Origin of the sequence: Microcoleus sp. ARI1-B5 (assembly GCF_036705795.1) — a bacterium.
Taxonomy (GTDB): Bacteria; Cyanobacteriota; Cyanobacteriia; order Cyanobacteriales; family Microcoleaceae; genus Microcoleus.
Window position 1 is genome coordinate 1 of the sequence record NZ_JAUBVK010000007.1, and the last position, 57,671, is coordinate 57,671.

Sequence of the window (57,671 nt, forward strand, 5' to 3'; positions counted from 1 at the left end):
AACAGCGGTATCGATACTATCCTCAATTTTGAAGTAGGAACCGACAAGTTTGCTTTAGCTGGCGGCTTGAGTTTCGACTCCTTGCAAATTAACTCCACGGCGAACGGCACTGTCCTGCAAAGAGCCTCCACTGGCCTGGTTTTGGCTAATGTTTTGGGAGCTAATAATGCTATTACTGCTCGGGATTTTGTGACTTTTTCCCAGTAACACAAAACTCCGAAAGGTTCGCAGCATCGGACTCCCTTCCGCATCCAAGAGAGGACTTTAGTCCTCACTACAAACCCAACTTTAAGAGAAAACTCAAAAAGGTTCGATCGTTCGGAATGCGAGTCCGCATCCAAGAGAGGACTTTAGTCCTCACTACAAACCCAACTTTAAGAGAAAACTCAAAAAGGTTCGCAGCATCGGAATGCGAGTCCGCATCCCAGAGAGGACTCGCATTCCGAACGATCAAACCCAACTACTGTTTCTTCAAAAAATCTAATCCTAAAAAAATAGCTGCGATGCTTCCTGCTACGCAAATTTCTCGACTTGCTAGTTTCAACAAAACTTCGGCAATGGGAACTAAAACTACTTCAATATCTTCTGTAATATCCAATTGTATTTTGCTGGCAAGCTTGACATTTTTAGCAAAGTATAGGTAAATAGAATTGGTGTCTTTTACCGGGTTATCATATAAGGTTGCTAGTTCCCAGATTTCTTCAGCAACATATCCGGTTTCTTCGGCGAGTTCTCTGGCAGCAGCAGATTTGCCGCTTTCTTGGGCAGGATTGAAACTTCCGCCCGGGAGTTCCAGCAAAATCTCGCCGGCTCCATGCCTGTATTGGCGCACAAATACAAGTTCTTGCTGTTCTGTCACCGCAAATACTAGGGCGATATTGGGTCGGACATTAACAAAAAAGTCGTTGATAATTTGTCCGCTTGGCAATTCTATTTCATCTTGTCTGACTTGACACCACTTGTGGTTAAGCACGAAGCGCGATCGCAGTATTTTCCATTTAGTTAAAATTTTCATATTAATTAATTCTTCCTAGGACGCGCACTACTAATCCTTCGTAGGGTGCGCATTGCACACCTTACCCTTACCCTAGTTGAAGGCGAAGGAAAATAAAAGAAAAATCAAGGCGTATCTGTTGCCATCAGGCAGAATGTTTTAACTTGCAATTCCCAATTCCCCATTCCCCAATTACCAATTAATGCTAAACTTTTAGCGTCAAGCGGCGCTTGCCGTAACGAGCAGGCGCGGCGCAGCTATCCCGAGCGTGAATCGCCCGCAACACATCTACCAAAAAAATTATCCTCAAAGCTAGTTAAAATCTCAACTTTCACTCTTGGGCCATGCAATACAAAAAATTACCGCCGAAATTTGGCGCCCACTTACAAAAATTGACTGTTAAGTGTATTTTACGCTCATTGTTCGGCTCTGTGTCGATCGCTCTGAGCATAGCAGCAACCGCCACTGTTGCGACAATCGAAATCGCACAGCAACCAGCAAATGCTTCTACAGTCACAAGTTGGCAGTTCTATCCGGCCACAAATCAGTTAGAAATTACTCTCCCAGATGGCGCAACTCCTACATATTCTCTAATCAACCCGTCTCAAATTGCTGTGGATTTGCCCAATACCGAGATCGGAGTCGATGCAACTCAACTATACCCGCAAGGCACTGTGCGTTCTGTGGCGGTGACTCAACTGCAATCTGGAACGGCGAGAATTTTGGTAAATTTGGCGGACGGAGTGGCTTTCAACGGCGAACAAATTCAATTCCAAAAAGTCGGAGAAAATCGCTGGGTGCTGCGTCCCTCGATCGAACCTAGTGCGAGGGTGCAAATTACCGAAAGGCAAACCCAGCCTGCAATACAAGTACCGCAAAACCAGCCGCCAACCGCTCCCAACTCAACTGCTGCCCGATCGCCTGTCCCACCTGCGTCGCCTGAGGCGATAACTTACAAGCAAAACTCTTCGCAGCAGTCAACTCCAAACGAGCAAATCCGACCGATAACTTTGCCTTTAGTCAGGGTTCCGGTTAACGGACGCCAGGGGATAGGTTCTGCCCCTGTACGCCGTCCTGCTGCAGCTTCCCAGCGGATTATCAACTTTGGTGAACCGCTTCGCTAATACTCGCTTTAAGCGATCGCACCTATTTTATGCGATCGAGCCGACGCTCGCAGTTAGAAATTTTGACTTTCAGTAGCTGGAGCTGTCGAACCCGGTTGGTTGAGGAACAGGTTTTTCGCGCCGTCGTTTTGGTAGATACAGTTAATTTCCGGTTGACCTTCCAGAGGGCCGGTGAAGCCGAAGGTGTTCATGCGATTTTTGCACTCGCGCACTTGCTCTTGGTTAATCAGTTTTCTTTGTTCGAGAATTGCCCAGTTATTGGTTCGCAGGACGCATCCGGGACGCATACTCGGCTGCGAGATGTAGACGTTGAAGGGGTTGAGGGTGACGAAGAGGCGCATATCTGTTACCATCGCGCTGGCTCCAAACTGCACGCAAAGTTCGGGGTTCGGGGCGCTGCGATCGATAAATTCGCGGGATGCTACGTTTTCTGGGCTAATTGTAGCTGTGGAACTGAAGGCAATGCCAATCCCAATTCCCAGAATAAAAACGGCTGTTAAAATCCCGATGGTGGCGGAATTGAGGAATGAAGGTTTGCCGGACTGAGGTTGGCGCCGCGACTGCGGGCCAAATGAGCCGGAGTCTTCATCTCCCCGGAATGGGTCAAAGTTGAATCTGTCGTCGTTGTAGGAGTTAGGTTTGCGTTTCATATAAGCTTCCGTAAGTTCTAGAGACTCAACAGGTAGTAGTTTGTTATTTTTAACCGATCTCGCCTTTCTAATATTATGGCGCTAGGAAGGTGGCGGCTACAGCCTGGGGACAGTCAGTCTGCATCTGGTGTTCGGTTCACAGCTCGCGATCGACTAGGCCACTGCCTTGTCTGAATTTGGAGATTTAAATAAAATAACTGAAAGTGAGATACTCTTGCACAGCGGAGCAATCCGGCTCAAGATTATTGACAAATTTTAACATCCTACAAGTCAGGAGGTATAGATTAGTGTCTGTCGAAATTATTGAAAAGCGTTCTACAGTCCGCAAGCTTGCACCGCGCTACCGCGTTTTGCTCCACAATGATGATTTCAATCCGATGGAGTACGTGGTGCAGACTTTGATGGCGACGGTACCGAGTCTGACTCAGCCACAGGCTGTGAATATTATGATGGAAGCCCACACTAACGGGCTGGGACTGGTGATTGTTTGCGCTCTCGAACACGCTGAGTTTTATGCTGAAACGCTGAACAATCACGGATTGAGCAGCACCATCGAACCTGACGATTAAAACAGTAGAGGCAGTGCCAGGAGTTCGCCCAGTTGATTTGTGACTCCTACCCAATACTCTCATACCAAAAAGCCAAGGGTCGATCCTTGGCTTTTTGGTATATTGAATGCGGTCGATCGGGAAACTTGAATAGCAGAGGTTTTGCGGAACTGACAGAATTGCTTCGGAGCTAGGTCAATCAGCTACGCGATCTCTCCTCGCCAATTTCCGCTCTCCCATAAACAATCTCGATCCTAGAAAATTAATAGCGTCCGCCACCGCCGCCGCCACCGCCGCGACTAAATTTGCCTGGACCGCCGCCGCCCCGGTTGCCGCCGCCGCCCCGGCCGCCTTCATCTTCGCGGGGCTTAGCTTTGTTAACTTTGAGGTCGCGACCCATCCACTCTGCTCCGTCGAGAGCAGCAATCGCTGCATCTTCTTCGGCATCGGTTGACATTTCTACAAAACCAAAGCCGCGGGGGCGACTGGTTTCTCTGTCGGTAGGTAGATGTACTCGCTTAACGGTTCCGTATTCGGCGAAGACGGTGGTGATGTCTTCTTGGGTAACTTGATAGGATAAGTTACCGACGTATATCGACATGAGGAATAACTCCAAAAATTAGACAGTGCAAAGATTTCAGTTTCGGAGAGTCCCCTGCCGATACAGAAGGGCAAGTTTTTAAACAATTCTGTAGCAATGAACAAAGCCTGCAACCGAATCTGATACACTTGGGATTTTAACACAGAATAGCGTCTTTTGAGTAGCTTTAAGCAGTTAATTAGGTCTTATAATTCAACTTCAAACTTTTAGGGTATTCACCAACCCGATTTCCACCTGTGATGTTTTGGCAAGCTGGAACCTGAGAAAGTTGTGGGACAGGCCGGCTACCGCAGGAAAGATACGTCTATATTGCCAAAATTGGTACTCAAAGCTAGATTCAGGTTTTCCAGGGCTTTGACTAACCACACCACGCCTTCTCGGGTAGAGAATTCGTAGTGGCCGAACAAAATTGCCAACCGCTTTTCTAGATAGGGCTTGACTTTGCCGCAAATTAGCACGATTTTCAGCAGCAAACCTGTGGTTTGGGTGGGCCCGAGGTTGGAGATCAGGTCGATGAAGACAAAGTGGTTGGGCCGCGCAGGACTCTCTACTACTAAAAAGTTCAATAACTGGCTGCAAGTTCTGATCATTAAAAATTCGTTAAACTTCTGAGCATCGTTGTGGGGAAAGGTATTTTGTAGCTGCTTATACAGTTTTTCGTTAAATTGACGTTTGCCGTAGCGATCGTCGGTGACAGAAGGAATCAGGTATTCGTACAAGTCGTCTTTAAAGGAGCCGTAAGACTGGTTTGTGCTGGCGTTCGCCGTGAAGCGGCCCGCTAGCTGTCTGTAGGTATCGGCTCCTTCTACTTTTCCGACAAATTGCTTGAGGGCAAAGAACAGTTCCGGGTCGCTCAACAGCGTCGGGTTTTTTATAGGCTGTATATTTCTGCCGAAGGAGATTGAGGTTTGCCGGCGGGCTATCTGGGCTTTTCTCACTTGGTGAGCGACGTATTGCGAGAGGTCTAGTTCAAATTGCTGCTGCTTTTGAGCTTGGATTTTTTTAATGATTTTTTGCTGTTCGTAGGTGCTGTCGTCGCTGAGGAGGCAGTGTTTGTACAGGTAAGGGTATCGGGGAATTAAGGTTCCGAGGGCTAGGGTGGCGGGGGTTTTGGTGTTGCTGCTGTCTTCATTGCTGTGGGTGATGACTTGGGCTAAGCGTTTGAGGGTGAGGTACTGTTCGCTTTCGGTAAATTGATTTACTAATTTGGGGATGGAGCGAGCCGCCCGCGATCGACTGTATCCCAATATTTTGGGGGCTTCTTCAAACAGAGCGATCAATTCCGGGATGGCGGCTTGCTTGCTGGGGTAGGTTTGCCAGCGGTTGATCAAAATGTGGCAGCAGCGGTTGAGGATGTATTTGAATTCTTGTTCGGCGTGTTGTGATGCTGCTATTTTTTCGAGTGCGTCGGCGACTGTGCGATCGGGATATCCGGTACCGCGGATAAACAAAGTGCGAAACCGGTTGATGAGTTCGATCGGCTGCTCTACTTGTACCAACTCCAGCCAGTGGTTGTAAAGTAGCTGTTCTTCTTCGTGGCTCTGTCTGTTGTAGTCGTTCACTGTGCATTAACCCTCCGAGGATTGGACAAAAGCTTTCAGCGCCATTGGTTTGATGAATTGGCAGATGAAGCACCACAATTAGGTCAACCGAGCTTCTCGCCGGACAAGGCTTAGGGGTGGAAGCGGTCAGCACAGACAGCCGATCGATCTTTTTTGCTTAGTTAAACTATTTACCAACACCAGCATGACATGAATTGTTAGCAATTAGCAAGGCCTAAAATCACCATAAACTTTGTAAAGTATTGGTAAAGATTGTGGGTGGCTTCGGTAGGATTTCTTGGTGGGCGGACGATTTAGTATTAGGATTATTAATGTCAATCCTAGTAGGCAGCCCCCGAGCGGTTAATTTTGAGGTCGGGCGCGGTAGGATTGCGTGTGAAAATAATTATTTGAATTGTGAGTGTTGGTAATATGGTCTGTCGCGTCAGTATCGCCCGACTTTCTGAAATTTTAACTATAGCTTTGCCTGCTGTGTCTGAGGGCGTTCTGACAGCTTTAGGGACAGGTATTGCCACAGATACGCGCACTATTGAGGGGGGCGAAGTATTTTTGGCGCTGCGGGGAGACAATTTTGACGGGCATCAATTTGTGGCCAAAGCCCGGGATTTGGGAGCGATTGCGGCGGTAGTCGATCGCGATTGGCAAGAAGAAGTTCCCAATTTTGGGCTGTTGCGCGTTGACGATACTTTAAAAGCTTACCAGGCGATCGCAGCCTGGTGGCGCGACCAATTCAGCATACCGATAATTGCTGTTACTGGTTCTGTCGGTAAAACTACTGCCAAAGAATTAATTGCAGCGGTTTTGTCAACCAGCGGAAATGTTCTGAAAACTAAATATAACTACAACAATGAAATTGGAGTTCCCAAAACTCTGTTAGAGCTTTCGCCGTCACACAATTATGCTGTAATTGAAATGGGAATGCGCGGACTCGGGGAAATTGCGCTGCTGTCGCAAATTGCGCGCCCTACTGTGGCGGTAATTACTAACGCAGGAACGGCGCATATCGGGCGATTGGGTTCCGAAGATGCGATCGCCCGCGCGAAGTGCGAACTGTTAGCCGAAATGCCTGCTGAGAGCATTGCTATTCTCAATCACGATTCTGACAGATTAATCGCAACAGCGGCGCAAGTTTGGCAGGGAAAAACTTTAACTTACGGTTTAGAAGGCGGCGATTTGTGCGGGGAATTGCTGAATAATGATACAATGTTTGTAGAAGGTGTGGAATTGCCGCTGCCCTTGGCGGGAAGGCACAATGCTGTAAATTATTTGGCGGCTTTGGCGGTAGCAAAAGTTTTAGGGATTGACTGGGAAGTTTTACAGCAAGGTTTGTCTGTGCAGTTACCGGATGGACGGGCGCGCAAGTACGAATTGCCAAATGATATTGTGATTCTGGATGAGACTTACAATGCTGGTTTGGAGTCGATGTTGGCGGCGCTGAGACTGTTAGCGGATACTCCGGGAAAGCGGCGGATTGCGGTGTTGGGCACGATGAAGGAATTGGGCGAAAGGGCGATCGAATTTCACCGACAAGTGGGAAAGGCGGCGCGAGATTTAAACCTCGATGCTTTGTTTGTTTTTGCGGATTTTGAGGAAGCGGCGGCGATGGCTGCGGGTGCGGCGGGCGTGCCTTTTGTGCAGGTAGAAGATATTGCGGCCCCGAATTCCCGGGAAGATTTGACTAGGCATTTAATGGAGTTTGTTACGGCGGGCGATCGTATTTTATTTAAGGCCTCTCATTCAGTCGAGTTAAATCGAGTTGTCCAGAAGTTCCGCGCCGATTTGGCAGGCGAATAACTGGCAATTAGGAGCGTGAGGACTTCAGTCCGCATCAAATAAGAGAGGACTGAAGTCCGAACGATCAAACCTATGTTTTAGATGATATGATTTACTTTAAAAGTGCGATGGCTACGCCCCGGCTTGCGCCTACGAACTCTTCACAAAACTATCAATATATAGTTGCGATCGGTTTTTAGATCGGTAAAACCTGTATATAGTAGGAAGTTTTGAAAGTGGCCATTGGTAACGGAGCGAACAACCAACCAACAAAGACTACAGAACCGGCTAATAGAGCCTTGCAAGTCACGATACCCGTAACACTTTATGCGTTTGGCAACAGACAAAGCCCGCGTCCTCCCCGTCTCAGTAAAGACATTACCGTTGAAAACGATTGTGTAAAACCTACCAAGCCACCAACAGGAGCATCTACTTTTGGTGATATTCAGTACGCACCGCTGACAGGACATTATTATAAGCTCGATCGAGAGACAAAATTGCCTGAAGGTCTTGATGTTATCGCTGACGGTAAAGATGTTGGTGGTACTCATGCCCGGACTCATCATACTATCTACCCCAATCGAGAAATGCCATTTACAGAGTTTGTCGATAAATATCTCGATAGCGGTTGGATTTATGCCGGAAAGAAAGAACTAAAATAATAAAAATAGGTAAAATTAATGCTTCACGAACAGACTGCAAATAATACGGAAATTTGGCATAAACTTGTTGAAAGCGAGATTGTGTACATCGAAAGTCGTAAAAACTTTGTCAGAGATTGTACAAATAAAGTAGCAATTTTTCAGAAAGCTCTACATACCCCGACCGAAAGAGGTACAGCATTGCGACTTATAGAGTATCTCGAAACTGAAGAACGCCAGCTTTTGTTTGACGATTTAGTTGACTTAGCTAGCGTTTCGCACTCAGATATTGAACTTTGCCGCCAAGCTATTCTCGCTTTACCTAAATCATGGCTTATAGAAAATATTGAAACAAGTACCGCTCAAATTATTAAAAATGGAACGGATGAAGAGTACAGACGACTGTTAGAGCTATATATTGAAATTGACTTGGAACTGGCGGGAAGACTTGCTAAAAAAGCATTGGAGCATGAAGATCCTGACGTTTGCGAGGTTGGGGAAGATTTCGATAACTATATCAAAAGAGCAAGTAGCGAACGTATTGCTCTCAAAGTGAATTAAAGAGCGAGCGCACTTTGGGTGATGATATAATTTAAAAGTGCGATGGCTGCGCCCCGGCCCCGGCCTGCGAACTCTTCACCAAAGTAACCCCATGATTGCTAAAACTCTCAGCCCGCCCGAACAAATAGTCGAGCTATCGAATATCAGTTGGCAAACTTACGAAACTTTGCTTGCCGAAATCGGCGATCGGCCAATTAGACTGAGATACAATCGCGGCAATTTGAAAATCATGGTACCTTCTCCTGAACACGAAGTTTACAAAAGAGTAATAGGTCGATTTGTTGAAACATTAGCTGAAGAATTAGATGTCAGAATAGAACCTCTGGGTTCTACGACATTCAAACGTCCCGAACTTATTGGTGCCGAACCCGATGATTGTTTTTACATCCAGAATGCTAGTGCAGTTAAAGGCAAAAAACGACTCGATATGAGTCAAGATCCGCCGCCAGATTTAGTGGTGGAAATTGATATTACCAGCAGATCGGACAGTAGCTTGCAGGTTTATGCCGATCTGGGAGTGCCGGAAGTTTGGATTTATAATGGTTCGCGGCTCAGAATTAACAGATTAGAAGATGGAGGGTATGTGGAGTGCGAGATCAGTTTAGCATTTCCGAGTGTGGCTGTTTTAGAGATTGTCAGTTTTCTGGAACAGGCGGAAACAATGGATTATTTGGAATTAGTTAAATCATTTCGTAACTGGGTAAAGAGCCAAATTAGTTAAAACCTAAATAATCTTAACTTTGAATAAAGTTATTCCCCAGAGCGCTATAATCGCTGAATGGGAAGATCTGGAGAAATCTCAATTATTGAAAGTTGGCCCCTTTCAACTACTGTATTTCCGAGAAGTGTATTTTGCATGGCCTCAAACTTAGATTCTTCCTTGGCAATTCGTTCGTAGTGCAAAATAACGTGATAACACTTTTCAATTGGCTCTCCAGAATCCGAAAGTTCCACCGCATCCCAATCTATATGATTTTGAGACTCTTCGGCCTTCTGGCGGTAACGAGTGGCTAAGTGTTCTAGGGCGATCGCGATCGCGTGTTCTTTTGTGTGTCCGTAAAAATTAGATTGCTCGTCGGGACGATCGCTCAAAGATGATGAAATTCGGCAAATATACTGCTCGTTTTCTTGAGGAAAAACGGCGATCGAAATTGTTCCCTCAGTGCGATCGGGCTTGATTTGTGTCATTTCAACCTCCTTGGAAAATAGACTTTGCGATTGCGACGCGAACAATGACATAAAGGCGTTGACATACTCACGAGCCTAAAAGCGCGGTGATTATTGACGGAGCGGATAAATTTTTGATTGCCTCTACATTATACTAAAGTTAGGGAGTAATTGTGAAGTCAGGGCGATACGATTATTAATCGAATCTTAGCAAAAATTAGAGAGATGCTCTACGAGGGCTTCGCTAACGCGCAAATCGATCGCCCTTCTATTCCCCTGACTGTATTTGACTCCTCACCCACTCCCGGAACAACCGCAGCAAAGCATTTTCCTTGGTAGTCCTCCTCAACTCCAAAAAGCGCAACATTTCAACTTGCGACAAAAAAGGAAAAGTCGGAGAAACATCTCTTTCTGCATATTCCTGTGATTCCAACTGATAAATTATTAAACGATTTCCGTCGTAGCGCCAAACTTCGGGCACGCCTAAACTTGCATATAAAGAAAGGCGATCGATCGAACTGCTAGTAACGTCAATTTCCACCACTAAATCTGGGGGCGGATATTGATTGAGATCGATTTGCTGTTTGTCCCAAACCACATTCTCATTTTGGATATAGTAGCACTGATCTGGTTCCAAACCGATCGCCAAATCCTCGCGCCTGCAAGTTAGTGAACCCAAACTCCGAATTTCGATATTTAATTCTTCAGTGACACTCTCGACAAAACGTCCTAAAATTTTCTTACTACCTTCGTGCGGTGCTGATGGGGTCATGATTTCTAAATTTCCGCGATCGTAAGTCAGGCGAATTCCTCTCTGTTGGGCTAACTCGTTCAGCAGGGATTCGTAGGTTTTCCAGCTAATGTTGTTTAGCAGAATTCCGCTAGTTTGATTCGGGATTAGGGTGGCTGTCATGGCTACCTGCCTCGGTTTTAAATTATTAATTGTATGTTAGCAAAAATTATTTTCATTAACGGGCGATCGCCCATCTATTCCCCTGACTGAATTTGACTCCTCACCCACTCTCGAAATGCTCGAATCATCGAGGTTTCTCCGGCAGTATTCTGCATTTCTATAAACCGGACAATCTCAGCAGCCGACAGAAAAGGAAACTTAGGAGAAACATTTCTTTCTGCATATTCTTTGCCCTCTAGTTGATAAAACTTCAGGCGGGAACCGTCATAACGCCAGACTTCCGACACGCCCAAAGCTGCATACAATTCCATTCGGTTAATCGAACTGCTGGTGATGTCAATCTCGATGACTAAATCTGGTGGGGGATCTTGATTTAAGTTGATTTGCTGGAGATTGCGGACACTTGCTTCATTCTCGATATAGTAGCACTGATCGGGTTCTAAACCGCGTTCTAAATCCTCGCGCCTGCAAGTTAGTGAACCCAAACTCCGAATTTCGATATTTAATTCTTCAGTGACGCTTTCTACAAAACGGCAGAAAATTTTCTTACTGCCGACCTGGGGCGCTGATGGAGTCATAATTTCTAAATTTCCGCGATCGTAAGTCAGGCGAATTCCTCTCTGTTGGGCTAACTCGTTCAGCAGTGATTCGTAAGTTTTCCAGCTAATGTTGTTTAGCAGAATTCCGCTAGTTTGATTTTGGATTAGGGTGGCTGTCATGGCTGCCTACCTGGGTTGTAGATTATTAATTGTATTTTAGCAAATATGATATTGGACTTATTTCATTTATAACAATTATTGCTACAATATATTTGGGGTTTTGTTTGTGAGAGCTAGGTGGTGCTGGTGCGTCGCTCTTAGATTCTCGATTTTTATGCAGAGATTTTGAATGGATCCACACCCTACAGCTTCGATCGCGAAACCGCAGATAAACGCAAATAAACGCAGATAAAATTAAGATTCGTGGACGCATAAATATCGAAGAAACCGGGTTTTTCACCTAATCTCGTCGCTGTGGCGAAGGATGTTCGTGAAAAAACCCGGTTTCTGGCTACCTTTTCATGCAGTGCGATCGCACTATTCGATCGCACTTACACTCAATACACTACTTAGCAGCTTGACGCTCTTTGGCCTCCTTGATCACTTCCTCAGCGATGTTGCTCGGACAAGGAGCATAGTGCGAGAAAGACATGGAAAACTGACCGCGCCCAGAAGTCATAGTACGCAAATCGCCAATATAGCCAAACATTTCGCTCAACGGCACATCTGCCTTAATCCGCGCGCCTGTTTGTCCGGTTTCCTGAGATTTCATCATCCCCCGGCGGCGGTTGAGGTCGCCGATGACATCGCCCATGTGATCGTCTGGGGTGAAGACATCGACATTCATGATCGGTTCCAGCAACTGAGGCCCTGCTTTGGGAACGGATTGTCGGTAGGCGGCTTTTGCAGCAATTTCAAAGGCCATTGCTGAAGAGTCAACCGGGTGGAAACCTCCATCAACCAGCGTGAACTTTAAGTCCAAGCAGGGGAACCCAGCCAAGACGCCGTTCTCGATGCAGCTTTCAAAGCCTTTTTGTACCGCCGGCCAATACTCTCTGGGGACGCTACCGCCGGTTACTTTTGACTCGAACACGAAGCCGCTGCCCACTTCACCGGGCTCGACGATATAGCCGATTTTGGCAAATTGACCGGAACCACCAGATTGCTTCTTGTGGGTGTAGTTGTCTTCGAGGCGCTTGGTGATGGACTCGCGGTAGGCTACCTGCGGTTCGCCAACTTCTACCTCGACGCCGTGGGTGCGTCTGAGAATGTCCACTTTGATGTCGAGGTGCAGTTCGCCCATGCCCTTGAGGATGGTTTCGCCGCTTTCTTCGTCTGTCACCATGTGGAAGGATGGGTCTTCTTGTACCATCTTCGTGAGGGCGGCTCCCATTTTTTCTTCGCCTCCTTTGAGTTTCGGTTTGACCGAAATGGAGATGACTGGTTCTGGGAAGACCATCGGCTCAAGGGTTGCGGGATTTTTGGGGTCGCAGATGGTGTGTCCGGTGCGGACGTTTTTCATGCCCACAATTGCCACAATGTCGCCTGCTTGGGCCGAGTCAATTTCTTCGCGGGAATTGGCGTGCATTTCTACCAAACGGCTGATGCGCTCGGTCTTGCCTGTGGCGGTGTTGAGTACCGTATCGCCTTTAGACAGCTTGCCGGAGTACAAGCGGGTGAAGGTTAAAGCGCCGAAGCGATCGTCCATAATCTTAAATGCCAGCGCGCGCAAAGGCTTTTCTGGATCGACGATCGCGAAATTGCCGGTTTCCTCGCCGTCGAGATCCACCTCGGGCTGAGGCGTAACTTCCATCGGGTTCGGGAGGTAGTCAACCACAGCATCGAGTACCAACTGCACGCCCTTATTTTTAAACGACGAGCCGCAGTAGGTGGGGAAAAATGCCATGTCGCGGGTGCCCTTGCGGATGCAGCGCTTGAGGTCTTCGATGCTCGGCTCGTTTCCTTCGAGGTACTGTTCCATCAGGTGATCGTCCTGCTCGACGGCCAGTTCGATCAACTGTTCGCGGTATTTCTCGACCTCATCAACCATGTCGGCAGGAACTTCCTGGATTGTGTAGTTCATCGGATCGCCGGAGTCATCCCAGATCCATGCCTTGCGGGTCAGCAAATCGACCACGCCGGAAAACTTTTCTTCAATGCCGATCGGCAGAACCATCACCATCGGTTTAGCTGCCAGGACTTTATCGACTTGCTTGACAACTCGGTAAAAATCTGCACCCGTGCGATCGAGCTTATTGATGTAGACGATGCGAGCAACTTTAGAATCGTTAGCGTAGCGCCAGTTAGTTTCCGATTGCGGTTCAACTCCACCCGAACCGCAGAACACACCGATACCGCCATCGAGAACCTTGAGAGAACGGTAAACCTCGATCGTAAAATCGACGTGTCCGGGAGTATCGATGATGTTGAGCTGATGCTCGTTCCAGAAACAGGTAGTAGCAGCGGATTGAATCGTAATACCGCGCTCTTGCTCCTGTTCCATGAAGTCAGTCGTCGCCGCGCCTTCGTGAACTTCACCTATTTTGTGGATTTTGCCTGTCAGCTTCAGGATTCTTTCAGTTGTGGTGGTTTTGCCAGCATCTACGTGGGCGAAGATGCCAATATTTCGATAACGAGTCAGATCTTTCATAATTACTGTTGAGATTAAATGCGACGAACCGTCGGCGACCAACTGCAAGCTTGACAAGCGAGGAATTAATTCTGCCTTACCAGCCTGTACGGGCTGGATTTCATTTTCCCTGTTTTTCGCAGGACTATCTTAATTTTGACACTTCTGGGCCATTCCTGGGAAGGATTCTTGGGTCAATAAGTGCGGGAATCCTTACAACTCATAAAAATAACCCAGATAAAGCTGAAAAACCCAGTTTATTTGATCCCAGAAGACCGGGCGGTTGAAACCGCGTCTACACAAACAAAACCCGAGCTCAGAGGGGTTGAAGAATGAGCGGTGAAAATTGCGTTATTTTCTTCAGTCGGCGGAGGCGGACTTCGTTTTTGTAGAAGCGGTTTCAACCGCCGTCTAAGTCAAAATCGAGCCGCTCATCATCCGCTGATATCTCCGCTCCAATTCATCCCGCACCACCGGCCAAGCATTCAAACTTTCATCATTCTCAATTACCATTTGAGCCGCCGCCCTCGCCAACTCCAAAACCTCTTGATCCTCCACCAAACTCGCCAAAGCAAAATCCGGCAAACCCGACTGCCGAGTTCCCAAAACCTGACCAGGGCCGCGCAACCTCATATCCATTTCCGCAATAAAAAAGCCATCTTGAGATTGTTCTAAAACCTTCATTCTCTGCATAGCTTCCGCCGCCTTGGAACCGGGCATCAACAAACAATAAGAACGGTTGCTGCCCCGACCGACTCGCCCCCGCAACTGGTGCAGTTGCGACAGTCCAAAACGCTCCGAATTTTCAATCAGCATTACCGTGGCATTCGGCACGTCCACTCCCACTTCCACCACAGTAGTAGATACTAAAATATCAGTTTCTTTGTCCCGAAACTTAGTAATTGCCTCATCTTTGTCAGCACTGCTCATCCTGCCGTGGAGCAAACCGACCTTAAACTCAGGAAATACACTTGCTTGAAGTTTTTCTTGTTCCTCAATTGCCGATCGCACATCCAACTTTTCCGACTCCTCCACCAGAGGCAGAACCACATAAACTTGACGGCCGCCCGCCACCTCCCGACGAATCAGATCGTAAGCTTGGAGGCGTTCTTTCGCAGACAGAACAGTTGTTTGAATCGCCTGCCGGCCGGGGGGAAGTTCATCAATTTGACTCACGTCTAAATCGCCGTGCAGAGTCAGCGCCAGCGTCCGGGGAATGGGAGTAGCAGTCATCGTCAAAACGTGGGGAGATTCGCCTTTTTGCTGCAATTTAGCGCGCTGCTGCACGCCGAATCTGTGCTGTTCGTCAATTACTGCCAAACCCAATTTATGGAAATTCACCGTATCTTGAATCAGCGCGTGAGTTCCCACTAAAACGGGCAATTCTCCGGTTTCTAACTGGCTGTGAATTTCCCGGCGCTTGGCTACTTTTGTCGAACCAGTTAACAGTTCGACAGACAAGTGCATCAAATTAAACCAACCTACCAATTTGCGGTAATGCTGTTCTGCTAAGACTTCCGTCGGCGCCATTAAAGCAGCTTGATAGCCGGATTGAATTGCTGCTAGCATTGCGACTACGGCGACTACAGTTTTGCCAGCGCCGACATCGCCTTGCACTAATCTGTTCATCGGTTGCGGCGAAGCTAAATCGTTGAGGATGTCGTTAATTACTCTTTCTTGAGCGTTAGTCAAGGCAAAAGGCAAGATTTCATAGAAATGTTCGATCAATTTGCCGCTAGGAAGGATGACGGCGCTAGCTTGAGCTTTTCTTTGGGTTTGGCGCCGCTTTAAAAGTCCTAATTGCAGGTAGAAAAATTCGTCAAAAACTAAGCGGCGGCGGGCGGCGGCCAAACAATCTCGATCGAGCGGAAAGTGGATATTAGTCACGGCATCGGCTAAACCCATTAAACCGTAACGCTCGCGCAAATCCTCCGGTAGCGATTCCGGTAACAGTTTCGCGGCCCCAATTGCAGCCAAGATCGATCGCCTCACCGAACCAGCATCTACCCCTTCCGTCAGCGGATAAACAGGAATCAGGCGGCCGACTTTCATAGATTCGATCGCACCGCCGGAGTCATCTAATACTTCCAATTCGGGATTTTCTAGAGTAATGCCGTATTTACCCTGCTTCACCAACCCCGAAGCAGCAAGTATCGCACCTGTACAATACTCGCGCTTTTTGAATTCTTGCCAGCCGCGATTGCTGTAGCGAGGCCCAGCAAAAAAGCGACTAATTTTTATTTCTCCGGTGCGGTCTTTTAAAATTACTTCTAATATAGTTAATTTCTTATTTTTCGGGCTAGAAAAGCAATTGCAGCGCTTTACTTCGGCGATTAAAGTGACAGTTTCCCCGGCTACAAGTTCGCGAATTCGTACTTGCTTTGCATAGTCGATGTGGTTGCGGGGATAGTAATAAAGCAAGTCGTATACGGTGTATAAACCGAGTTTTAGCAAGCGGTTGCCGTTGGCTGGGCCGATGCCTGTCACGCGCGTTAACGGTTGATCTAGCGTCAAGCTAGGCGGTGCGGGTGCTGTACTCAGGGGTGCGGTTCGGGGAACGGAAAAGGCTGGGGCGCTTGGATCGGGAGCGTTTGCGGGTCTGACTTGTGTCGCTTGTTCTTCCCAAACTTGCTCCATTTGTCTGAGGAAACTGACTGTAATGGCGATCGAATGTTGGCGCCCTTCAATATCCTTCTGAGGGTAGATGTCAAATTCAGCGGCTAGTTCTCTGGCTCGATCGCGCGAAGAACCTGCGACAGCACTTGCAAGCTGTCTCAAACTCAGACCGAGAAACTCGCTGAAGCGGTATTGACTGCCTTGGATGTCGTTAAATCCGCGATCGGCTTCTACTGAAAGAGCTTTTTGCAATCGCTGCCATTCTGGTTGGTTATTAGTCATCAGTCATTAGTTATTAGTCATTAGTCATTAGTCATTAGTCATTAGTCATTAGTTATTAATCATAGCTCAAGAATTCCAGACAATTACCTACTGACAACTGTCAACTGTCAACTGTCAACTGTCAACTGTCAACTGTCAACTGTCAACTGTCAACTGTCAACTGTCAACTGACAACTGTCAACTGTCAACTGTCAACTGTCAACTCTTCCTTCAATCTTCAAACCAACTCGATCGCCAAGCCGACTCAGCCTCCACCACAGCTAGTTCCCGCTGCTTTTTCTGGTAATCGCGGCCGAGCGAGTTCAACTTTACAGAGAGGTTGCGAATTTGCTGGCGCCAAGCCGAGGTTGCCGCATCGGCAAACTCTATTTCCGACAGCCGCATTTTAATAGCTGTAATGTGCAGCGCCATAGTTGGCGGTGTTTCTCCCAAGTTGGGCGGTGCTGGTGAGCTATCGGTTTCAATGATTAAGTTTAATAAGTTAGGTGGTCCGGCAACGCTGTCGCCGGAGGATTCAACACCAGAAGCAGCTTCTAGAACCTGTTCGGGCAATTGACTGGGCAAGATTCCCGACTGTTGCAGCAAGCGGTTGGTGTCGCGAGAAAGCAGTTTGATAATTTGGGCGATCGACTTTTCAATACTATTTTGCCAGCGCGCCAAACTTTCCGGGGAATTAGCAATTGGTAACTGGTAACTTGTCGCTGGAAATTGGTAGTTAATTGTCGGAAATTCGATTTTTTCCTCTTCGTCTGACTCTATTTCTTCCTCGAATTCGTCTGACTCTTCCTCGAATTCGTCTGACTCTTCCTCGAATTCGTCTGACTCTATGTCTTCCTCGAATTCGTCTGACTCTATTTCTTCCTCTTCCTCTTCCTCTTCCTCTGATTCAGTCGCCAGACCTCGCAATTTTTCTTGAGACGCCGCGGCCAAAAGCCTTACAGACTGCTGCATTTTTTGTCGCCCGTCGAAGGACAACTTGAGAAACGACTCCGGCACCGCTTGAGTGCAAAGGTGATAGCAAGCCAAAATTAACTGCTGCCGCACCGCTTGTCCCAACGCAGTCAAATAACCCTCGTAGGTACTGCGAAACTCCAAATTCAAGGCGGCTAAAGCCTCTTCGAGTCCTGCCAAATCTTGCTCTATGCGCTCTCTTGCTCCCACCATATCTCCCGTATAAAATTCAAATAGGACGATGGCTAAAAACCCGGTTTCTGCCACAAATTGTCTGATTTAAAGAATAACTTCTGGTTAGAAACCGGGTTTTTAGTACGCAGTGCATCAGTCCTGTAAAAATTAAAAATGTGAAAAATTAGCTTTTCACCTTCAGTCCTGGACGCATCGAGCCCCCCAACCCCCCTAAAAAAGGGGGGCTTTCAGGTTCCCCCCTAAAAAAGGGGGGCTTTCAGGTTCCCCCCTTTTTTAGGGGGGCTAGGAGTGGGATCGGGATTTGAGGCATTTCGTGCCTAAGTCCTGACATTTTTAATTTTCACTTCTCAATCTTAATTTTGGATTACTTAGCAGTACCCATTTGGGCTGCAACTTCATCGGCAAAGTTAGCTTCTACTTTCTCAATGCCTTCGCCCAACACAAAACGCACGAAGCGGCGCACTTGGACATTTTCTCCAATTTGGGCGATCGTTTGTTTCACCAACTCTTCCACCGAGATATTCTGATCTCTAATAAAAGGCTGATCCATCAAAGATAACTCTTTCAAGCGCTTTTCAATGCGTCCTTGAACAATCTTTTCTTTGATATTTTCCGGCTTGTTGCCCAAGTCATCCTTGCCCATTTCAATTGCCTTTTCTCGATCGACAATTTCAGCGGGGATATCTTCAACTTTCACGTATTCCACATTGGGGCAAGCTGCAATTTGCATCGCAATATTCCGCACCAAAGCTTGGAAATCTTCGCGGCGGGCGACAAAATCGGTTTCGCAGTTAACTTCCACCAACACACCGACGCGGCCGCCGGTGTGAATGTAGCTGCCTACTATACCTTCAGAGGCAACTCGTCCGCCTTTTTTGCCGGCCGAAGCCAGACCTTTTTTCCGCAGCCACTCAATTGATGTTTCGATATTGCCATCGTTTTCAACGAGGGCTTTTTTGCAGTCCATCATGCCTGCGCCGGTTTTGTCGCGCAGTTCTTTAACAAGTTTTGCAGATATGTCCGCCATCTTCTTTAAGTTCCCAATCAAAATTAGTCATTAGTCATTAGTCATTAGTCATCAGTCATTAGTCATTAGTCATCCGTCATTAATTTTAATGTTAATGATTAGACAAGAGTGAAGAAATACCCAGTCTGCCTTAGGGCAGACTTTGTACCTGTAGCGCTCGAACTAATTCGGGCGCTGACACTAATGAAGGTTTTTGCCAGAACTCTAGTAATGACCGAGACTAATGGCATTTACAATTAAAAATTAAAAATGTCAAACTTAAAATTATTATTTTAAATTTTCTATCTTTAATTTTTAATTTCCTGGTGTCAGATTGCCGATCGCAATATTAGCTTTCGTTGTCTTCGCCGTCAGCGTCGCCGTCGTCGGGCTCTACATCATTGGGGTCATCCAATTCTTCGCTTTCGCCATCATATTCCGCGCCTTCGTAACCGCCGTCGTAGTCGTAGTCTTCGTCAGCGTCGCCGCCTTGCTGACCGTGACGACCTTCGTAGATTGCATCAGCCAGCTTGCCGACAATCAGCTTGATCGATCGAATAGCATCGTCGTTCGCCGGAATCGCAATGTCCACTAAATCCGGGTCGCAGTTGGTGTCCAACAGAGAGACGATGGGAATTCCCAACTTTTGGCATTCCAACACCGCATTATACTCGCGGCGTTGGTCTACCAGCACCACTCCGTCGGGAATCTTGCGCATAGTTTTGATTCCGCCCAGATACTTCTGGAGTTTGACCATTTCTCGGCGCAGCACCGAAGCTTCTTTTTTCGGCAACAAATCCAGGGCGCCGATTTCCTCCCGGCGCTCCAAATCCTTGAGGCGCTCCACGCGGGACTTAATTGTCGTCCAGTTGGTGAGCATTCCCCCCAGCCAGCGCTGGTTGACGTAGTAAGCACCGCAGCGTTGAGCTTCTTGAGCTACAATCCCGGCCGCTTGGCGTTTCGTACCCACGAACAAAAACTTTTTGCCTTTTTCTGAGGCCACTCTCATGTACTCGTAGGCGTCTTCCATAAGCTGAGCGGTTTGCACGAGGTCGATGATGTGAACCCCGTTGCGCTCTGTAAAAATGTAGGGAGACATTTTCGGGTTCCACCGGCGGGTTTGGTGTCCGAAGTGAACCCCTGACTCTAACATTTGAGCCAAACTGACTACTGGCATTGTATTTTTAACTCCTGATTCGGGTTAATCCTCCACCCGGTCGTATTTCTGAAGGTTTGCGCCCTAGAAACACCCGAAAACCCGGATGTGCGAATTTAAACAACTTTTCTAGTTTATCACCAGAAGCACCACTTTTTCTGACAATCTGATATCCGTAGGGTTGGGTTATCCGTAGGGTTGCGTGGGCGGTGCGCGCCCGAAGCCAGTGAGATGCGGGTGGGCGGGTTGGGTGCGGGGGGCGCACGATACGGTTAGAGTTACTAGCAACCGCTTCTGAAAAAACGAAAAATCAAGTTTGGAGGTTGCCAAAGCCTTTGTTAGCTTGTGAGAGAATGGCAGGAGTGCGTGTCTTGTGCCTTCTTTCGTTCGATCGAGCTTTTATCCATTTTGTTCGATCGGCAATTCTGTCGGCTTTACTGCCGTGCCCTCTCGATCCGCAAAAATCCCAAAGCTAAAAACGCCATGCCCATTCCCATTCTCGTCCTGCTTGAAGTTCTAATTGTCATCGCACTTTCGAGACTTGTCGGTTTAGGATTTCGATCTATTAAACAACCTCAAGTCATTGGAGAAATTGTAGCAGGAATTATGCTCGGGCCTTCTCTGTTGGGCTTAGTTGCACCAGCCACCGCAACAGCACTTTTTCCAGCCGAAGCCGTTCCCTTCCTCAACGTGCTGTCTGAGGTGGGGCTGATATTTTTCATGTTCTTGGTTGGTTTAGAACTGAATCCGAAGTATCTCAAAAACAATTTAGATATCGCGATTTTAACTTCTCACGTCAGCATTTTAGTGCCGTTTTCCCTGGGAAGCTTGCTAGCGCTGCTGCTTTATCCCATCGTTTCAAATAATAGCGTTTCGTTTACAGCCTTTGCCCTCTTTTTGGGCGCTGCGATGTCAATTACTGCCTTTCCGGTGCTGGCAAGAATTATTACAGAACACAACTTGCAGAATACAAAATTGGGGACGCTGGCCCTGACTTGCGCTGCGGTAGACGACGTGACGGCGTGGTGTTTGTTGGCGGTGGCGATCGCAGTTACTCGAACTAACTCCATGATCGGCGCTTTGCCAACCATTTTTGCATCTTTAATTTACATCGGTTTCATGATGACTGTAGTCCGCTGGGTCTTGCAGTGGCTTTCCCGGCACTACAACCGCACCGGCAGATTAACACAGTTAGTGCTGTCGGGAATTTACATGGGAGTTGTAGCTTCTGCCTTAATTACTGAATTGATCGGCATTCATTTAATTTTCGGTGCATTTTTGCTGGGTGCCGCCATGCCGAAAAATGCGGGATTAACCAGAGAATTAGCTGAGAAAACCGAAGATTTTGTCCTGATATTTCTGCTGCCAGTCTTTTTTGCTTACAGCGGTTTGCGCACTCAAATCGGCCTGCTTAACAGTCCCGAATTGTGGCTGCTGTGCGCCGCAGTTTTGGGAGTGGCAATTGTCGGAAAATACGTCGGCACTTACGTGGCAGCCAGAGTCTGTGGCATCAGCAACCGCGAAGCTTCAGCCCTGGGATGGCTGATGAATACTCGCGGTTTGACTGAACTAATTGTGCTGAATATCGGTCTTTCCCTGGGCGTAATTTCGCCGCTGCTATTTACGATGTTAGTCATCATGGCTTTAGTCACAACTTTTATGACTTCGCCTCTGTTGGAGTGGACTTATCCAAAACGGTTAATTCGGTTAGATATTTCAGAAGTTAGCTCTCTTGATTCAGAATTAGAAGATTCACCAATTGCCGGTAGCAGCGAAGAAACTGGTAAAAAATTGCTGCCAACTTATCGAATTTTAGTACCGGTTGCCAATCCCAGCACGCAGAAAGGTTTACTGCAACTAGCGGTAGCGCTGGCGCAGCCGGCCGCTGGTATGGGTGGTGACGATTTACAGTCGGCGGCGGTTCATCCTCTGAGTTTGATAGAATTAAATGAGGATTATGCCTTTAAAAGTACGCCTGCAGAAGCCGATCGCGTTATTCAAGAGCGCCGCTCGAAATTATCAGAATTGATCGAGAGTTTGGAACTGCCGGAGGCGCGAAAATTCGTACATCCCATCATTCGGGTTACTAATGATGTAGCCCGGGAAACGGCACAAATTGCGGAGATCGATCGCGCGGATTTGATTTTAGTAGGATGGCACAGGCCTACTTTTAGCAGCAACCGTTTGGGAGGACGTGTCGGTCAAATTCTCGGCAACGCAAAGGTGGATGTAGCAATTTTTGTTGACAGAGGCGGGGAAAATTTGAATAACTTGTTAGTACCTTACGCGGCAAACATTCACGATGATTTGGGGTTAGAATTGGCGCTGAGACTGTTAGTTAATAGCGAGGAACGCCGTTTGACGGTACTGCGGGTGGCGGTTGACGGGGAAGCTGGAAACGAGCTGAGTTACGATTTTCAGCGAGTGATGGATCAGTTGCCGGTTGAGGTGCGATCGCGCATTGAAACTCCGATTGTGGAGGCTGCTGAGCCAATACAAGCAGTGGTGGCGGCTTCTGCTAATGCTGATTTGACTATTGCGGGTACGAGCCGGGAGTGGGGAATTGAGCGCCAAACTTTGGGACAGTATACTGATGAATTGGCTGTGCAGTGTCATTCTTCGCTGCTGATTGCGCGGTGCTACGTTAAAGTGCGATCGCACTTGGCGTCGGTACTTCCTCAAAGGTAGTCAGTTGACTGTTGACTGTTGGCAGTTGTTATTAGTTAAAGGTAGTCAGTTGACTGTTGACTGTTGACTGTTGACTGTTGACTGTTGACTGTTGACTGTTGTTATTAGTTATTGGTTATTGGTTATTTGTGAGTTAGTACCAATGCCCTGTTTGGCCAATGCCCTGTTTGGCCTGTTTGGCCTGTTTGGCCAATGCCCTGTTTGGCCAATGCCCAATGCGCAATTATTAATTACCAAGATGATGAATCATTTAAGACTCAAATCGCTGGCATTTTACGGAATTACGATCGGCTTAGTTGCGCTGCTGTTTAAAGTAGTCAGTGCTTACGGCGAAACAAATTTAAAGGCGGCCCCGGCAATTGCGGGAAATTATCGCTTCGATGCTAAAAGTTTGCCAGAATGTCTGAAATCTGATTCCTTGGTCTTGACAATCGAGCAATCAGGGGTTTATTTGAGCGGTAATTTGCGATCGGGCAGCAGCGAAGCCGATCGCGAAAAAATAGCCGAGGAGCCACCTTCTCTACATGGCAAGTGGGAAACTCAAGGATTGAGTTTGTCGGGTGCGGTTCCTAATTTAACGGGTTGCAGCGATTCCACAGCAACGGGTCAAAACAGTTCTGTTAAAATGCGAGGAATTGTGGAGGGAGAAAGCCTCAAGGGAAAAATTAGTCTAACTGATAAGGCGGTGGCTACTGATTTTACGGCTCAAAAAGAAGCGCCGCCGAAACCCCAGAAGAAGGAACATTGATCGATCCCAATAGGGAATCGGTAATTGTCAAATTCTTGCTCGGTTTCCGACTCTGCGATCTTAAATCCGGTTACGTCGCAAGGATGTCGAGGGTGCGAGCGTCCCGCTCGCTTTCGGAAACTACAGCCCGACCCTGGAAAAATTATAATTCCGCAGCAGGCGATCGGCTGGGTCAAATCATGGATGAAGAAAAACTCAGCGGCCGATCGCCGTGCGACTAATCCGAGCGCGCGTAGCGGCCAAAGCAGTAAAAATGCTGTTGGGCCAACTTGTCCGCGAGCTCGTCTACTCCCAAAACCCAAGCATCGAATCTGAAATCGAGCACCAAGAATTGTTAGAGTGAAATATATACATAAAAGTCAACGATCGAAATAAAGTATCCCTGAGGAGTCGTCGGTTCTGAATTTGTCATGCCCGACACCCCACATACCCGTATAGTTTGTTTGGAATGGATGTTGCCGTGATATTAATGCCGTCAGAAACTTCGCTTACCCAGTCAAACCCGTTGATTTTAGACAGTTTGCCAGACTTGTCGCCCTCCGATGGGGGATGTCCCCGCCGGGCCAGATTGCAAATTGACTTGATGTTGCTGGCGATCGAGGCCTTGTATCTCGGAGGTGCTGAAGAAATGCTGGCAGTGTCAAAGGAACTGGAATTGGAGTCAATTATCAAAAATCGCGTTGCCCTTTGGCTGATGCGCAATACTAACCCGCTGAGACGCTATACCCAGCGCCGCTCCCTGACTGTTGTGGAGGCAAAGGCGCTGGTGGCGATCGCCTGCAATATGGCGCGCAAGTTAACCGCGACAATTCGGCAGTTGCTGCTAGATTCGCAGCAGTTGCGATCGAGAAATATCCCCCTCAACCAGAACTTGCAGCTTGCCGAGTATTTAGAACGCTTTCGCGCTCACTTTCGATCGCGCATGAACCCCAAGCGATCGCTGGTTGCAGCTTACGATTCCGACGACAAGCTCAACGAACTAGCTTTAAACTTGTTGAGCAAACTGCTATTTTGTACAGGCACAGCCGGAATGCAGCGCTTCTGGGTTAGCCTGTTTGATGGAGAAGTGGAATAACGATGACTATTAGGCGTCAGTACAGTCTGCCAAATTGCACCCTGGTTCTGGAAGGCTTGAGCGATGGATCGGCAGCCAGCCAGTTAGATATACGGCCGGTGCTTTCGATATTAATGAGCGCTGAATGCTATGTGACTGGTCTCGGCGAACCCCTCAGCGGGGGACGGGAGTTTTTTGAAAGCTTGGTGAGGGCCGTGAGCAGCTACGCTCAAGAATTTATGAGCGGAGTGCATTATCCCGATCGCTACGGCCCTTCTTTGGGTATGGTGCAGTTGCACAGAATCGACGGGAATTCGCACCGTTTGACCGTTCTACCCGCAGAAGCAGGCAGCGCGACCCAAATCGATAGAAAAACAGAACTGTCGGCAGAAGTAGATTTGACGACGGTACAGCTATTTGACTTGGTAGAGGCGATCGATCAATTTTTTGCCGACACCCAGACGCTGCCGGAATTGTCGCTGCAATTAACCCCAATTTCCAAGCGTTACGTCAAGTCTGCCGAACCTTTGGCGAAGCGGAGTTTGCCTGCGGTGGTGGGGGTATCGAGTTTGGCTTTGGCGGCGATGGCGTTTTTCTTGGTACCAGTGCCGGAAGTCCAGCGCCCGAGAGATCCGGTGCCGCAGCCCAATCGGGCCGGCCAGAATCTCGGCACGCCGAATTCGGGCGGATCGGGTTCGCCGAATCCCAATCCCACGCCTGCGGCTGACGGTTTGCTGCCGGGGGATAGGACTCCGAAAGCTGAACCGAGTTCGCCAAGTCCGAGTCCCGCGCCGACAGCAGACGCTTCGCCCTTGGCAACACCGCAGTCGAGCACTTCGCCGGAAAGCACGCCCAGTCCTGTTTCCGAAGGTTTGGCAAGTCCAGGGGCTGCTGCCGTGCCGATTACCGATGCGGCCCAAATTGAGCTGTTGAAGGGCAAACTTTCCCAGCAAATTGACGGAGTTTTGAAGAATCAGCCTGCTGTTGATACGGAGTTGGTTTATCGGGTGAGTGTGGCTCAAGACGGGGCGATTGTCGGTTACAAGTCGGAAAATTCCGCAGCAGTCGATCGATCCGAAGCGCCGTTGTCCGAGTTGCTTTACAAACCGGTTGGTACCCGGCCACCGGCGGAACCGCTGGCTGATTTCCGAGTAGTTTTTGCACCGGGCGGCACTGTGGCTGTCACTCCTTGGTAAAGGTTAGTAGTGAGGACTTTAGTCCGCATCCATTCAGAAGACTAAAGTCCTCACTACTAACCTATTTTATTGGGTTCGTAGTGAGGACTTTAGTCCGCATCCATTGAGAGGACTTTAGTCCTCACTACGAACCTGGTTGACTTTGTAGGGTTTGCACTGCGCACAGGTTGACTTGGATGGAATGATTACAAACTATGCTCACATCTGACTCAAAAAAGCTTAAGTTATTACGTTATAAGGGACTGGCTATGGTGCTGATAGCAGCCACTTTATGGGGACTTTCTGGTACGGTGGCACAAAGGCTTTTTCAAGATGAGGGATTTACTCCCGGTTGGTTGGTTACAATGCGCCTTCTTATCTCAGGAATATTGTTATTAATAATTGGAGGTTTCCGAAAGAAATTCAACCAAGTTTTTGCTGTGTGGAATGCTCCCCAAGATCGGATTCGATTAGTGATTTTTGGAAGTGTTGGTATGTTGGGAGTGCAGTATACCTATTTCGCAGCTATTCAAACTGGTAATGCTGCTACAGCAACATTATTGCAATATTTGGCTCCATTATTTATTATGATTTACTTAGCAGTAAAGTACAAGAAAATTCCTAGTATTCAAGAGTTTATAGCCCTAGGACTTGCTTTGTTAGGCACATTTCTTCTCGTAACAAATGGATCTATTTACCAGCTTTCCGTCTCCATTATATCAATAGCATGGGGATTAAGTTCTGCAATTGCACTTGCATTTTACACATTATATCCATCAAGTTTGCTACAACGTTGGGGTTCTGAAGTAATCCTTGGCTGGGGCATGATTATAGGAGGGATTGCATTATGCCCGATCGCTTCTCCTTGGCAAATACAAGGTCAACATTGGTCTGTTATTACTGGTTTGTTTGTTAGTTTTGTGATTATATTTGGCACATTAATCGCTTTTTATCTATATCTAGACAGTCTTCGATATATTACACCTACAGAAGCGAGTTTGTTGGCAAGTGCAGAGCCTGTGTCGGCTGTAGCTGCATCAATTATTTGGCTTCGCTTACCAATGAGTCTTCTGGAAGGACTCGGTGGACTATGTATTATTAGTACAGTGTTGATGTTGTTGCTATTTCCCAAAAAACCAAGCAAAACATTATTAAATCCAACTAGAGACGATAACTCTTCCTTGAGATAACAAGTCATTTTTTGAGGGATATATATAGCTTTTGTCAGAGAGATAAGGCTTTGCTGTGCGGGACGCTCGCACTCAGGTATAATTCCGTAGTTATCGGAGATGATATCACTCAAAGTCCTGTAGGCGCGATCGGCTCAATATCGGGATCGAATCCCCCGACTTGATTGGTGCGAATTATCCACAAAAATGCTCCTTGTTTTAAGAGGATTTTGGCGATCGCATCTTGGGTGCGCCTGGGCAGCATTGTTCGGTAACTAATAGCAGCTTTTATCAGGTTCGCGATCCCAGCAAAAAAGCTTTTTTTCAGTTCCGAATCAATCCCAGCCAATCTCACATTTTTGCGCCAATCTGGACGGACAACGCCGAGGGGAATTAATACTTTTTCTAAACTCTCTCCTAAAGCTACTAACTGGTTAAATCTTTGGGTTTGTGCGGCGGCGGGATTTTTTTTCAGCCAGTCTTGAATCTGAGGATTTGACTCAATTTCGGCAGTGATTTTTTTAATTGTGGCGTAAATTGCCTGACTGGAATCTTGGACGCAAGAAGTTGCTGGCGTGACTAAACTTGCACCGGTGCCGTCTCCGCTGCGGTAGCGCGCCATCATGATATCTAGTTGCTGGTTTAATTCGGTTAAAGGCGACAAGTTGATGCCGTCAAAGTCGTAGTCGCAACACACGCAGTCTAATTTACAGATGATATCGCACACCGGGCGAGATCCCAACCAGCCGCGCTGCAAGTCTCCCATGTAACTTTGCCATTTGCTGGAACCTGCAACAATTCCATCGGGATTGTGCGCATAAACTTGTTTGTATTCTATGTCAAAACGCAGTTCGCTGGTAAAGCGATCGCGCACCACTTTTGCTACTCCGAAAGCAAAATGTCCGGTGACAATTCCCAGCGGTGCCGGTTCGCCTTTTTTGCCGCCGATACCGCCGAAACTGTGAATCACGATGCCGATGTCTCCTTCTTCCCAAGGAGAGATTGAATTGTTTTCGGCAGCGTCATTTGGCATCAACAATACTCTTTTTGCTTGTCCTTTTTGCGCCGCTGTATTTAACCAGTTTTCCTCCTTTAAATAAGCGAGAGATTTTTTCAGCCCGAAATGTGTTTCATCTGGTATTAATTGGGCAATTTTGCGGGGTTCGAGTGCCTGCACTACAAAAATACTGTCTTCGTCTCTTTCGCCGTAAATGTACCAGCCCTCTGGATTTAATGGCGATTGTTCGATCTGGTGATTGGTAGACCTCGCTACGCCATTTTTGTCCGGCTGTACTTGCGGAATCCGAATGATTTCGGCGGCGCCGTCAAATTGTTGGGATGTTTTGCCCAAATGGCGGACAATAAATTTGTCGCTGTCGGGTTCTTGGCGCTTTACAATAGAGACTAAGGCGCACAAACGTCCGATAATTTGTACTGGTTCGCGATCGATAATTAGTTCCTGCCGCTCGCTGCTGCTGTGGTTGATGACAATCACCGGCCTGCGCAGCATCACAGTCACGCTGTCTTCGTGTCTGCTACCTGCTAGAGTTTCTAAAGGGCCGACATTTCGCCAGCCGTTCAATCTAACTGGATGGATGTTACCTGATTTTTGACTTTTGAAAGTTTGTTTGGTGAACTTAATATCTTGACTTACGGCGTGGACAAAAAACTGTACTTGGCGATTTGTGCTCCACTGCAAAAATGCTGTTTTGCCAATGAAAGTTTGATATTTTTTGGGTGCATTGATAACTTCAAAAAATACGGAGCCGTAGGGCTGGCGCTGTTCGTGTGATGGCAAAATTAAGCGGCCGTGCCAAAGAGCGATCGGCTTGTAGAGATGGGCAACTGCTGCTGAATTTTCACAGATTATCTCGGGTTCAAGGACTTCGGAAATATCGCTTTCTAATCCAAAAATTGCAGCATTTAAATTGCTGTCACTTTCTACGAACAGCGGTTCTAAAAAAACGTTTTCAGGTTGAGAAAGGTTGGTAGTTGAATTCCCCGCCCTTTTGTTGAACTTCGGTAGAAACAAATGGCGGTTTTCCTCGAATAGCGCCTGCAACCAATTGAATAAGATGCGAATAAAAATAAAAGCTGTCAAACCGAAAATAACAGCCAAAGCTATCAGCCCCAAAGTCAAAATGAATTGCTCGAAAGATTGACCGGACAGTAAAATAATTGTGGGCCAGAGCGCAAAATATGCCGCCATAATATCTAAAAACGAGTTTTAGGTTCGATCCAGTCTGTGCTGGCTTGACTGCCGAAAACTAGGGGTTTGTCTTGGCTGAGGGCTACCGTTTGGCCGGTCACATCGACTGCGCAAAGAGGCCAAGATCGATCGCCCAAATTGCCCGCGCGGAACAGAACTTGTCCCGGACAAACTTGACTCCAACCCAACAATACAGCATGAGTGTAAAGACTGCGAGCCGGAGCAACGGTATAAGTGTAATTATCATTTTTATCCCAAATGACCGCGTAGTCGGACATATCGGAAGAGTTGAAAAGCGCTTCAAATTCGCGGGCGAGAACCCGGGAACCCTCTGGATTCCAAGAAACAGGCACTAAAATGGCGATCGTCCCGGACATATCTGTGTCATCGCTAGCATACATTCCGCTTTCCGCCAGCGGCGAAGCAGCCGCCACTGTTTGCAGTTCCCCGGTTTTGAGATTTTCCACAAACATGACGCTGCTAACCCGACACCGGGCTAATTCGGGCTGCACTTGCAACTCAATTCGACTGTAAGCCGCGTATTGGCCGTTAGTTGAAACTAGGGAAGGACTGCGATAGTAGCGTTTGCCGGTGTCGCCAGTTGAACTCACTTTAGCGTGAGTTTCAGTAATCCATTCCCAAGGCACGGGATAGGCGCTATTTAAAGGGTCAGCCATCAGTTTTTTTCCAAAAGTTCTACAGCATTATCTAACAAATTTAGGACTTCCACGCAGGGGACTAAGCTGTACTGCATCTAGATTGTCTCTTGTGTTTGAGAGTCCGATGGGGAGATGGTGCGATGGGGAAAGTTTGATAAATCATCGAAATATACAATTTAAATGCAGTACAACTTAGAAATCAGGTTTACGCGAGCAGATTCTGCACCGCCCAACCCCAGATTTGGAGAAACCGGATTTCTTTTTGAGACGGTAGATTTGTCTTCCAATCTAAAATCCCAAAACTCAAATCGAAAATCCGATAGGTAAGATAGTATCGAAATTAATCAGGTATGTGTACCGAGAGGGAGGAACCATGGCGCGATCTTTTAACCAAAAACCTTCAATCCCCCCGACTCGCGTCTCCAAGTCGCGGGGAAAAGGTTTGCTTGTACTGTCGCTGATATTTCGACTGCTGCTGCTGGGAGTAGGCAGCGGTTTTGCCTGGGTTTTGGGGATGGCGATCGCCCAAATTTATCCATCACGCGCCACGGAGATGCCGCTAGCCGAGAGATTGCTGCGCGTAACTCAAAATTTGACCTCGGGCCCTTCACGCGCCCCAGCAACGCAAATTCCGGCGCTCCCAACACCAACCGCCACACCCACTCCCCAGTCAAAAGTCAACCCGGCCCTGAGAGAGAAATTGCAGGGAGATTTAAGAAAGTTGCAGGGCGAACTCAACGCGCTAATTGGGCGCACGGCGGCTTTGGAGAGTCAGTTGGGTACCAGCCGCCCGACGGAAACTTTGGAAAAGCGGTTGCAGTTGATGTCGCAGGAATTGGCTGCAACCGCAACGCCGGCAACTCCTAGCCTTGCTTTACCCGCGCCGAGTCCGATCCCTGGAAATGCCAACGCGCAGCCGCAGAATCCGAAAAATTCGGTGTTTGGAGGGGATGGGCTGATGGTAACTCTCCCCAGCGACGTTTTGTTTGATACTGGCAGCATTTCTCTGCGGGCGGGAACTAATGCGATTTTGGACAATTTGGTGGCGGAGTTGGGCAATCACGAGGGGGCAACTGTGCGCGTTGCGGGCCACACTGACGACGCGGGGGAGGCGGCGGACAATCGCAATGTGTCGTTTGCGCGGGCTCAGGCTGTGGTGCAGTATTTGTCTGGTGTGCTCGGTCAGAGGTATCATTGGGTGGCGATCGGCTACGGGGAAAGTCGCCCTTTGGTGGATAATAGTTCTGATGTCAACCGGCAGCGCAACCGCCGCATTGAAGTGGCAATTAGTCCTTAGTCATTAGTCCTTAGTCATTAGTCCTTAGTTAATAGTTAATAGTTAATAGTGCGATCGTCCCGATCGCGAAAAGAGCGCTTGCGAGCGGCGATCGCACTATACTGTGAAAATTATTATTCCGATGCCAACAGAAACGATATAAATTATATATTTCAATTCCCCTCTCGCTTTCTCCCACGATCCCCATCAGACCATCTCCCCATCTCACGCCGAAGGTGTCAGAGGCGGTAAGTCTGAATTATTTTTAGTTTGATTTATTGTCTCTCGATGTTCGCTCCTCAGCTTCGGTTTTAAATACAAGTTTTCAATCAAAGCTGCGACTCCCGCAAACCAAGGCGGCACAATTACAGCCCCGATAATTCCCAATACTTGCACGCCTCCCAAGACTGACAGCAATTGATATAAAGGATGCACGCCAACCGAGGAACCAACCAGCAAAGGATCGAGCACGTAAGTTTCCAAGTTCTGGATAATTACAAATAACAGCAATACCCACAAGAGTACCCAGCCGCCTTTAGCTAATGCTACGATTAATGCGGGTACTGCTCCCAACACCGGGCCGATGAAGGGAATCAGATTGGTAACACCTGCGATCGCACCCAAGCCTAAAGCAAATTCCGGCATTCCCAAAACGCTCAAGCCTGTGGTAATAAATATGCCTAAAATCCCCGAAACTAACACCCGCCCGCGAATGTAACTCCCCATTCTTTGACCGATTGGCGTGGCTTGGGCGGCGAGTCTTTCGTCCCAAGGTTTCGGGAAAAACTGCACCAAACTTTTAATTAATGTGTTGCTGTCGGCAACCATGTAACCTGAAATAAATAATGCTAAAACTAAACTGAAGAAACCGCCGAGAATGCCTCTTGTTAAACTGTACGATCGCAAAACCAGTTGTTGGCTCGATCGAATCAGCCAATTAGTCAGCGATTGAGTGTCCACCAACTGACTCACAAAGGTTGGGGCATTGTCGCTCAACCGGCTCAATACATTAGTTACTACAGTTTCGAGACTTTCGGCGTAAACTGGTAACTGTCGCAGCAGCAACTCTATTTGTTGGATTACCGTGGGCCCGATTAACACTACCGTCCCGCTAAATCCGCCGATCAGAGTTAAATAAACCATAATCACCGCCAGCCAGCGGGGAACGCGCATGGTTTCGGCCCAATTGACGATCGGGACGATCGACGCGGCGAGCACGACTGATATCATCAGAATTACTAGCAGGCTGCGCAATTGCCACAGCAGCACTAGCAGCAAGGACGATGCTACAATGAGCAGCAAGTTGGGTAAAGAAATGGTTATTCGCTGTTCTGACATGATTCAATAATTATATTGTTACCTGTGTCACCCTTGATTTCATAATAAACGATATGATATAAATAGTGTGATTAAGATTATGAAAGTGCATTCAAGCAGTGGGAATGTCTTTGCTGACTTAGGGTTCCCGAATCCTGATGAACTATTGATTAAGGCAGAACTAGCTCATCAAATCAGTGAGTTAATATCGGAACGCCAACTAACCCAAACTGAAGCAGCAAAGCTCTTAGGAATCGCTCAACCCAAGATATCAGCATTGATGCGCGGTAAATTATCAGACTTCTCTACAGAACGCCTATTTCGTTTTCTCAACGCACTCGGCAGCAATGTAGAGATTCGTATTGCTCACTCGCAACCAAATGTCCAAGCTCAAACTCGCATTGTTGTAGCCTAAACTCAAAAACATTTAGTTTGGTTTGCATTGTGAAAACTCTTAAAAATCTTGTGGGGCGCTGCACCCTGCCCGCCCCAATATGCAGGTTAGTACCTAAAAAATCAAAACATTAATTATGCAGCCGCAATATTCAACCCAAGATTTATCCGCCATTTCATCTATAAAATCACCAACGCTGTTTTACGAATGGCAAAAATATCGCTGTGCTTATGATATTTACAACCCAACTACTGCGACAGAAGATAGCATCCCTTTGTTATTAATCCATCCTATAGGAGTTGGATTGTCAAGAGTCTTTTGGCATAGATTTTGCGATTGTTGGTACAAATCAGGGAACACAAATCCGATTTACAATCCCGACCTTTTGGGCTGCGGCGATTGCGAAATGCCCGCTGTGGCTTGCTATCCTAGCGATTGGGCCGCACAGTTGCAGTATTTCTTGGAGACTGTAGTAAAAAAACCTGCGATCGTCCTCGTGCAAGGTGCTTTACTGTGTGTAGCCTTGGAATTAGCCAAATTGCAGCAGGAAAGCGGTTCTAATTTAATCCATTCCTTAGTCCTCGCCGGGCCTCCCGCTTGGGCGGTGATGAACAAACATTCGACACAGAGACAGCAAAGAATCGTTTGGAATCTGTTAGACTCTCCCTTGGGAAACGCTTTTTATCGCTACGCCAGACGCGCTGAATTTTTGCGATCTTTTTCTGCAAAACAACTGTTTGGCGATGCGGCAAATGTTGACAGCGAATGGTTGGATGCTTTGCAGGCTGGGGCCGCAAATCCTGACAGCCGTCACGCGGTTTTCTCCTTTTTAGCGGGGTTTTGGCGGCAGGATTACAGCGGTACGATTCAAAAGTTCGTGAAGCCCACACTCGTTCTCATGGGAGAAAAAGCCTCAAGCATCAGTCAATCGGGTAAGGAAGAAAAACCAGAGGAAAGATTAGCGCAATATTTAGCGAACTTTCCCAACGCTGAGGGTTTATTAATGGCGGGGCGCAACGTTTTACCCTACGAATCCACCGCAGAATTTGTCGCCGCTGTTGCCGAATTTGCGAACAAGTTAAATAAGTAAAAACTGCTTCGTTCGTAGTACGGACTAAAGTCCGTCCAAGAGGACTGAAGTCCTCACTACAAACCTAGGTTCGCAGTACGGACTAAAGTCCGTCCAAGAGGACTGAAGTCCTCACTCCAAACCAGTTTTTTAACTCCGATGCCAAATAGTTGTACCATCCTTTTGGTCAATCAAAGTAATTCCCTTATCCTTAAGTTCATTGCGAATACGATCGCCCTCAGCAAAATTCTTCGCTTTCCGGGCATCCTTCCGCTGCTGGATCGTCGCCTCAATCTCCCCATCAGTCAAACCGCCAACAGCATCATTGCTGTCACCTTCCGGCTGAACTTCCAACCCCAAAACCCCCGCCAAACTCACCAAAGTCAGCCACTTTTGCTGCAACAATTCCGGCGAAGTTTCAGTTTTGCCTTGATGCACCAAAACATTACCTTCCTTACCCAATTCCTTAGCCAATTCAAACAAAACAGCCAAAGCAGCCGGAGTATTAAAATCATTATCCATCGCTGCTTGGAATTCCTGCACAGCTACGGTATCCTGTCCAGTTTTCTCAACGTCCCAACTCAGTTGATCGGCATATCGGAGACCAAAAAGCAAGCCTTCATTGATGGTATTCCAGCCATTTCTAGCGCTAGCGATCGCATCTTCGGTAAAATCTATCTGACTGCGATACTGCGCCATAAACACAAACAGCCTCACCGCCATCGGTGCCACCGCTTTTGACTTCTCGCTTCCTTCATTCTTACTCCCCCCCTTACCAAGGGGGGGCTGGGGGGGGTTAGATGCCAAATCACCCGACCAATTCCCCTCCAACAAATCGCGAATAGTAATAAAATTGTGCAAAGACTTCGACATCTTTCTGCCATTGACAGTCACAAAAGCATTGTGCATCCAATAATTAGCCAGAGACTTGCCAGTCGCGGCTTCAGATTGAGCAATTTCGTTTTCGTGGTGCGGAAAAGTTAAATCGGAACCGCCGCAGTGAATGTCAATAGTTTCGCCCAAGCAATCGCGCACCATCGCCGAACATTCGATGTGCCATCCGGGGCGACCTTTTCCCCAAGATGATTCCCAAAAAGGTTCACCGGGTTTAGCGCTTTTCCACAGGGCAAAATCTGAGGAATCTTGCTTTTTTTGAGCTTCTATTTCTTCTGTTTCCAATCTGCCGCTAGCCCCGGCTTCCATTTCTTCCAACTTGCGGCCCGAAAGCTTTCCGTAATCTGCAAACTTTCTGACGCTGTAGTAAACGTCGCCGCTGTTCGCATAAGCAAAGCCTTTATTTTCTAACTCGTGAATCAGCCGTTTTATGCCGTCCATTGAGTGTGTAGCGCGGGGATATTCATCGGCCCTGAGAATATTTAGCTTGTCCGTGTCGGCAAAATATTCGTCGATGAAGCGTTCGGCTACGGCTTCCATTGTGGAATTTGTCTCGCGGGCTCTGTTGAGAATCTTGTCATCAATATCGGTAAAATTCTGTACGTAGCGCACCGAGTATCCCCGCCACATCAGATATCGGCGCACCATATCCCAGACAATGTAGGCGCGGGCGTGCCCGACGTGGCAGTAATCGTATACCGTAACGCCGCAGCAGTACATCCGCACCTTTGAGGGTTCGAGGGGCTCGAAAGGTGATTCGCGACGGGTCAAGCTGTTGTAAAGCGTTAGGGGCATGGGATTTGAGATTTGGGATTGATGTACTGCTCTAATTTATTATATTGCGGTTGGTGAATCTTTCGGTGTCGCTACCAAACATCTGTTAAATCTAAGACAAATCCCGGTAACACATCTTCCCCTGACAAAGTGCTAGGATTATCTAATATTTCCACATCCTGATTTTGTCTGTATATCTCAACTTTCTGGTTTTTGCGATCGATTAACCACCCCAAACGAGATCCATTCGCGATGTATAGCGGTTCTCAAGAAAGTGAAATACACGGGCTAGTTTGATGCCCCATGCTTTTAGGCCCGATGCCCAACGCCCAAGAGCACCTCATGTTACTGATAAAGGCTATATTCCCGCATTTTTTCTCGCAATGGTTCCAGGTTGTCAGACTTAGAAAGCAATACAGATTCAGAAGAAATAGCGACCTTAGAAGGGAAGAGAGAAAGTAGTACGTCAACAGATGCTAGAATATGTCAGCCCCAAAGTTGCCATTTTTTTCTCCAAACAGTAACCAAAACGGTTAAAGGGCGATCGCCCACGCTTAACAGTTATTTACAGTTTGTAGGGGAGGAGTTGACAGTGAAATATAAAGAAAACAATAGTTTCAAAACAGGAGTCAAATGGCTACTGTGGTCTAGTTTTCTCACTCTAGGCATCGGCGGGGGCTTATTTGCCTACGGGTTATATCAAAATCGACCTCCCGAACCCATAGGAGTGCGCTTGATACCCGTCAAACTTGGCGATATTGAAGATACGCTTAATGAAAGCGGCACTATTGAATTGGCTGGTCAACAAACTCTTAAATCTCCCGTTAATGCTACTGTTGATGAAGTGTTAGTAAAAATCGGGCAAAATATCACATCTGGTCAGAACTTAATCACTCTTCGTAACCCCGAAAAACAAACAATTCTCAGCCAGCAAGAGTTGGTGATTCAAAAAGCAAAACTCACTCTAGAAAGCTTACGCCAAAAACTTGTCGCAGCCCAGGAAACGCTCAGTATCGCCCAAGGGAGACTTCAAAATTATAAATCCGGGCCAAATAACGAATTATTAGAAATTAAAAAACAGGAAATTGCCTTAGCAAATAATCGCAAAAAAGTTGTTGACGCTGAGGTGGTTTTGGCTGCTGCTGAGCGGAAACTTACCGAGCAAAAAGCATTATTTGAAAGAGGTTATATTCCGGCAGATGACGTGCGCTCCCAAGAAGACGAAGTTCGCAAAGCTAAAGTCAGTTTACGAGAGGCACAGTCTCAAATCAACACCGATTTGCTCGACCTCAAAAGTCGGCAAATTCAGCGACAAGATAAAGAGCAAGAACTTCAGCAAAAAGTGATCGCTGCTGAGTCAGGAGTGCGACAAGCTCAGTTAGATGTTGCTACAAATAGCCCCGCTCTCCAAAGCTCTCTGCTTGAGTACCGAAAAAAAGAACAGGAACTAAAAAACAATATGGTGACTGCATCTATTGATGGCAAGGTACTTAATATTCAAGTTAAAAATGGGGACGGAGTGCCGCAGGGAACAGAGCTTTTGACATTAGGTTACCCTTCACAAGAACTGGTAAAACTACAGCTTTCTACCCTCAATGCTGCTAAAGTTAGACCCAAGCAGTCCGTCCGTATCAGCATTATTGGGCCCAATCCTAAGCAGTTTTCAGGAAAAGTAGACAGCTTATATATTCTTGCTCAAAGTGGTAATAGTAAAGGAAATGACGACTCTAATCAAGGCAGTCAACCAACGGTTCCTGCAACAGTAAGACTCGATGCTCCAACCCGGACTTTGATTCCAGGGAGTCAAGTGAATGTGGAGATAATTTTGCAGCAGCGCCAGAAGGTAGTAGTTTTGAATACGGAGGCAATTGTGCGATCGGAGTCTAAGCCTTTTGTGTGGATTCGTGACAGTCAAGGCAAAGCCCAGAAACGGTCAGTTACATTAGGTTTAGAAGGATTGACACAGGTAGAAATAACTTCTGGTTTGCGGCCAGGTGACAGTGTTGTGATACCCCCTCCTGAACCTTCCTTAAAGCCAGGAACTCCTCTTCAGGAAGAAAAAACAACTAAAAAGAAAGAAAAAACAGACGGTGACGATCTGGAATAAAAATTAAAGAGTAGGATCAAATCAGCTAATTTTATTAATGTACGAAATGTTGAGTTGTGATTTTTAATTACTTATGAGCCTTTCTCCTTTAGACCTCCTCCGCCTTACTTGCATTTCCCTAAGTGGCAATCTTTTGCGATCTGCCCTAACTACAGTCGGAGTTTTTATGGGTGTAGCTGCGGTCAGCGCAACGCTGCAAGTAGGCAATATTAGTCGCGCCGTAATTGCTGAACAACTGGCCAAGCGAGAAGCACCTCAACTGGGAATCAGTATTTCGGATGACTTGGGTTTGAAGTTAGAAGATATGGAATTTTTACGGCATCGGCTGAAAGGAATTCGGGCAATTAGCGCAGACAATATGTTTGGTTATTATCAGGAAAAAGTTATATTTCAGGCTGAAGAAGGGGAAGCTAGTATGGCCGCTGTTTCTCAAGATCATTTATTGACATCGGGACGGCGATTAATGGAGGGGCGTTTTTTTTCCCCTAATGATTTTGCTAACTATCGACCTGTCGTGGTAATTGATGAAATGCTGGCGACACAACTTTTTAAAGGTAGCACCAAACGTCTAGGTCAGCGCATTTATGCTAACCGCCGACCTTACATTGTTGTTGGCGTAATGGAGAGCAAGGAAGAGTTTTCGGGCAAAATCCAAGGTCAAATTTGGGTGTCGATGTCACTTTACAAAGCGATAACAGGTAGCCAGACAATTGAGGAAATTTCCGTGCGCCCTTACAATCTTAGAGATATTAAAGGAATGGAAAAGCAGGCAAAAAAACTTTTGAAGCAGCGCTTCCCCAAGGCAAAGGTTTATACTTGGAACAATGTTAAGAAAATTTTGGAGCAGCAGGAAACTCTGGAACTTGCTTCACGGGGACTATTGGCAGTGGGGGTAATTTCGCTATTGGTGGGAGGGGTTGGTATTGCTAATATTACGATCGCGGCGGTGATGGAACGCACCCCAGAAATTGGTTTGAGACGTGCGATCGGGGCTACTCAGAGAGATATAATGTTGCAGTTTATTCTAGAAGCAGTAATTCTGAGTTTAGCGGGGGGAATTGCTGCTATTGTGACGGTACACGGGTTAACGGTGGTGGTAGCGGATGTTTTTAAGTTGCCTTATAAATTTGACAGCAACACAGCAGCTTTGGCTCTAGGATCGGCATTAGCGGTGGGTGTAGGAGCTGGATTTTTCCCGGCTCTGCGAGCTAGTCAACTAGATCCTGTTAAAGCGCTGCGTCAAGGGTAGTCATCCCTTAGGAAATCGCCATAGCATTAGTTGCAAAAATAACTGGAGTTAGCATGACTGAGCAACCGCACGAAGATTATCTCCCAAATAGCGATTCTCCTGCTCGCTACGATATTCCTTGGATATTTCGTTTTAGCCTAGTTATGCTTGCAACCTGTGGGCTATTGACGATACTTGCTGTTGCTTTTAAGTCTAGTTCAACAGTCAAAAGTGATGTTAGCTCTAAATCTGCGAGCGCGCCCAAAATTCTGCCACTTACCACTAAAAAACATCTCCCACACATCCAAAATCTACCGCAAAATCAGGCGCTCATTAAACCCCAAAATCAGAGAGAAACGCCAACTACCAACCAGAGAATAGTTATTCCTCAATTCCCCGGCGAAAATCCCACAAGTAAAATCAAACACTCACCAATTTCCCATTCCCAATCCCCAATCCCCAATTCCGAAGTATTAACAAATTATACTCAAAAGAAACCTGTTCCACCAGAATCAATAGTAATTTCTGAAGTTCCACCAAATCCAGAAATAACAGCAGAATCAATACCTGAAAATACCCAAAATCCAACTATTCAACAGCAATCTATAGCGGATGAATTAGGGGTTGAACTGACACTCCCGGAAGTTGTATTTTTAGGCTTAGAAAACAACAGAGATATCAAAAATCAATACCTCGAACGCATCGTCCAAAAACAAGATTTAGCCGTAGCAGAAGGCTTATTTGTCCCTAGTTTTACACCGAGACTATCCGTGTCATCAATTCGTTGGAGGAATGGGGGAAGAGTCGCCACTACTGGCGAAGTCGATTTATCGGCCCAGGTGAGTGTCAAAATTCCCACAGGAGGGAATATAAGTTTTGTTTGGAGTAGTAAACAAGGACAAGATGCGAATGGTTTTGGCATTAATAGTGAAGGTTCTTTAAGTCAAAATCTAACGTTAAATTTTACCCAACCTCTGTTAAGGGGAGCTGGAGTTGCTGTCAATCGAGCACCAATTGAGATTGCTCGCCTGAGTGAAAAAAGAAATATTCTGAGTTTGAAATCGAGGCTAATTGAGACAATTACTGAAGTAATTTCAACCTATCGAGAGGTGATTAAGGCTCAGGAACAAGTTAAAATTTCACAAAATTCTCTGGAAATTGCCCGTCAAGAATTGGAGACTAATCAGGTTTTAATTGAGGCAGGAAGGCTAGCAAAAGTTGATATTTTTACAAGTGAAAAAGCTGTGGCAGATCGGGAAGTGAGAGTATTAGCTAGTGAGGAGCAACTGAAGAAGGCAAGATTAGCACTGCTGCAAGTTCTAGACCTCGATCGCAATCTTAATATAATAGCAAGAGAAGCTGCTGCTGTACAGACTTACCCTCTGGATTTCTATAAGATTCTACCATTAGCTCTGTCAAATAGTCCTGATTATTTACAAGTACAGCTCGACCGGGAAATCGCTAAATATAAATTGCTGGTAGCGGAAAATAATCGAAAATCGAAATTGGATGTAAATGCAAGTTATAATAATAATGCTACTAATCTTTCAGACAGCAGCTCGGATTTGAGAGCGGGACTGGTTTTGACTCGCGAATTTGGAAATAGAGGAATTGAGCGAGATTTTCAGAATAGTCGTGTTAAGCTATTACAAGCTGAGAATAATTTAAAGGAGTACAATCAAAAGCTGGAAGTTGAGGTCAGAAATGCAATTCGAGATATAAATTTGAATCTTAAGCAAGTAGAACTAGCTCAAAGGTCAAGGGAGTTAGCGCAAAAGCAATTAGGAATAGAGCTAGACAAAAGAAGATTGGGAGTGGGAAGTTCTCGGAGTATCGATATTGTGACTTTTCAGAAGGATTTAATAGAGGCTAGAAATGCAGAACTTAATGCGAAAATTGCCTATTTTAATGCTTTGACAAATCTTGATAAAATAATAGGTACTACTTTGGAGACTTGGCAGGTGAGGATTGAAAATGAAGAATGATGTTAGTTAGTTGTTATCGGATTGAATGAGACTTGTCAGTAATTCCAACCAGGCTCCATCGGATCGGGAGCGGTAGAATCAGCCGTCAAGCAGATAGGTACAAGGCTAAAAAATTCATTCTTCACAGTGGAAATCTGAAAGTTTCTCTCAAATGTTACAACTGCGTTGTGCCTACTTGAATGGTTAATTTGCAGTTTAATATTTTTGCAAAATCGGGATGCTCCCGCGAAGCCTTCTTGTTAGAAGGATTATATAGAAAGTCTTCCACTTTGTCATATTTGCAAAGACATATCCATTCTAAACGATCGCCCCCACCCTCCAAACCCATCAAAAGCCCCCTATCCCCATTTGTCATCAAATCCTGACATTCGCTTCAATACCGATCCCCCAAATCTCCCGAATGTCAAGATTCCCTGACAAAGTGATCCCCAAAATCACGAAAATGCGTATAAGTACCCATGATTGAGGCAAAAGACCCCTTGACCAGACCGGGAGTTGTCTGCAACATTAAGTCATGACAAAGCGATCCCAAAGAAATGCTTCGATTGAGCAGCTCTGGGAGTCAAATAGCGCGTGTGCTGCCGGCACAGCGTTGCTAGCAGCACCGATCGCACTCGCAAAATCGATCTTGTTTGTGAATCAAGAATCGACAGAGAAAGTTTTATTTAGATCGGACGGTGCGCGCAGAAGCCCTCAAGTCACAACCCCCGATCGCAATTGGGGACAAGACAAGCTAAAAATCAGCAAGGCTTCAAAGGTTGGAGAGATTTGGAAGCTCGATAATATTTGCATTTAAAAGAGTTTCTAGCTCGAAAAGTCAACACACTTGTGTTGAAGCCAAAAATCTAACCCGCCATCCAAATTAGTGGAGAACAAACTCATGGCAAAAGAACGCCCACCATTAGAAGAGATGACTTTGCGACAACTCCGCAGAGTTGCTAGCGAATGTGGAGTCTCTCGCTACAGCCGGATGCGGAAATCGCAACTTCTGGCATCAATTCAAGAAATTCAGCGCACCAAATTTTCCTACAGTCCATCTCGCAAACTAGAGGCACAAGAAGCAGTGGAAGCAGCAAAGTTTGAACTCGGTCAAGAAGATAGAACTGGCGGTTCTTTGTCGTCAGTAGATGAAGGTTTAGCAGATTTGCCCAACGGCTACGGCGAAAGCCGGGTTGTTTTGATGCCCCGCGATCCAGAATGGGCATACACCTACTGGGATATCCCAAACGATCGCAAAGAAGAATTGCGCCGCCTTGGCGGACAGCAACTCGCCCTCCGGATCTACGACGTTACGGATGTTAACCTCGAAATCCAAAGCCCCCACAGCATTCAAGAATATCCCTGCGACGAACTGGCGCGGGAATGGTACGTGCCAATCCCCGTGAGCGATCGGGACTACGCGATCGACATCGGCTACCGCTGTGCAGACGGCCGCTGGCTGGTATTGGCGCGATCGGCCCAAGTCCGCGTCCCGCCCATCTATCCCAGCGACTGGATAGAAGACCAATTCATCACCCTCGACTGGGAAGAAGACTTGTGCGGCAAAACCTTCGCCGAACTGGTTCCCCCTGCCAAGAAAATGGCACAAGCAACCAACGGCGGTGGTTTCAGCACCGGCAACGCCATCTACGAACAAATCTTCGGCATGGCAGAATCGGCCGAAGCCATGCGCGTAGCGGGTTCTATGTTCGGTTCCATGCAGCACGTCGCAGGTTCCATCCAGCAATCGGGCATCCACGAACAAGCTTTGAGTTCCTACGTATTCCCCTCCGGCGTCGGAATGTGGGCTGGGGCCGGGATGTCCGCCCTCACCATGTCCGGTGTCGGTATGTCCGGTGTCGGTATGTCCGGCCTCACCATGTCCGGCCTCACCATGTCCGGTGTCGGTATGTCCGGCCTCACCATGTCGGGTGTCGGTATGTCCGGCCTCACTATGTCGGGTGTCGGTATGTCCGGTGTCGGTATGTCGGGAGTTGGCTTCGCCGCCCCGATGCGCCCCCGCCAGTTCTGGTTAGTTGCTGACGCCGAACTGATCGTCTACGGCGCCACGGAACCCAACGCCACCGTCTACGTAGGCGGACAGCCGATCAAACTCAATGCTGACGGCACTTTCCGCTTCCAAATGTCCTTCCAAGACGGCTCGATCGACTATCCGATTTTTGCAGTAGCAGCCGACGGCGAACAAAACCGCGCTGTCCACATGAAATTCAACCGCGAAACCCCTGAACGGCGCACCAATACTAAGGAAGATTCTGTTGTGGAATGGTTGGGCTAATCCTAAAGGTCGATCGCGATCCGGGTATCTGTCTGGGTTTGTGCCAATTTTTTAACCATCACAAGGCCTACCCGCAGCAAATGGCGATTTGTTAGGGTTAATTCCAGACAACAACCCATAACACCCCCTATACACCGTTCTCCTATTTTGAGGAGCGGTGTTTTTTGTATTTAGAAGGAAGATTTGACAGTTGACAGTTGACAGTTGACAGTTGACAGTTGACAGAGGGAAGAAGGAAGAAGAATTATTTATTTGTAGGGTGCGTGAGGGCGAGAAATCTTTACATCCACACTTCGAGACTATGACTCACGCACCGCCCCAACGATTGAATCATATCAATGCCAAATGCCAGCGGAAACGATATTAAACAATTCTCTCAATATCTGCCTATAGATAGATGTTGGCTTAACTTGCGATCGAACTCGCGACCTCAAAATTTGTACTTTTCACTCAACTATTATTAAGTAAGCTAAAGTTTACTTAAATTTTTATTGCACAAACTCGCTAAATCCCGCGAAACAAAAGAAAGCGAGTTATGAGAGAAATAAGGCGATCGCACAGCCATCTCTCAAAAGCAAATGCCAAAAATAAATTCCCCGCCCCAGCGAAGGCAAAAGCGCCCCCGTCTTGTAGCCTTATTCGCTGTCACATTAGCCGCCGTCTTGCTGTTATTCATTCTGCCCGCACTGACTAAACAGCCAGTCGTGCTGACAATGTTAATGCAAGGTCAAGACATTGCCAACTGGAAACCGTTTGTCAAAGAATTTGAACAGAAAAACCCCGACATTCGCATCAACCTCGTAGAAGGGCCCTTTGACACAAACCTCATAGAAAATCTTTACACATCTGCCTTTCTTTTAGGCGAGTCGCCCTACGACATCATCAACATGGATATTGTCTGGGTTCCCAAATTTGCCGCCGCAGGTTGGGTAATGGATTTGACAGACAGAATTTCCCCCAAACAACTTGCAAAGTTCATCCCAGGTAACGTCGAAGGCGGGCGGTATCGGGGCAGACTTTACCGAATTCCCCACGCTTCCGATGCCGGAATGCTTTATTACCGCAAAGACATTTTAAAACAAGCGGGAATTCCAGCGCCTAAAACCTTTGAAGAGATGGTAAAAATCTCTCAAAACTTGCAGAAACAGGGAAAAGCCACCTGGGGTTATCTGTGGCAAGGCAAACAATACGAGGGAGTATCTGCGATGTTTGTCGAAGTGCTCTCGGGTTTCGGCGGCTTCTGGGCTAACCCTAAAACTTTTGAAGTTGGGTTAGATAAACCCGAGGCAATTAAAGCAGTGGAATTTCTCAAAAATACGATCGCCTCCGGCATATCTCCAGCGGGTGTCACCACCTACGGCGAAGAAGAAACCAGGCTGTTGTTTCAAAACGGCAAAGCGCTGTTTTTGCGAAACTGGCCCTATGTTTGGAAACTGGCAAATGCCGAGGGATCGAATGTTAGAGGCAAAATTGCGATCGAGCCAATGCTCAGCAGTATCGGTCAAACAGGCGGTTCCTGCTTGGGCGGCTGGGGCTGGGGAATTGCCAAAACCTCAAAACATCCAGAACAAGCGTGGAAAGCAATTAAGTACCTTACCAGCGAGGAAACCCAGCGCAAATTTATTTTAGAAACAGGTTTAATTCCCAGTTACAAATCCTTATTTACGGACAAAGAAATAGTCGCAAAATATCCCCACTACCCGCAACTGCTAAAAGTAGTCGAACGGCCAGCGTTGCGCCCGCCCCTGGCACAATACGCTCAAGCTTCTGATATTTTGCAGCGCTATTTGAGTTCAGCTTTTACCGGGAGAATGAGTCCAGAACAAGCAATGAAAGCAGCGGCTAGCGAAACTCGCAATTTATTAGGCAGTTTGAAACCATGAACCCGAATAGATCCCGCCGAATAGATCCCGCCGAATAGATCCCGCCGAATGGAATTCCGATGCTCTACAAACAATGTCCCCCTCCGCGGACTGGAAGAACAGAATAGAATTTTAAAATATGCAATTAGACAAGATGCGACAGCGCGAACAAAGAACAGGATGGATATTAGTAGCACCAGCATTGATAATTCTGCTGCTAGTATTTGCTTACCCAATTTTGCGCGCTTTTTGGCTGAGTTTATTCACCCAAAACCTCGGTACTGAATTAAAACTGGTTTTTTCCGGTTTTGCTAACTACAGTCGGATGCTAGGCGACGGGCGTTTTTGGCAAACTTTAAGCAACACCGCAGTCTTTACTGTCGCTTCTGTTTTGCTGGAACTAATTCTCGGCATGGGAATTGCCTTAGTCTTGAATCAATCTTTCACAGGGCGCGGCATTGTCCGCACAATTTCCCTGCTGCCTTGGGCGCTGCCGACTGCATTGATGGGAGTAGCTTGGGCGTGGATTTTTAACGACCAATACGGCGTAATTAACGACATTTTGCTCCGCTTGGGATTGATTCAAAAGAGCATTAGCTGGCTGGGAGATCCGACTTTGGCAATGATGGCAGTGATTGCAGCAGATGTGTGGAAAACTACGCCGTTTATCAGCTTGCTTTTGTTAGCGGGATTGCAATCAATTCCCGGTGATTTGTACGAAGCCCACGCGATTGACGGCGCGAGTAGTTGGCAGAGTTTCCGTCAAGTTACCTTGCCGCTGCTAATGCCCCAAATTGTGATTGCTTTGCTGTTTCGATTTGCCCAAGCTTTCGGCATTTTTGACTTGATTCAGGTGATGACGGGAGGGGGGCCGGCAGGGGCAACCGAGACGGTTTCTATCTACATTTACAGCACGGTAATGAGGTATTTAGACTTTGGGTACGGGGCGGCTTTGGTGGTGTGTACTTTTTTGCTGTTAGTGGCAGCAGTTGCGATCGCCGCTTACCTGTTATCGAGAGCCCGCGCCAGTCAATTTTAGATTTGGGATTTTAGATTTTAGATTGGTGGTGGTTAAGTTAGTTTGCGATCGCACGCAGACCCCAGAAACCGGGTTTCTTTGTAGATTTCTCGTTCCTGTTCACAAAACTCATAGAAACCGGCTTTCTCGCCCCACAATCCCATTTCTTGAAACTCTTGTGGGATGGGCCGTAGAGCCAGCCCCAAAAATTCAATCTCAATACAGAACAGGTTAGCACGTTCCTTTCATTGGTATAAATCATGTCGATCGCCCGCGAACAACCCACAAAAAAAACCTTTGACATCCGGCAATTAATCTTGCCCGTATCGGCGATCTTAATTGTCGCATATTTCCTCGCACCTATTATCTGGCAGGTGCTAACTTCTTTCAAAGTAAATGCGGATATTTCGGCAATTCCCAACGTCTACATTCCCAAACGAATTACCTTCGAGCATTACCTGTCCTTGTTCCAGCGCCGCCCGTTTGCACTTTACATTTTAAATAGCGCTTTTGTTTCCATTACTTCGACCTTGCTGTGTTTAGCTGTAGGCGCTCCCGCAGCTTACGCATTGGCCAGGTTGCGGCTGTGGGGCGAGAAAATCATCCTGGCAACTGTGACAATTGTGACGCTATTTCCGGCGGTGCTGCTATTCTTGGGACTGCTAGAAATTGTCAAAGCTTTGGATTTAGGCAATAATTATTTAGCCTTAATTATTCCATACACCGCAATCAATCTGCCGCTGACAATTTTGGTGATGCGGAGTTTCTTTCAACAATTGCCAAAAGATTTAGAAGATGCGGCAAAAGTTGACGGATACAACACTTTTCAAATGCTGTGGCAAATCGTGCTACCGATGACATTTCCCGCGTTAGTCACAACCGGAATTCTGACGTTTATTTCAGCTTGGAACGAGTTTATTTTTGCACTGACATTTATGACTCGCGAATCTCTGAAAACTATTCCCGTCGCCACGGCTCAACTCAGCGGGACATCAGTCTTTGAGATTCCTTACGGCCCGATCGCAGCAGCCACCGTTTTAGGAACATTACCCTTAGTTTTGCTGGTTTTAGTGTTCCAGCGGCGCATAGTTCAGGGTTTAACAGCCGGGGCAGTAAAAGGATAGTCATGTGGCAGTTGTCTGTTGGCCGTTGGCCGTTATAACAAATAACAAATAACAACAGTTAACAGTTAACAGTCAACAGTCAACAGTCAACAGTCAACAGTCAACAATTTTAAAAATCATGGCAAAACTACAACTAAAAAACCTCAATAAAACCTACAGCCCCAAAGTTGTACCCGTAAAAGACATTAGCTTAGATGTCAGCGAGGGCGAATTTCTGACCTTGCTGGGACCCTCCGGGTGCGGCAAATCTACTACGCTGCGGTTGATTGCAGGGTTGGAACAACCGACTAGAGGCGAGATTAGAATTGGCGATCGCGATGTGACATATCTCAGACCGGGCGATCGGGATATTGCAATGGTTTTTCAAAGTTACGCGCTTTATCCGCACATGACAGTATACGAGAATATGGCATCGGGCCTCAAACTCCGCAAAATCTCCTCCGGCGAAATCGATCGATTAGTGACAGAAGTTGCAGCATCCCTCGGATTGACAGAATTAATCGATCGCAAACCCGGAAAACTATCAGGCGGACAGCGGCAGCGAGTAGCCCTCGGACGCGCCTTAGTGCGCCAACCGGAAGTATTTTTGCTCGACGAACCTTTGAGCAATCTCGACGCATTATTGCGGGAAAAAGTGAGGGCCGAACTCAAACAATTATTTGCCTCGCAAAAAGCTCCTGTAGTGTACGTTACTCACGACCAAACCGAAGCAATGACGCTTTCAACAAAAGTCGCAGTTCTCAACAGCGGCAGCGTGCAGCAGCTAGACCCGCCGCACTTAATTTATAACCGTCCGGCAAATCAGTTTGTAGCGGGTTTTGTGGGCAGCCCGCAAATGAATTTGTTAGTGCTTAAATGCCAGGGCAATTTTGCTCAGTTGGGCGATTCTGGAGTTCCACTACCAAATCTGCCGACTGTTCCGCCAGAGATTGTCTTGGGAATTCGCCCGGAACACGTCAGCTTTGCAGGTGCAGAGGGCCGCAAGATGCCCGATCCAGAGGCAATTAAGGGTGAGGTTTATTTAGTGGAAAACTTGGGAATGCAAAATTTAGTTAGCGTCCGAGTTAAAGGTTTGGAGTCAGTGACGGTGCGCGCTTTGCTGCCAAATGACCGCCACTGGAATTCGGAAATTGTAGAGCTGGTTTTTGGGCCTCAGTTGCTGCACTGGTTTGACGTGAAAACCGGCGATCGCTTGCAATAATAATTTGCCCTGTATAGCATGATTGATTGAAATTTGTCTAACCCTGTGCTGAAAAATATATTTTCTGCTTTTAACTAAGTTATGACTTTAGTAAGAGGTAGAATTATTTTGCTGCTGTTAAGGTGATATTTGTGTTGGAAAAAGCTAATTGGCTGACACCTAGGTTGCGCGTTTACCAGATTTTATCGCTAACCTATAACTCTATTTGTGCGGCTAATTGCAAGTCGAAGCTAAGTTTGGCTTCCCCTCGCGTTAGCTGATTTGGGAGCGAGTCAATTAGATGAAAAAATGTGGAAAAATATCGCCAATTAACTTACGGAGTATTACCGAGATGAATTTGATTTCTACAGCGATCGAGCGCATCAGTTCCCTGCTTAAGGGCTTTCAAATCAAGAGTTTTTTGAGTGTGGTTCTAGTCGGTTTTCTGCTGCTGACATCCAATGTTGATGGGGGACGCAGCAACAAAGCTTATGGCACTCAGTCAGGCTCAAACGCGGAGCTAAACAATCCCGAAAGACCCCAAACAACTCGCGAATGGAGACAAGAAGCTCGCGAAACGTCTGACGCTCCGGGCGAACGAATTCAGAAGATCGGACAAGAGGCGGGAGCAGCCGTGAAAGAATTCGGGGAGATGTACAAAGACACTGCTAACAGAAGTATGTCTGAATTGAAAAAATAATAGGGCAGACGCCAGCAAGTAGGCGATCGCAAATAAACTACGCCTGCCAAGTCAAAAACCCAGTTTCTCATCAGAAACTGGGTTTTTGACTTGTCAGCATTTTATGTTAAATTATATCGCAACGGTAGCATCGATATTGTTCGATCTTTGGGACGGTGCTCGCTCTCCTGCCCGGTGGATTGACCACAATAAGATTGGTTAGTAGTGCGGACTTCAGGGAGCAGCATTATGCGGACTTTCGGGCGCACGTGCGTTCCGTTTTTGTGATGGTAATCGACTGGACATGATATGAGTGTCAATATTGTCATGCGTCTGGATTTAAAGATTTATTGTTACCGCGCACTCGAAAGATACTCAGCAGCTAAAATTGGTTCGAGCGTTCCGAATGCAAGTCCTCCTCATAAAAAATTGAGGACTTGCATTCGGAAGGCTCGCACCTCTTGATTCTGATATGAACAAACATCTTCACAGTCTTTGCTTGGCCGGCCTGCTGTTCGTCCTGCCTGTTTTTCCGGCGACAATTGCCCGCGCTCAACTGCCAGAAACTTCGGACACTAACGCCAAGCAAACAAATCTCCTCAAAGATGAACTGTATTTTGGTTTAAATAAACCGGGAGGCGAGACAATTTCTGAATCAGAATGGCAGGAGTTTGTCAAGGCAGTTATTACCCCTCGCTTTCGGGAAGGTCTAACTGTATTAGACGGCTCCGGGCAGTTTCTCAATAGTTCCGGCATTCTGATTCGAGAAAACTCTAAAATAGTTATTTTGATTTATGAAAACAGCCGGGAAAAAAATCGAGCTATTAATGAAATTATCGAAACTTACAAACGCAGGTTTCAGCAGGAGTCTGTGTTGCGGGCAACCAGCGAAGTTAAGGTTTCTTTCTGATTCGATGACCAAAGGCGCGTATTTATGATATTATTCGTGGTAATCAAGGTCATACCTTCAAATAGAAGTAGGGTGCGGGTGCAGTAAAAATCAGAATTTGTGGGTATCGATCGCACACTGCAAAAAGTCGCTAGAAAAACCAGCCCGGGAGAAAACAAAAAAATGACGAACGACGGCAACCAAAAAGCCCAAGCGCCCGATAGCGAAGATTCAAAAAATTTGTCCGGCATGGCGAAAGCTTTTATTGTGAGCGTGGCTTGGTCTTACGCAGAGGCATTGGAGCGAACGAAACGCGCCGAAAAAAAACAGGAAGCCACACCGGAATCTCAACCAGAATCTCAACCAGAATCTCAACCAGAATCTCAGACATAAACAGTCGATCGCACTTCCCAAAGCAATCGATCTGCTCAGGTGTTTTGAGTTAAGAAGAATCAACGCATTCACAGCAAACGGTGCCGATACAGCCGGATGGGCGCTCGTCTCTGGCGGCTTCGGCGATCGAGGGCGAAAACAGCGCGATTGCTTTCATCAGATGAAAGCGATTGCTTTCATCAGAGGCGAACAATTACAATCGATCGTCCGCGAGCCGATTGGAGGCGATCGGCTCGTTGAGGCAGATTCCCCAAATTGCAGCGGTTTGTATGCGATTTTACCTAAATATATTTTATTTACCAAAAGGGATTAAAACTAAACAATGTACGGTTTTACCGCTACAGTGTACAAAAGAAACAACCAATTTTGAGAGCGGTCTCATGTCTAATTCAAAAATGATTGGCACAGCGATCGCAGGTAGCATTTGCTTCGGCATCCTCGCCAGCTTCAACGCCTCACAGGGTCCCGCATCCGCAGCAGCACCAACAATTGCCGAAGCTACAGCCCCGGCCGCTAGCAACATCGACAAGCAACTCCTAGGCCAATGGCAAGGCACAGTCCCTTCCGGTGAGTCTTACACCTTCGTCTTTGCCCCTAAAGGCAAATTGTTCTTCATGGCTAAAGGCCCCGACGGAGCGCCGCGCGCCGCAGAAATGAGGTACAAAGTTAATCTCGGTGCAAAACCGATGCACCTGGATGTCAGCCTCAGCAGCACACAAACCGTTCAGACTATTTTTGAGTTGACTCCCGAAGGTCAAATGCGCCTTCAGTTGGAAGGCACCAATCCCGGACAGCCGAGACCTGATTCCTTAAACGAGCAAGCAAGCGTGTTTAAAAAGGTCTCCGACGCCACTGCACTGCCTGCTGACACTCAGGTCATCGGTTATTGAGGAAAATTCCTCCAAGGCAGAAGGCGCTTAATTAGTTCTGAATTTTGAGATTGCTTCGTTCCTCGATCGGCGAAAGCGGTTTTAAGTTAAACAATTCAAAACTGAAAACTTAAAACTTTCCCCCTGCCTTCCGCCTTCAACAGGCCCTGCTACAATCCACTTAATCTCCTTTTAACTTTTGCCGTAGACTTCCATGAGTGAAACCGTCCTAGAAGTTCGCAACCTGCGGGTTGAATTTCCATCTGCGGACGCAGGCGATGCGTCCGCAACAGTCAAAGCTGTTGACGGCATTTCGTTTGAGGTCAACCGAGGGCAAACTCTGGGAATCGTGGGAGAATCCGGATCGGGAAAATCGGTAACATCTCTGGCTGTTATGGGTTTGCTGTCGAGTTCGTCAACGAAAATTCAGGGCGATATTTGGTTTTCTCCGACAAAAGAGGGCGCTAGCAATGGGCCCGTTAATCTGCTGGAAATGCCGGACAGGGAAAAACAAACATACCGGGGCAGCCAGATTGCGACGATTTTTCAAGAGCCGATGAGTTCGCTCAATCCCGTTTATACGATCGGATTTCAACTCACAGAAGCCATTTGTCTCCACCAACAGCTATCCCAGACAGAAGCGCGGCGCTTCGCTGCTTCTCTGCTGCAAGAGGTGAAGCTGCTAGCGGGAGACGAGGAACTCCGGCAGCGCAGTTTGGCTTTGCGGCAAGAAGCTGTTCGGGAGGACGATCGCGATTTGATGCAGCTCGTCAACGCCCAAAAACAAGCTATGCTCGATCGCTACCCCCACGAACTCTCAGGCGGCCAAATCCAGCGCGTGATGATTGCAATGGCCATTTCCTGCAATCCAACTTTATTAATTGCCGACGAACCGACAACCGCCTTAGACGTAACCGTGCAGGCAACAATCTTAGCTTTGCTGCGGGAGTTGCGGGACACTAGAGGCATGGCAATGATTTTTATTACCCACGATTTGGGCGTCATTGCTGAAATTGCCGATACGGTGGCGGTGATGTACCGAGGCAAGATTGTTGAGTGCGGTGCGATCGAGCAAATTTTCAGCAATCCCCAACATCCTTACACAAAAGGTCTGCTAGCTTGCCGCCCAACTCTCGATCGGCAAAGGCGCCGCTTGCCGACAGTTTCCGATTTTATGGAAGTCACCACAACTGCTAGCGGCGAAGTGGTAATTGTCGAGAAAAATATCGATTTAGACGGCGACAGCAGCGGCGGACTTTCCGCTTTTGCCACCGGAAAACCGCCTCGATTGCCGAATATTTCCGAGCCTTTGCTGGCTGTTAATAACTTGCGAGTCGGTTTTCCGGTGCAGGGAATGTTTGGCGAAACCAAACGCTTGTTTATGGCAGTAAACGATATTTCTTTTGAGGTTTACCCGGGCGAAACTTTGGGTTTGGTGGGCGAATCCGGCTGCGGCAAATCAACTTTGGCGAGAGCTTTGCTGCAATTAATTCCGATCGCCAGCGGAAGCGTGTTTTTTGAAGGTCAAGAAATTACGCCTCCTGCAAAAAGCAGTTCGGGATCGCAGTGGATGGCTAATTATCGCAGGCAAAAAGAGTACGATCGCAAATTGCGCTGGCTGCGGCGCGATTTACAAATTATTTTTCAAGACCCTTTTAGTTCTCTCGATCCGCGCCTGAGTGTTGGGGCGGCGGTGATGGAACCGATGGTGATTCACCGCTTTGGTAAAAACCCGAAAGAACAGCGCGACCGCGCCGCTTATTTGTTGGATAGAGTGGGTCTGAATCCAGATTTTATGCGGCGCTACCCTCACGAATTTTCCGGCGGACAGCGGCAGCGCATTTGTATTGCTAGAGCTTTGGCTTTGAATCCTAAGTTTATTATTTGCGATGAGTCGGTTTCTGCATTGGATGTGTCGGTGCAGGCGCAAGTTTTAAATTTGCTGAAGGAGTTGCAAACAGAGTTTGGACTGACTTATATTTTTATTTCTCACGATTTGAGCGTGGTCAAGTTTATGAGCGATCGCGCGATCGTCATGAACAAAGGTAAAATTGAGGAAATTGGCACAGCCGAGCGCATTTACCGCCAACCGCAGCAAGCTTACACGCGGCAACTTATAGCCTCTATTCCTGCGGGGAATTTGGAGCGAATTCGGCAACAGCAATCGGGTCGCACAAATGCTTTGTCTGCTGCACCGGGGCCCCTCTCCCCTGCTGATGAATCGAAACATCTTTAACAGAAAAGTCCTTTAAATTAATCCCGATCAGTTCGCAGTCGGGACTTTATTCCTCATAGTTTTATGAGGACTCATAAGCTGTACTGCTTTTAAATTGCATATTTTGCGCGTTGCTAGGAGCAACGGCCCACTCATGGTTTGATTATTTCTTGAGATAGAATTTAAATGCTGAGCGAGCTTATCAAATCCGCTAACTACCGAATGATACCAAATCCGGGTTAAATATCCCCTTTATCTTTCGGCGGTTGAAACCGCTTCTCTTCAAACAAAGTCGGCCGGCGCAGACTGAAGAATAACGCTTGTCCCAAACCCGGATTTGGTGTGATAACCCAGTGCGAGCGGGACGGTCGCTGTAAGAATTTCAATCCCAGCACTGCACGGGCGAGAATTACCAATTACCTTTTTCCCAATTCCCCGCGAATATCTCTTGCAACTAAAAACTGCTACCCACATTTTATTCAAATTCTCTCCACAAATCCGCAGTTCATCTTCATTTTAAAATTATAATTTGTGAGGAATGTTAAATAGGTTGAAATTGACTAATATGCCGCGACCTTTAACCAGCAGTCAGGGCGCTCCACACAGTATTTTCGTAAATCAAACCCGGTTCGAGTTACACAAAAAGTGGTTTTACACCATACATATAGAGGTTCGCCGTCTGGAACGGCCGATTGCTGCGCCCAAGACTAGCTAGATTAGGCCAAATGTCCAATGACTAACAGCAATATCTAGTGCAGTATTATAGATAAACTCTCTAGCTCGGTTGGAAAAATTAGAAAATCCACACTCCCGCTAAAATAGATTACTCCCTAATTCCGTAAATACACTTAGTTTTATGACCCTATTCATTGCGTATATTTACGCATATTTTCAAAGCATAGATTTCGGCAAATCGGAAATATTTACAGTAGTTATTAAATATTTTTAGGTTAATCTTAAGATAAGAGAATTATATTTAACCGCAAGATTAAGAGTATAATTATGAAAAGTTCACTTCTCCTAATAGAAGAATTTAATAATACTAAATTTTTGAACGGCGTGCAACTGTGGCTGATAAAATTTACGGTAGCAGTCACCAGAAGACAAAAGGTAGAATGCAGAATGCAGTATGACAAAAACATCAGTTTAGCGACGATCGCCCCTGGCAGTTTATTCTCAGTTGCGATCGCGGTACTGCTTGTATTAAACGGGTGGCTGGTAGCTGGCAGCGGTTATAATTTATACGATCGCCAACTCGCCCTGGGAATTTTGGGAATAGCAAATATGGTTTTGTTGGCCGTGTCGGCGCGATCGCACGCCTCTGCTGTCGCAGCCCAAAACGAGATCCAATCCAGCAAACCCGACGAGGGCGATCGCGCCTTTAGCCTCTCGCCAGATATGCTGTGCGTCATTGGTTTTGACGGTTATTTCAAACGCATCAACCCAGCAGCAGAAAAAATACTCGGCTATTCCGAAGCAGAAATTGTTGGCAAACTCTTCATTGAATTCGTGCATCCAGACGATCGCGAAGCTACCCTAAAAGAAGCTGAAAGTATTGCTGCGGGGAATAATACCGTTGGGTTTGAAAATCGCTGGCGGTGCCGCAACGAATCTTACAAGTGGGTAGCTTGGACTGTTAGCCCTTGGGGCGAGGAAGAATTGATGTATGCGATCGGCCGCGACGTTACCGATCGCAAACTCGCCCAAGAGTCGCTCCAGCAAAGCAATTCAATCTTGCGTTCCGTAATTGAAAGCACGCCGGATGTCATTTTTGTCAAGGATATTCAAGGCCGGTACGCGATCGTAAATTCGGCTGCTGCTGACTGGCTGCAAACATCGCCGGAAGCAATGATTGGCCTGGACGATACAAATTTATTTCCCCCACAAATTGCCCAGCAAATTATCGAAGCAGACCGCAAGATAATCGCAGGGGGAGAAAATTTAAACTATGAAGAGATTGTCCCCAAAAATGGAGAAATGCGGACGCTGCTAACAGCAAAATGCCCTTGGCGCGACTCGGAAGGAAATGCGATCGGCGTCGTGGGCATATCTCGCGACATCACCGAAATCAAAAAAATAGAAGCAGCGCTGCTAGAGAGAAATATCCTCTTTGAAAACGTCATCGAAAGTACAGGCGACAGCATTTTTGTCAAAGATATTCAGGGCCGTTATCTATTAGTTAATTCTACGGCTGCGGGCATTATGGGCAAGCGACAATCAGAAATTATTGGCAAAAATGATGCAGAATTATTTCCGCTGGAGATTGCAACTATGCTGGCGGAAAATGACCGCCGGATATGGCAATCTGGGATTGAAGAAACCATCGAAGAAGTAGTAAAAGATAGCCTGGGCAATATCCTGACAGTTCTTTCTACCAAAAGTCCTTTGCGCGATCGAGCCGGAAACATCACGGGCGTAGTGGGAGTTGCTCGCGATATTAGCGATCGAAAACTTGCAGAAAAAGCCCTGCAAGAAAGCGAGGAACGCTACCGCTGCTTGATTGAAGCCGCATCCCAAATTGTTTGGGATACTACAGCAGCAGGCGAAGTGGTCACCGAACAAACAGGATGGAGCGCATTTACAGGGCAGACTTACGGCGAACTTAAAGGATGGGGGTGGCTGAATGCTATCCATCCAGACGACAGACAACATACTGCAAGGATTTGGTCTGATGCAGTTGCCAACTGCACTTCATGCCAAGTAGAACACCGCTTGCGCCGGCACGACGGCGAGTACAGGCACATGAGCGTGCGCGGTGTGCCCGTCTTGAACGCAGACGGCAGCGTTCGCGAGTGGGTGGGAGCGCACTACGACATTACCGATCGCAAAATAACAGAAGAACAAATGCAGCAGCAAAAAGAATTTTTGCGCAGCATTTACGACGGCGTAGACTACAGCATTTTTGTAATAGATGTCGGCCCCGACGGAGAATTCCGCTACGCCGGCTGGAATCCAGCAGCAGATTTACTCGGAGGCATCAGCAGCGAATTCGGGCGCGGCAAAACTCCAGAAGAACTTTTCGATCCATTTACAGCAGCAATGTTCCGGCAGAATTCGATCGACTGTGTGGAAACAGGCAGCACGATTTCCCGCGAATATCCCGCTACTTTTGATGCTAGAGAAATCTGGTCGATCGTAACTCTGACTCCGCTGCGGGACACATCGGGCAAAATTTATCGCGTTGTCGGCAGTTGCACCGACATTACAGAACGCAAAAAAGCCGAAACACAATTGCGCGAACAAGAAGAATTTTTAAACAGCATCTATAACGGCTCCAGTCAAGCTATTTTCGTGGTAGATGTCGGTGGCGACGGCGAGTTGCGCTACGCAGGCTGGAATACAGCCACAGAAGCCTCTACAGGCCTTTTGAGCGCCGGTGTCAAAGGCAAAACCCCAGAAGAAGTTTTTCCCCCGCCAGTAGCAGCAGATTTTCGGCAAAGATACGTCGATTGTTTGGCAGCCGGCAGCTCGATTTCTTACGAAAACAGCGCCGAGATCGAAGGCGTAAAACATTGGTATATGGTAACTCTGACTCCGCTGCGCGATGCCTCTGGCAGAATCTACCGCATGATTGGTAATTCGACGGACATTACCGATCGCAAAAAAGCCGAAGCAGCGCTGCAAGAAAGCCAGCGTTTTATCGAACGAATTGCCGATGCTACTCCGAATATTCTCTATCTCTACGACGAGAGCCAGCAGCGAAATGTCTACAGCAACCGCGAAATCACTGCGATGTTGGGTTATACAATCGCAGAAGTTCAAGAAATGGGCAGCAATCTGCTGCCTACCATCATCCACCCAGACGATTTAGTTGAACTTCCTAAATATTTGCAGCAATTGGAAACTGCTCCTGACGGCGAAATTAGTGAGTACGAATACCGGGTGCGCGACAAAAATGGCTGTTGGCGCTGGCTAGTCAGCCGGGAAATTGTGTTTAGCAGAACTGAGTCGGGAAAAATCCGGCAGCGTCTCGGTGCTGCTACTGACGTTACAGAACGCAAAATCGCAGAACAAGCTTTAGCAGAACAATTGAAACTTTCTTTATTCACAGCAGATGTGGGAATTGCTCTGACTCAAGACCAGACTTTACCTGCAACTTTGCAAAACTGCACCGATGCCGTTGTGCGCCATTTGGATGCTGTGTTTGCTCGGATTTGGACGCTGAATGAAGAGGGAAATGTATTGGAGCTGCAAGCAAGCGCGGGGATCTATACTCGCATTGACGGCGCTCACAGCCGGATTCCTGTCGGTGAGTTCAAGATTGGTTTAATCGCCCGAGAGCGAAAAGCTCACATCACTAATTCTGTGCAAGAAGATCCCCGAATCAGCGACAAAGAATGGGCGAAACAAGAAGGAATGGTGGCTTTTGCTGGATATCCGCTAATTGTTGACAATCAGTTGCTGGGAGTAATCGCGATGTTTGCCCGCCAGGAGTTGAACGAATCAACGCTGGTTGCTTTGGCGTCAAGTGCCGATTCGATCGCCCTGGGAATTAAGCGCAAACAAACAGAAG

General features: G+C 47.1%; 47 protein-coding genes and 3 pseudogenes (1 of these 50 running past the window's edge). 33 read left to right on the forward strand and 17 right to left on the reverse strand.

Annotated features, from left to right (window positions below):
* Positions 1 to 207: pseudogene (locus QUB63_RS13085) on the forward strand (calcium-binding protein); the annotation flags it as partial.
* 253 nt (positions 208 to 460) lie between these two features.
* On the opposite strand, the gene QUB63_RS13090 reads toward QUB63_RS13085, so the two are convergent.
* Positions 461 to 1,015: an NUDIX hydrolase gene (locus QUB63_RS13090; protein ID WP_332945627.1), complete on the reverse strand. Its 555-nt coding sequence runs from the start codon at positions 1,013 to 1,015 to the stop codon at positions 461 to 463.
* A 323-nt stretch (positions 1,016 to 1,338) separates the two neighbouring features.
* Between QUB63_RS13090 and QUB63_RS13095 the strand changes: the two genes are divergently transcribed.
* Entirely contained in the window at positions 1,339 to 2,118 is a 780-nt protein-coding gene (locus QUB63_RS13095; RefSeq protein ID WP_332945629.1) for an AMIN domain-containing protein, read from the forward strand.
* A 53-nt stretch (positions 2,119 to 2,171) separates the two neighbouring features.
* On the opposite strand, the gene QUB63_RS13100 is transcribed toward QUB63_RS13095, so the two are convergent.
* Positions 2,172 to 2,768 carry a DUF3172 domain-containing protein gene (locus QUB63_RS13100; protein ID WP_332945631.1) on the reverse strand — a complete coding sequence of 199 codons (597 nt, stop codon included), beginning with the start codon at positions 2,766 to 2,768 and terminating at the stop codon, positions 2,172 to 2,174.
* 287 nt (positions 2,769 to 3,055) lie between these two features.
* Between QUB63_RS13100 and clpS the strand changes: the two genes are divergently transcribed.
* A complete protein-coding gene (gene clpS, locus QUB63_RS13105) occupies positions 3,056 to 3,337 on the forward strand; it encodes an ATP-dependent Clp protease adapter ClpS (RefSeq protein ID WP_332945632.1) in 282 nt (93 codons plus the stop codon).
* 241 nt (positions 3,338 to 3,578) lie between these two features.
* Here clpS and QUB63_RS13110 read toward each other — a convergent pair whose 3' ends face one another.
* Both QUB63_RS13110 and QUB63_RS13115 read right to left on the reverse strand, forming a co-directional pair.
* On the reverse strand, positions 3,579 to 3,917 hold the full coding sequence (locus QUB63_RS13110; RefSeq protein ID WP_332945633.1) for an RNA recognition motif domain-containing protein: 339 nt from the start codon (positions 3,915 to 3,917) through the stop codon (positions 3,579 to 3,581).
* A gap of 284 nt (positions 3,918 to 4,201) precedes the next feature.
* Positions 4,202 to 5,479, reverse strand: coding sequence for a hypothetical protein (locus QUB63_RS13115; RefSeq protein ID WP_332945635.1), 1,278 nt, complete (start codon positions 5,477 to 5,479; stop codon positions 4,202 to 4,204).
* Positions 5,480 to 5,890: 411 nt separating this feature from the next.
* Between QUB63_RS13115 and QUB63_RS13120 the strand changes: the two genes are divergently transcribed.
* The 4 genes from QUB63_RS13120 to QUB63_RS13135 all read left to right on the forward strand — a co-directional run bounded on the left by QUB63_RS13120 (position 5,891) and on the right by QUB63_RS13135 (position 9,175).
* Positions 5,891 to 7,273, forward strand: a complete 1,383-nt coding sequence (locus QUB63_RS13120) for a UDP-N-acetylmuramoyl-tripeptide--D-alanyl-D-alanine ligase (protein WP_332945939.1) — start codon at positions 5,891 to 5,893, stop codon at positions 7,271 to 7,273.
* 215 nt (positions 7,274 to 7,488) lie between these two features.
* Positions 7,489 to 7,914, forward strand: coding sequence for a hypothetical protein (locus QUB63_RS13125; RefSeq protein ID WP_332945636.1), 426 nt, complete (start codon positions 7,489 to 7,491; stop codon positions 7,912 to 7,914).
* 18 nt (positions 7,915 to 7,932) lie between these two features.
* The gene (locus tag QUB63_RS13130) at positions 7,933 to 8,454 is read left to right on the forward strand and encodes a hypothetical protein (RefSeq protein ID WP_332945637.1); all 522 of its coding nucleotides are present in this window, start codon (positions 7,933 to 7,935) and stop codon (positions 8,452 to 8,454) included.
* Positions 8,455 to 8,545: 91 nt separating this feature from the next.
* Positions 8,546 to 9,175: a Uma2 family endonuclease gene (locus QUB63_RS13135; protein WP_332945638.1), complete on the forward strand. Its 630-nt coding sequence runs from the start codon at positions 8,546 to 8,548 to the stop codon at positions 9,173 to 9,175.
* Positions 9,176 to 9,219: 44 nt separating this feature from the next.
* Here QUB63_RS13135 and QUB63_RS13140 read toward each other — a convergent pair whose 3' ends face one another.
* The 8 genes from QUB63_RS13140 to rpsB all read right to left on the reverse strand — a co-directional run bounded on the left by QUB63_RS13140 (position 9,220) and on the right by rpsB (position 19,929).
* A complete protein-coding gene (locus tag QUB63_RS13140; protein ID WP_332945639.1) occupies positions 9,220 to 9,642 on the reverse strand; it encodes a hypothetical protein in 423 nt (140 codons plus the stop codon).
* A 247-nt stretch (positions 9,643 to 9,889) separates the two neighbouring features.
* Complete coding sequence (locus QUB63_RS13145; protein WP_332945640.1) at positions 9,890 to 10,534, reverse strand: Uma2 family endonuclease; 645 nt, start codon at positions 10,532 to 10,534, stop codon at positions 9,890 to 9,892.
* 74 nt (positions 10,535 to 10,608) lie between these two features.
* Entirely contained in the window at positions 10,609 to 11,253 is a 645-nt protein-coding gene (locus tag QUB63_RS13150; RefSeq protein ID WP_332945642.1) for a Uma2 family endonuclease, read from the reverse strand.
* A 385-nt stretch (positions 11,254 to 11,638) separates the two neighbouring features.
* Positions 11,639 to 13,723, reverse strand: coding sequence for an elongation factor G (gene fusA / locus QUB63_RS13155; RefSeq protein WP_332945643.1), 2,085 nt, complete (start codon positions 13,721 to 13,723; stop codon positions 11,639 to 11,641).
* 390 nt (positions 13,724 to 14,113) lie between these two features.
* Positions 14,114 to 16,600, reverse strand: a complete 2,487-nt coding sequence (recG, locus tag QUB63_RS13160) for an ATP-dependent DNA helicase RecG (RefSeq protein ID WP_332945644.1) — start codon at positions 16,598 to 16,600, stop codon at positions 14,114 to 14,116.
* Between the two features lie 210 nt (positions 16,601 to 16,810).
* Positions 16,811 to 17,818 carry a hypothetical protein gene (locus tag QUB63_RS13165; protein ID WP_332945645.1) on the reverse strand — a complete coding sequence of 336 codons (1,008 nt, stop codon included), beginning with the start codon at positions 17,816 to 17,818 and terminating at the stop codon, positions 16,811 to 16,813.
* A 292-nt stretch (positions 17,819 to 18,110) separates the two neighbouring features.
* Entirely contained in the window at positions 18,111 to 18,773 is a 663-nt protein-coding gene (gene tsf / locus QUB63_RS13170) for a translation elongation factor Ts (protein ID WP_332945646.1), read from the reverse strand.
* Positions 18,774 to 19,101: 328 nt separating this feature from the next.
* Positions 19,102 to 19,929: a 30S ribosomal protein S2 gene (rpsB, locus tag QUB63_RS13175; RefSeq protein WP_332945647.1), complete on the reverse strand. Its 828-nt coding sequence runs from the start codon at positions 19,927 to 19,929 to the stop codon at positions 19,102 to 19,104.
* 345 nt (positions 19,930 to 20,274) lie between these two features.
* Here rpsB and QUB63_RS13180 point away from each other — a divergent pair, with 345 nt between their 5' ends.
* From QUB63_RS13180 to QUB63_RS13205, 6 genes are all read left to right on the forward strand, one after another.
* Positions 20,275 to 22,596, forward strand: coding sequence for a cation:proton antiporter (locus QUB63_RS13180; protein ID WP_332945649.1), 2,322 nt, complete (start codon positions 20,275 to 20,277; stop codon positions 22,594 to 22,596).
* 208 nt (positions 22,597 to 22,804) lie between these two features.
* Positions 22,805 to 23,344, forward strand: coding sequence for a hypothetical protein (locus QUB63_RS13185; RefSeq protein ID WP_332945650.1), 540 nt, complete (start codon positions 22,805 to 22,807; stop codon positions 23,342 to 23,344).
* A 92-nt stretch (positions 23,345 to 23,436) separates the two neighbouring features.
* Positions 23,437 to 23,565 carry a hypothetical protein gene (locus QUB63_RS13190; protein WP_332945651.1) on the forward strand — a complete coding sequence of 43 codons (129 nt, stop codon included), beginning with the start codon at positions 23,437 to 23,439 and terminating at the stop codon, positions 23,563 to 23,565.
* 227 nt (positions 23,566 to 23,792) lie between these two features.
* Entirely contained in the window at positions 23,793 to 24,419 is a 627-nt protein-coding gene (locus QUB63_RS13195; protein WP_332945652.1) for a DUF3038 domain-containing protein, read from the forward strand.
* Between the two features lie 2 nt (positions 24,420 to 24,421).
* Positions 24,422 to 25,594 carry a DUF4335 domain-containing protein gene (locus QUB63_RS13200; RefSeq protein WP_332945653.1) on the forward strand — a complete coding sequence of 391 codons (1,173 nt, stop codon included), beginning with the start codon at positions 24,422 to 24,424 and terminating at the stop codon, positions 25,592 to 25,594.
* 194 nt (positions 25,595 to 25,788) lie between these two features.
* A complete protein-coding gene (locus tag QUB63_RS13205; RefSeq protein WP_332945655.1) occupies positions 25,789 to 26,763 on the forward strand; it encodes a DMT family transporter in 975 nt (324 codons plus the stop codon).
* A 109-nt stretch (positions 26,764 to 26,872) separates the two neighbouring features.
* Here QUB63_RS13205 and QUB63_RS13210 read toward each other — a convergent pair whose 3' ends face one another.
* On the reverse strand, positions 26,873 to 28,951 hold the full coding sequence (locus QUB63_RS13210) for an abortive infection protein (protein WP_332945657.1): 2,079 nt from the start codon (positions 28,949 to 28,951) through the stop codon (positions 26,873 to 26,875).
* Positions 28,952 to 28,956: 5 nt separating this feature from the next.
* The gene (locus QUB63_RS13215) at positions 28,957 to 29,628 is read right to left on the reverse strand and encodes a hypothetical protein (protein WP_332945658.1); all 672 of its coding nucleotides are present in this window, start codon (positions 29,626 to 29,628) and stop codon (positions 28,957 to 28,959) included.
* Positions 29,629 to 29,983: 355 nt separating this feature from the next.
* On the opposite strand from QUB63_RS13215, the gene QUB63_RS13220 reads away from it, so the two are divergent.
* Complete coding sequence (locus QUB63_RS13220) at positions 29,984 to 30,907, forward strand: OmpA family protein (RefSeq protein WP_332945659.1); 924 nt, start codon at positions 29,984 to 29,986, stop codon at positions 30,905 to 30,907.
* A 204-nt stretch (positions 30,908 to 31,111) separates the two neighbouring features.
* Here QUB63_RS13220 and QUB63_RS13225 read toward each other — a convergent pair whose 3' ends face one another.
* A complete protein-coding gene (locus tag QUB63_RS13225) occupies positions 31,112 to 32,224 on the reverse strand; it encodes an AI-2E family transporter (RefSeq protein WP_332945660.1) in 1,113 nt (370 codons plus the stop codon).
* A gap of 79 nt (positions 32,225 to 32,303) precedes the next feature.
* On the opposite strand from QUB63_RS13225, the gene QUB63_RS13230 reads away from it, so the two are divergent.
* Positions 32,304 to 32,618: a helix-turn-helix domain-containing protein gene (locus QUB63_RS13230; RefSeq protein ID WP_332945661.1), complete on the forward strand. Its 315-nt coding sequence runs from the start codon at positions 32,304 to 32,306 to the stop codon at positions 32,616 to 32,618.
* A 115-nt stretch (positions 32,619 to 32,733) separates the two neighbouring features.
* Positions 32,734 to 33,687, forward strand: coding sequence for an alpha/beta fold hydrolase (locus tag QUB63_RS13235; RefSeq protein WP_332945662.1), 954 nt, complete (start codon positions 32,734 to 32,736; stop codon positions 33,685 to 33,687).
* 129 nt (positions 33,688 to 33,816) lie between these two features.
* Here QUB63_RS13235 and cysS read toward each other — a convergent pair whose 3' ends face one another.
* Positions 33,817 to 35,355 carry a cysteine--tRNA ligase gene (gene cysS, locus QUB63_RS13240; protein WP_332945664.1) on the reverse strand — a complete coding sequence of 513 codons (1,539 nt, stop codon included), beginning with the start codon at positions 35,353 to 35,355 and terminating at the stop codon, positions 33,817 to 33,819.
* A 71-nt stretch (positions 35,356 to 35,426) separates the two neighbouring features.
* Positions 35,427 to 35,591 (reverse strand): annotated as a pseudogene (locus QUB63_RS13245) (Uma2 family endonuclease); the annotation flags it as partial.
* 335 nt (positions 35,592 to 35,926) lie between these two features.
* Here QUB63_RS13245 and QUB63_RS13250 point away from each other — a divergent pair.
* The 17 genes and pseudogenes from QUB63_RS13250 to QUB63_RS13330 all read left to right on the forward strand — a co-directional run.
* Positions 35,927 to 37,441, forward strand: a complete 1,515-nt coding sequence (locus tag QUB63_RS13250) for an efflux RND transporter periplasmic adaptor subunit (protein WP_332945666.1) — start codon at positions 35,927 to 35,929, stop codon at positions 37,439 to 37,441.
* 73 nt (positions 37,442 to 37,514) lie between these two features.
* The gene (locus QUB63_RS13255) at positions 37,515 to 38,690 is read left to right on the forward strand and encodes an ABC transporter permease (protein WP_332945669.1); all 1,176 of its coding nucleotides are present in this window, start codon (positions 37,515 to 37,517) and stop codon (positions 38,688 to 38,690) included.
* Positions 38,691 to 38,743: 53 nt separating this feature from the next.
* Positions 38,744 to 40,654, forward strand: coding sequence for a TolC family protein (locus QUB63_RS13260; protein WP_332945671.1), 1,911 nt, complete (start codon positions 38,744 to 38,746; stop codon positions 40,652 to 40,654).
* A gap of 54 nt (positions 40,655 to 40,708) precedes the next feature.
* Positions 40,709 to 40,841, forward strand: a pseudogene (locus tag QUB63_RS13265) (ISKra4 family transposase); the annotation flags it as partial.
* Between the two features lie 327 nt (positions 40,842 to 41,168).
* A complete protein-coding gene (locus QUB63_RS13270; RefSeq protein ID WP_332945675.1) occupies positions 41,169 to 41,450 on the forward strand; it encodes a hypothetical protein in 282 nt (93 codons plus the stop codon).
* 84 nt (positions 41,451 to 41,534) lie between these two features.
* Positions 41,535 to 42,929 (forward strand): DUF4912 domain-containing protein, encoded by a 1,395-nt coding sequence (locus QUB63_RS13275; RefSeq protein WP_332945678.1) that lies wholly within the window; start codon positions 41,535 to 41,537, stop codon positions 42,927 to 42,929.
* Positions 42,930 to 43,507: 578 nt separating this feature from the next.
* Positions 43,508 to 44,812, forward strand: coding sequence for an ABC transporter substrate-binding protein (locus QUB63_RS13280; RefSeq protein WP_332945681.1), 1,305 nt, complete (start codon positions 43,508 to 43,510; stop codon positions 44,810 to 44,812).
* Between the two features lie 118 nt (positions 44,813 to 44,930).
* Positions 44,931 to 45,830 carry a carbohydrate ABC transporter permease gene (locus QUB63_RS13285; RefSeq protein WP_332945682.1) on the forward strand — a complete coding sequence of 300 codons (900 nt, stop codon included), beginning with the start codon at positions 44,931 to 44,933 and terminating at the stop codon, positions 45,828 to 45,830.
* A gap of 239 nt (positions 45,831 to 46,069) precedes the next feature.
* Positions 46,070 to 46,933: a carbohydrate ABC transporter permease gene (locus QUB63_RS13290; RefSeq protein WP_332945684.1), complete on the forward strand. Its 864-nt coding sequence runs from the start codon at positions 46,070 to 46,072 to the stop codon at positions 46,931 to 46,933.
* A gap of 118 nt (positions 46,934 to 47,051) precedes the next feature.
* A complete protein-coding gene (locus QUB63_RS13295; protein ID WP_332945686.1) occupies positions 47,052 to 48,134 on the forward strand; it encodes an ABC transporter ATP-binding protein in 1,083 nt (360 codons plus the stop codon).
* Between the two features lie 331 nt (positions 48,135 to 48,465).
* Positions 48,466 to 48,813: a hypothetical protein gene (locus QUB63_RS13300; protein ID WP_332945687.1), complete on the forward strand. Its 348-nt coding sequence runs from the start codon at positions 48,466 to 48,468 to the stop codon at positions 48,811 to 48,813.
* Positions 48,814 to 49,264: 451 nt separating this feature from the next.
* A complete protein-coding gene (locus tag QUB63_RS13305) occupies positions 49,265 to 49,702 on the forward strand; it encodes a DUF3574 domain-containing protein (protein WP_332945690.1) in 438 nt (145 codons plus the stop codon).
* A 99-nt stretch (positions 49,703 to 49,801) separates the two neighbouring features.
* Positions 49,802 to 50,074, forward strand: coding sequence for a hypothetical protein (locus QUB63_RS13310; RefSeq protein ID WP_332945692.1), 273 nt, complete (start codon positions 49,802 to 49,804; stop codon positions 50,072 to 50,074).
* A gap of 160 nt (positions 50,075 to 50,234) precedes the next feature.
* Positions 50,235 to 50,387 carry a hypothetical protein gene (locus QUB63_RS13315; RefSeq protein ID WP_332945695.1) on the forward strand — a complete coding sequence of 51 codons (153 nt, stop codon included), beginning with the start codon at positions 50,235 to 50,237 and terminating at the stop codon, positions 50,385 to 50,387.
* Between the two features lie 67 nt (positions 50,388 to 50,454).
* Positions 50,455 to 50,964 carry a hypothetical protein gene (locus QUB63_RS13320; RefSeq protein ID WP_332945697.1) on the forward strand — a complete coding sequence of 170 codons (510 nt, stop codon included), beginning with the start codon at positions 50,455 to 50,457 and terminating at the stop codon, positions 50,962 to 50,964.
* A 193-nt stretch (positions 50,965 to 51,157) separates the two neighbouring features.
* Entirely contained in the window at positions 51,158 to 53,179 is a 2,022-nt protein-coding gene (locus QUB63_RS13325; protein WP_332945698.1) for an ABC transporter ATP-binding protein, read from the forward strand.
* A gap of 981 nt (positions 53,180 to 54,160) precedes the next feature.
* On the forward strand, positions 54,161 to 57,671 hold the 5' portion of the coding sequence (locus QUB63_RS13330; protein ID WP_332945699.1) for a PAS domain S-box protein. 2,348 nt of this gene lie beyond the right edge of the window; only the first 3,511 of its 5,859 coding nucleotides appear in the window; it begins with the start codon at positions 54,161 to 54,163; its stop codon lies off the right edge, out of view.

Excerpts from the sequence above, each read along its gene's own strand:
- QUB63_RS13140 (WP_332945639.1), bottom strand. The coding sequence starts at position 9,642 with ATGACACAAATCAAGCCCGATCGCACTGAGGGAACAATTTCGATCGCC.
- QUB63_RS13145 (WP_332945640.1), bottom strand. The coding sequence starts at position 10,534 with ATGACAGCCACCCTAATCCCGAATCAAACTAGCGGAATTCTGCTAAAC.
- QUB63_RS13090 (WP_332945627.1), bottom strand. The coding sequence starts at position 1,015 with ATGAAAATTTTAACTAAATGGAAAATACTGCGATCGCGCTTCGTGCTT.
- QUB63_RS13320 (WP_332945697.1), top strand. The coding sequence starts at position 50,455 with ATGTCTAATTCAAAAATGATTGGCACAGCGATCGCAGGTAGCATTTGC.
- QUB63_RS13275 (WP_332945678.1), top strand. The coding sequence starts at position 41,535 with ATGGCAAAAGAACGCCCACCATTAGAAGAGATGACTTTGCGACAACTC.
- QUB63_RS13280 (WP_332945681.1), top strand. The coding sequence starts at position 43,508 with ATGCCAAAAATAAATTCCCCGCCCCAGCGAAGGCAAAAGCGCCCCCGT.
- QUB63_RS13235 (WP_332945662.1), top strand. The coding sequence starts at position 32,734 with ATGCAGCCGCAATATTCAACCCAAGATTTATCCGCCATTTCATCTATA.
- QUB63_RS13285 (WP_332945682.1), top strand. The coding sequence starts at position 44,931 with ATGCAATTAGACAAGATGCGACAGCGCGAACAAAGAACAGGATGGATA.
- QUB63_RS13100 (WP_332945631.1), bottom strand. The coding sequence starts at position 2,768 with ATGAAACGCAAACCTAACTCCTACAACGACGACAGATTCAACTTTGAC.
- QUB63_RS13135 (WP_332945638.1), top strand. The coding sequence starts at position 8,546 with ATGATTGCTAAAACTCTCAGCCCGCCCGAACAAATAGTCGAGCTATCG.
- QUB63_RS13200 (WP_332945653.1), top strand. The coding sequence starts at position 24,422 with ATGACTATTAGGCGTCAGTACAGTCTGCCAAATTGCACCCTGGTTCTG.
- QUB63_RS13225 (WP_332945660.1), bottom strand. The coding sequence starts at position 32,224 with ATGTCAGAACAGCGAATAACCATTTCTTTACCCAACTTGCTGCTCATT.
- QUB63_RS13210 (WP_332945657.1), bottom strand. The coding sequence starts at position 28,951 with ATGGCGGCATATTTTGCGCTCTGGCCCACAATTATTTTACTGTCCGGT.
- QUB63_RS13260 (WP_332945671.1), top strand. The coding sequence starts at position 38,744 with ATGACTGAGCAACCGCACGAAGATTATCTCCCAAATAGCGATTCTCCT.
- QUB63_RS13185 (WP_332945650.1), top strand. The coding sequence starts at position 22,805 with ATGCCCAATGCGCAATTATTAATTACCAAGATGATGAATCATTTAAGA.
- cysS (WP_332945664.1), bottom strand. The coding sequence starts at position 35,355 with ATGCCCCTAACGCTTTACAACAGCTTGACCCGTCGCGAATCACCTTTC.
- fusA (WP_332945643.1), bottom strand. The coding sequence starts at position 13,723 with ATGAAAGATCTGACTCGTTATCGAAATATTGGCATCTTCGCCCACGTA.
- QUB63_RS13215 (WP_332945658.1), bottom strand. The coding sequence starts at position 29,628 with ATGGCTGACCCTTTAAATAGCGCCTATCCCGTGCCTTGGGAATGGATT.
- QUB63_RS13230 (WP_332945661.1), top strand. The coding sequence starts at position 32,304 with ATGAAAGTGCATTCAAGCAGTGGGAATGTCTTTGCTGACTTAGGGTTC.
- QUB63_RS13150 (WP_332945642.1), bottom strand. The coding sequence starts at position 11,253 with ATGACAGCCACCCTAATCCAAAATCAAACTAGCGGAATTCTGCTAAAC.
- QUB63_RS13120 (WP_332945939.1), top strand. The coding sequence starts at position 5,891 with ATGGTCTGTCGCGTCAGTATCGCCCGACTTTCTGAAATTTTAACTATA.
- QUB63_RS13130 (WP_332945637.1), top strand. The coding sequence starts at position 7,933 with ATGCTTCACGAACAGACTGCAAATAATACGGAAATTTGGCATAAACTT.
- recG (WP_332945644.1), bottom strand. The coding sequence starts at position 16,600 with ATGACTAATAACCAACCAGAATGGCAGCGATTGCAAAAAGCTCTTTCA.
- rpsB (WP_332945647.1), bottom strand. The coding sequence starts at position 19,929 with ATGCCAGTAGTCAGTTTGGCTCAAATGTTAGAGTCAGGGGTTCACTTC.
- QUB63_RS13295 (WP_332945686.1), top strand. The coding sequence starts at position 47,052 with ATGGCAAAACTACAACTAAAAAACCTCAATAAAACCTACAGCCCCAAA.
- QUB63_RS13290 (WP_332945684.1), top strand. The coding sequence starts at position 46,070 with ATGTCGATCGCCCGCGAACAACCCACAAAAAAAACCTTTGACATCCGG.
- QUB63_RS13255 (WP_332945669.1), top strand. The coding sequence starts at position 37,515 with ATGAGCCTTTCTCCTTTAGACCTCCTCCGCCTTACTTGCATTTCCCTA.
- QUB63_RS13305 (WP_332945690.1), top strand. The coding sequence starts at position 49,265 with ATGAACAAACATCTTCACAGTCTTTGCTTGGCCGGCCTGCTGTTCGTC.
- QUB63_RS13195 (WP_332945652.1), top strand. The coding sequence starts at position 23,793 with ATGGATGTTGCCGTGATATTAATGCCGTCAGAAACTTCGCTTACCCAG.
- QUB63_RS13300 (WP_332945687.1), top strand. The coding sequence starts at position 48,466 with ATGAATTTGATTTCTACAGCGATCGAGCGCATCAGTTCCCTGCTTAAG.
- QUB63_RS13110 (WP_332945633.1), bottom strand. The coding sequence starts at position 3,917 with ATGTCGATATACGTCGGTAACTTATCCTATCAAGTTACCCAAGAAGAC.
- QUB63_RS13205 (WP_332945655.1), top strand. The coding sequence starts at position 25,789 with ATGCTCACATCTGACTCAAAAAAGCTTAAGTTATTACGTTATAAGGGA.
- QUB63_RS13325 (WP_332945698.1), top strand. The coding sequence starts at position 51,158 with ATGAGTGAAACCGTCCTAGAAGTTCGCAACCTGCGGGTTGAATTTCCA.
- tsf (WP_332945646.1), bottom strand. The coding sequence starts at position 18,773 with ATGGCGGACATATCTGCAAAACTTGTTAAAGAACTGCGCGACAAAACC.
- QUB63_RS13315 (WP_332945695.1), top strand. The coding sequence starts at position 50,235 with ATGAAAGCGATTGCTTTCATCAGAGGCGAACAATTACAATCGATCGTC.
- QUB63_RS13095 (WP_332945629.1), top strand. The coding sequence starts at position 1,339 with ATGCAATACAAAAAATTACCGCCGAAATTTGGCGCCCACTTACAAAAA.
- QUB63_RS13220 (WP_332945659.1), top strand. The coding sequence starts at position 29,984 with ATGGCGCGATCTTTTAACCAAAAACCTTCAATCCCCCCGACTCGCGTC.
- QUB63_RS13270 (WP_332945675.1), top strand. The coding sequence starts at position 41,169 with ATGACAAAGCGATCCCAAAGAAATGCTTCGATTGAGCAGCTCTGGGAG.